The organism is Pantoea sp. M_9, assembly GCF_008631385.1.
Taxonomy (GTDB): domain Bacteria; phylum Pseudomonadota; class Gammaproteobacteria; order Enterobacterales; family Enterobacteriaceae; genus Pantoea; species Pantoea eucrina.
The window spans coordinates 1-57,671 of sequence record NZ_VWUF01000015.1; the positions used below are offsets into that span (position 1 = coordinate 1).

48 protein-coding genes, 4 tRNA genes and 2 pseudogenes (1 of these 54 running past the window's edge) are annotated in these 57,671 nt (G+C 57.5%); 39 read left to right on the forward strand and 15 right to left on the reverse strand.

The window, feature by feature from the left end:
* Positions 1–942 precede the first annotated feature (942 nt).
* A complete protein-coding gene (gene argA / locus F3I15_RS16090; RefSeq protein WP_150018606.1) occupies positions 943–2,271 on the reverse strand; it encodes an amino-acid N-acetyltransferase in 1,329 nt (442 codons plus the stop codon).
* Between the two features lie 232 nt (positions 2,272–2,503).
* Between argA and amiC the strand changes: the two genes are divergently transcribed.
* On the forward strand, positions 2,504–3,739 hold the full coding sequence (gene amiC, locus F3I15_RS16095) for an N-acetylmuramoyl-L-alanine amidase AmiC (RefSeq protein ID WP_150018607.1): 1,236 nt from the start codon (positions 2,504–2,506) through the stop codon (positions 3,737–3,739).
* A gap of 240 nt (positions 3,740–3,979) precedes the next feature.
* On the opposite strand, the gene F3I15_RS16100 is transcribed toward amiC, so the two are convergent.
* The 4 genes from F3I15_RS16100 to F3I15_RS16115 all read right to left on the reverse strand — a co-directional run bounded on the left by F3I15_RS16100 (position 3,980) and on the right by F3I15_RS16115 (position 4,500).
* Positions 3,980–4,056 (reverse strand) — tRNA-Met (locus F3I15_RS16100).
* Between the two features lie 51 nt (positions 4,057–4,107).
* A tRNA-Met gene (locus F3I15_RS16105) sits at positions 4,108–4,184 on the reverse strand.
* 51 nt (positions 4,185–4,235) lie between these two features.
* Positions 4,236–4,312 (reverse strand) — tRNA-Met (locus F3I15_RS16110).
* Between the two features lie 116 nt (positions 4,313–4,428).
* Positions 4,429–4,500, reverse strand: a tRNA-Met gene (locus F3I15_RS16115).
* Between the two features lie 210 nt (positions 4,501–4,710).
* On the opposite strand from F3I15_RS16115, the gene mltA reads away from it, so the two are divergent.
* Together mltA and tcdA are read left to right on the forward strand one after the other, a co-directional pair.
* On the forward strand, positions 4,711–5,859 hold the full coding sequence (mltA, locus tag F3I15_RS16120; RefSeq protein WP_071668551.1) for a murein transglycosylase A: 1,149 nt from the start codon (positions 4,711–4,713) through the stop codon (positions 5,857–5,859).
* 83 nt (positions 5,860–5,942) lie between these two features.
* The gene (tcdA, locus tag F3I15_RS16125) at positions 5,943–6,749 is read left to right on the forward strand and encodes a tRNA cyclic N6-threonylcarbamoyladenosine(37) synthase TcdA (RefSeq protein WP_150018608.1); all 807 of its coding nucleotides are present in this window, start codon (positions 5,943–5,945) and stop codon (positions 6,747–6,749) included.
* On the opposite strand, the gene csdE is transcribed toward tcdA, so the two are convergent.
* Both csdE and csdA read right to left on the reverse strand, forming a co-directional pair.
* Entirely contained in the window at positions 6,737–7,180 is a 444-nt protein-coding gene (gene csdE / locus F3I15_RS16130) for a cysteine desulfurase sulfur acceptor subunit CsdE (protein WP_150018609.1), read from the reverse strand. The genes tcdA and csdE overlap by 13 nt on opposite strands.
* A gap of 4 nt (positions 7,181–7,184) precedes the next feature.
* A complete protein-coding gene (gene csdA, locus F3I15_RS16135; RefSeq protein ID WP_150018610.1) occupies positions 7,185–8,390 on the reverse strand; it encodes a cysteine desulfurase CsdA in 1,206 nt (401 codons plus the stop codon).
* 206 nt (positions 8,391–8,596) lie between these two features.
* On the opposite strand from csdA, the gene F3I15_RS16140 reads away from it, so the two are divergent.
* From F3I15_RS16140 to rlmM, 4 genes are all read left to right on the forward strand, one after another.
* Positions 8,597–8,821 carry a YgdI/YgdR family lipoprotein gene (locus F3I15_RS16140; protein ID WP_039379928.1) on the forward strand — a complete coding sequence of 75 codons (225 nt, stop codon included), beginning with the start codon at positions 8,597–8,599 and terminating at the stop codon, positions 8,819–8,821.
* Positions 8,822–9,307: 486 nt separating this feature from the next.
* The gene (locus F3I15_RS16145; RefSeq protein ID WP_039379926.1) at positions 9,308–10,225 is read left to right on the forward strand and encodes a transcriptional regulator GcvA; all 918 of its coding nucleotides are present in this window, start codon (positions 9,308–9,310) and stop codon (positions 10,223–10,225) included.
* Between the two features lie 50 nt (positions 10,226–10,275).
* Positions 10,276–10,671, forward strand: a complete 396-nt coding sequence (locus F3I15_RS16150) for a DUF423 domain-containing protein (RefSeq protein ID WP_039379923.1) — start codon at positions 10,276–10,278, stop codon at positions 10,669–10,671.
* Positions 10,664–11,764: a 23S rRNA (cytidine(2498)-2'-O)-methyltransferase RlmM gene (rlmM, locus tag F3I15_RS16155; RefSeq protein WP_150018611.1), complete on the forward strand. Its 1,101-nt coding sequence runs from the start codon at positions 10,664–10,666 to the stop codon at positions 11,762–11,764. The genes F3I15_RS16150 and rlmM overlap by 8 nt, the downstream gene beginning before the upstream one ends.
* Before the next feature lie 690 nt (positions 11,765–12,454).
* On the opposite strand, the gene xni is transcribed toward rlmM, so the two are convergent.
* From xni to queF, 3 genes are all read right to left on the reverse strand, one after another.
* Positions 12,455–13,213: a flap endonuclease Xni gene (gene xni, locus F3I15_RS16160; RefSeq protein ID WP_150018612.1), complete on the reverse strand. Its 759-nt coding sequence runs from the start codon at positions 13,211–13,213 to the stop codon at positions 12,455–12,457.
* A gap of 42 nt (positions 13,214–13,255) precedes the next feature.
* Entirely contained in the window at positions 13,256–14,617 is a 1,362-nt protein-coding gene (ppnN, locus tag F3I15_RS16165; RefSeq protein WP_039379917.1) for a nucleotide 5'-monophosphate nucleosidase PpnN, read from the reverse strand.
* Between the two features lie 186 nt (positions 14,618–14,803).
* Positions 14,804–15,649 carry an NADPH-dependent 7-cyano-7-deazaguanine reductase QueF gene (gene queF / locus F3I15_RS16170; protein WP_150018613.1) on the reverse strand — a complete coding sequence of 282 codons (846 nt, stop codon included), beginning with the start codon at positions 15,647–15,649 and terminating at the stop codon, positions 14,804–14,806.
* A 61-nt stretch (positions 15,650–15,710) separates the two neighbouring features.
* Here queF and syd point away from each other — a divergent pair, with 61 nt between their 5' ends.
* The 4 genes from syd to F3I15_RS16190 all read left to right on the forward strand — a co-directional run bounded on the left by syd (position 15,711) and on the right by F3I15_RS16190 (position 18,411).
* Complete coding sequence (syd, locus tag F3I15_RS16175; RefSeq protein WP_150018614.1) at positions 15,711–16,268, forward strand: SecY-interacting protein; 558 nt, start codon at positions 15,711–15,713, stop codon at positions 16,266–16,268.
* Between the two features lie 578 nt (positions 16,269–16,846).
* Positions 16,847–17,173 carry a YqcC family protein gene (locus F3I15_RS16180; protein WP_150018615.1) on the forward strand — a complete coding sequence of 109 codons (327 nt, stop codon included), beginning with the start codon at positions 16,847–16,849 and terminating at the stop codon, positions 17,171–17,173.
* A complete protein-coding gene (gene truC, locus F3I15_RS16185) occupies positions 17,173–17,952 on the forward strand; it encodes a tRNA pseudouridine(65) synthase TruC (RefSeq protein ID WP_039379909.1) in 780 nt (259 codons plus the stop codon). Before F3I15_RS16180 ends, truC begins: the two co-directional genes overlap by 1 nt.
* Positions 17,953–17,964: 12 nt before the next feature.
* Positions 17,965–18,411: a flavodoxin gene (locus tag F3I15_RS16190; RefSeq protein ID WP_071668546.1), complete on the forward strand. Its 447-nt coding sequence runs from the start codon at positions 17,965–17,967 to the stop codon at positions 18,409–18,411.
* Positions 18,412–18,462: 51 nt separating this feature from the next.
* Here F3I15_RS16190 and garD read toward each other — a convergent pair whose 3' ends face one another.
* Entirely contained in the window at positions 18,463–20,022 is a 1,560-nt protein-coding gene (gene garD, locus F3I15_RS16195) for a galactarate dehydratase (RefSeq protein WP_150018616.1), read from the reverse strand.
* Positions 20,023–20,530: 508 nt separating this feature from the next.
* On the opposite strand from garD, the gene F3I15_RS16200 reads away from it, so the two are divergent.
* The 6 genes from F3I15_RS16200 (at position 20,531) to F3I15_RS16225 (ending at position 27,524) form a co-directional block, all read left to right on the forward strand.
* Positions 20,531–21,886 (forward strand): MFS transporter, encoded by a 1,356-nt coding sequence (locus F3I15_RS16200; protein ID WP_150018617.1) that lies wholly within the window; start codon positions 20,531–20,533, stop codon positions 21,884–21,886.
* The gene (locus F3I15_RS16205; protein WP_150018618.1) at positions 21,883–23,229 is read left to right on the forward strand and encodes an enolase C-terminal domain-like protein; all 1,347 of its coding nucleotides are present in this window, start codon (positions 21,883–21,885) and stop codon (positions 23,227–23,229) included. Before F3I15_RS16200 ends, F3I15_RS16205 begins: the two co-directional genes overlap by 4 nt.
* Positions 23,230–23,239: 10 nt before the next feature.
* Positions 23,240–24,571, forward strand: a complete 1,332-nt coding sequence (gudD, locus tag F3I15_RS16210; protein WP_150018619.1) for a glucarate dehydratase — start codon at positions 23,240–23,242, stop codon at positions 24,569–24,571.
* A 52-nt stretch (positions 24,572–24,623) separates the two neighbouring features.
* The gene (garL, locus tag F3I15_RS16215) at positions 24,624–25,391 is read left to right on the forward strand and encodes a 2-dehydro-3-deoxyglucarate aldolase (RefSeq protein WP_039379896.1); all 768 of its coding nucleotides are present in this window, start codon (positions 24,624–24,626) and stop codon (positions 25,389–25,391) included.
* Positions 25,392–25,409: 18 nt separating this feature from the next.
* Positions 25,410–26,294 (forward strand): 2-hydroxy-3-oxopropionate reductase, encoded by an 885-nt coding sequence (gene garR, locus F3I15_RS16220; RefSeq protein WP_150018620.1) that lies wholly within the window; start codon positions 25,410–25,412, stop codon positions 26,292–26,294.
* 90 nt (positions 26,295–26,384) lie between these two features.
* Entirely contained in the window at positions 26,385–27,524 is a 1,140-nt protein-coding gene (locus tag F3I15_RS16225; protein WP_150018621.1) for a glycerate kinase, read from the forward strand.
* 78 nt (positions 27,525–27,602) lie between these two features.
* Here the strand turns inward: F3I15_RS16225 and barA are convergent, their stop codons facing one another.
* Complete coding sequence (gene barA / locus F3I15_RS16230) at positions 27,603–30,332, reverse strand: two-component sensor histidine kinase BarA (protein WP_150018644.1); 2,730 nt, start codon at positions 30,330–30,332, stop codon at positions 27,603–27,605.
* A gap of 82 nt (positions 30,333–30,414) precedes the next feature.
* On the opposite strand from barA, the gene rlmD reads away from it, so the two are divergent.
* The 6 genes from rlmD to queE all read left to right on the forward strand — a co-directional run bounded on the left by rlmD (position 30,415) and on the right by queE (position 38,954).
* A complete protein-coding gene (rlmD, locus tag F3I15_RS16235) occupies positions 30,415–31,731 on the forward strand; it encodes a 23S rRNA (uracil(1939)-C(5))-methyltransferase RlmD (RefSeq protein ID WP_150018622.1) in 1,317 nt (438 codons plus the stop codon).
* 32 nt (positions 31,732–31,763) lie between these two features.
* Complete coding sequence (gene relA, locus F3I15_RS16240; protein WP_150018623.1) at positions 31,764–33,998, forward strand: GTP diphosphokinase; 2,235 nt, start codon at positions 31,764–31,766, stop codon at positions 33,996–33,998.
* Between the two features lie 81 nt (positions 33,999–34,079).
* Positions 34,080–34,871 carry a nucleoside triphosphate pyrophosphohydrolase gene (gene mazG / locus F3I15_RS16245; protein WP_150018624.1) on the forward strand — a complete coding sequence of 264 codons (792 nt, stop codon included), beginning with the start codon at positions 34,080–34,082 and terminating at the stop codon, positions 34,869–34,871.
* A gap of 251 nt (positions 34,872–35,122) precedes the next feature.
* Complete coding sequence (gene pyrG / locus F3I15_RS16250; RefSeq protein ID WP_150018625.1) at positions 35,123–36,760, forward strand: glutamine hydrolyzing CTP synthase; 1,638 nt, start codon at positions 35,123–35,125, stop codon at positions 36,758–36,760.
* Between the two features lie 76 nt (positions 36,761–36,836).
* Positions 36,837–38,135 (forward strand): phosphopyruvate hydratase, encoded by a 1,299-nt coding sequence (gene eno / locus F3I15_RS16255; protein ID WP_065648317.1) that lies wholly within the window; start codon positions 36,837–36,839, stop codon positions 38,133–38,135.
* A 147-nt stretch (positions 38,136–38,282) separates the two neighbouring features.
* Positions 38,283–38,954 carry a 7-carboxy-7-deazaguanine synthase QueE gene (queE, locus tag F3I15_RS16260; RefSeq protein ID WP_039379876.1) on the forward strand — a complete coding sequence of 224 codons (672 nt, stop codon included), beginning with the start codon at positions 38,283–38,285 and terminating at the stop codon, positions 38,952–38,954.
* Between the two features lie 435 nt (positions 38,955–39,389).
* Here queE and F3I15_RS16265 read toward each other — a convergent pair.
* Together F3I15_RS16265 and queD are read right to left on the reverse strand one after the other, a co-directional pair.
* Positions 39,390–39,972: pseudogene (locus tag F3I15_RS16265) on the reverse strand (inorganic diphosphatase).
* Between the two features lie 248 nt (positions 39,973–40,220).
* A complete protein-coding gene (gene queD / locus F3I15_RS16270) occupies positions 40,221–40,583 on the reverse strand; it encodes a 6-carboxytetrahydropterin synthase QueD (protein WP_104085513.1) in 363 nt (120 codons plus the stop codon).
* A gap of 293 nt (positions 40,584–40,876) precedes the next feature.
* On the opposite strand from queD, the gene cysJ reads away from it, so the two are divergent.
* The 16 genes and pseudogenes from cysJ to rpoS all read left to right on the forward strand — a co-directional run bounded on the left by cysJ (position 40,877) and on the right by rpoS (position 57,081).
* Positions 40,877–42,682, forward strand: a complete 1,806-nt coding sequence (gene cysJ / locus F3I15_RS16275) for an NADPH-dependent assimilatory sulfite reductase flavoprotein subunit (RefSeq protein ID WP_150018626.1) — start codon at positions 40,877–40,879, stop codon at positions 42,680–42,682.
* Positions 42,682–44,406: an assimilatory sulfite reductase (NADPH) hemoprotein subunit gene (cysI, locus tag F3I15_RS16280; protein WP_150018627.1), complete on the forward strand. Its 1,725-nt coding sequence runs from the start codon at positions 42,682–42,684 to the stop codon at positions 44,404–44,406. Before cysJ ends, cysI begins: the two co-directional genes overlap by 1 nt.
* Positions 44,403–45,137: a phosphoadenylyl-sulfate reductase gene (locus F3I15_RS16285; protein ID WP_039379866.1), complete on the forward strand. Its 735-nt coding sequence runs from the start codon at positions 44,403–44,405 to the stop codon at positions 45,135–45,137. Before cysI ends, F3I15_RS16285 begins: the two co-directional genes overlap by 4 nt.
* Positions 45,138–45,406: 269 nt before the next feature.
* A complete protein-coding gene (gene cysG, locus F3I15_RS16290) occupies positions 45,407–46,822 on the forward strand; it encodes a siroheme synthase CysG (RefSeq protein WP_150018628.1) in 1,416 nt (471 codons plus the stop codon).
* A gap of 9 nt (positions 46,823–46,831) precedes the next feature.
* Complete coding sequence (cysD, locus tag F3I15_RS16295; RefSeq protein ID WP_039379862.1) at positions 46,832–47,740, forward strand: sulfate adenylyltransferase subunit CysD; 909 nt, start codon at positions 46,832–46,834, stop codon at positions 47,738–47,740.
* A 10-nt stretch (positions 47,741–47,750) separates the two neighbouring features.
* A complete protein-coding gene (cysN, locus tag F3I15_RS16300; protein ID WP_150018629.1) occupies positions 47,751–49,178 on the forward strand; it encodes a sulfate adenylyltransferase subunit CysN in 1,428 nt (475 codons plus the stop codon).
* Entirely contained in the window at positions 49,178–49,783 is a 606-nt protein-coding gene (gene cysC / locus F3I15_RS16305) for an adenylyl-sulfate kinase (RefSeq protein ID WP_113655784.1), read from the forward strand. The genes cysN and cysC overlap by 1 nt, the downstream gene beginning before the upstream one ends.
* A 58-nt stretch (positions 49,784–49,841) precedes the next feature.
* On the forward strand, positions 49,842–50,162 hold the full coding sequence (locus tag F3I15_RS16310) for a DUF3561 family protein (protein ID WP_150018630.1): 321 nt from the start codon (positions 49,842–49,844) through the stop codon (positions 50,160–50,162).
* A 169-nt stretch (positions 50,163–50,331) separates the two neighbouring features.
* A complete protein-coding gene (ftsB, locus tag F3I15_RS16315) occupies positions 50,332–50,649 on the forward strand; it encodes a cell division protein FtsB (protein ID WP_039379853.1) in 318 nt (105 codons plus the stop codon).
* Between the two features lie 4 nt (positions 50,650–50,653).
* Complete coding sequence (ispD, locus tag F3I15_RS16320; RefSeq protein WP_150018645.1) at positions 50,654–51,370, forward strand: 2-C-methyl-D-erythritol 4-phosphate cytidylyltransferase; 717 nt, start codon at positions 50,654–50,656, stop codon at positions 51,368–51,370.
* A complete protein-coding gene (ispF, locus tag F3I15_RS16325; protein WP_065648377.1) occupies positions 51,370–51,849 on the forward strand; it encodes a 2-C-methyl-D-erythritol 2,4-cyclodiphosphate synthase in 480 nt (159 codons plus the stop codon). The genes ispD and ispF overlap by 1 nt, the downstream gene beginning before the upstream one ends.
* Positions 51,846–53,132, forward strand: a complete 1,287-nt coding sequence (truD, locus tag F3I15_RS16330) for a tRNA pseudouridine(13) synthase TruD (protein ID WP_223810727.1) — start codon at positions 51,846–51,848, stop codon at positions 53,130–53,132. Before ispF ends, truD begins: the two co-directional genes overlap by 4 nt.
* Before the next feature lie 221 nt (positions 53,133–53,353).
* Complete coding sequence (gene surE, locus F3I15_RS16335; protein WP_039385625.1) at positions 53,354–54,112, forward strand: 5'/3'-nucleotidase SurE; 759 nt, start codon at positions 53,354–53,356, stop codon at positions 54,110–54,112.
* Positions 54,109–54,735, forward strand: a complete 627-nt coding sequence (locus F3I15_RS16340; RefSeq protein ID WP_150018631.1) for a protein-L-isoaspartate(D-aspartate) O-methyltransferase — start codon at positions 54,109–54,111, stop codon at positions 54,733–54,735. Before surE ends, F3I15_RS16340 begins: the two co-directional genes overlap by 4 nt.
* A 166-nt stretch (positions 54,736–54,901) precedes the next feature.
* Positions 54,902–56,041, forward strand: a complete 1,140-nt coding sequence (gene nlpD / locus F3I15_RS16345; protein WP_150018632.1) for a murein hydrolase activator NlpD — start codon at positions 54,902–54,904, stop codon at positions 56,039–56,041.
* A 51-nt stretch (positions 56,042–56,092) separates the two neighbouring features.
* A pseudogene (gene rpoS / locus F3I15_RS16350) lies at positions 56,093–57,081 on the forward strand (RNA polymerase sigma factor RpoS).
* Between the two features lie 57 nt (positions 57,082–57,138).
* Here the strand turns inward: rpoS and mutS are convergent.
* Positions 57,139–57,671: the 3' end of a DNA mismatch repair protein MutS gene (gene mutS / locus F3I15_RS16355; RefSeq protein WP_150018633.1), read on the reverse strand. It continues 2,023 nt past the right edge of the window; only the last 533 of its 2,556 coding nucleotides appear in the window; its start codon lies off the right edge, out of view; it ends in the stop codon at positions 57,139–57,141.

Sequence of the window (57,671 nt, forward strand, 5' to 3'; positions counted from 1 at the left end):
CCATAAATGGCGCCCCTGCGAAAAACGCCACCGTCCCGTAGGGGCCGCATTAATGCGGCCCTGGGGAGAATAACGCAGTCCGGAATTTCATGCGCGGCCAGGGCCCCATAAATGGCGCCCCTACGAAAATATCACCGGCCCTTGGGAGGAATAACGCAGCCCGAAATTTCCCGCGCGGCCGGGGCACCATGAATGGCGCCCCTACGAAAAAACGCCAACGTCCCGTAGGGGCCGCATTAATGCGGCCCTTGGGAGAATAACGCAGCCCGGAAATTCCCGCGCGGCCAGGGCGCCATAAATGGCGCCCCTACGAAAATATCACCGTTCCGTAGGGGCCGCATTAATGCGGCCTTGGGGGGGGAATAACGCAGCCCGGAAATTCCCGCGCGGCCAGGGCGCCATAAATGGCGCCCCTACAGGATCACGTAGGGGCCGCATTAATGCGGCCCTGGGGGGAATAATGCGGCCCGAAATTTCCCGCGCGGCCAGGGCCCCATAAATGGCGCCCCTACAGGATCACGTAGGGGCCGCATTAATGCGGCCCTGGGGGGAATAACGCGGCCCGAAATTTCATGCGCGGCCAGGGCGCCATAAATGGCGCCCCTGCGAAAAACGCCACCGTCCCGTAGGGGCCGCATTAATGCGGCCCTGAGGAGGAATAACGCAGTCCGGAATTTCATGCGCGGCCAGGGCCCCATAAATGGCGCCCCTGCGAAAAACGCCAACGTCCCGTAGGGGCCGCATTAATGCGGCCCTGGGGAGAATAACGCAGCCCGGAATTTCATGCGCGGCCAGGGCGCCATNGTCCCGTAGGGGCCGCATTAATGCGGCCCTGGGGAGAATAACGCAGCCCGGAATTTCATGCGCGGCCAGGGCGCCATAAATGGCGCCCCCACAGGATCACGTAGGGGCCGCATTAATGCGGCCCGGGAATATCGTGGCTTATTTTAAATCTGCCATCAGCACCTTTGAACGACGCTGATAGTTATACATCTGCTGCTTGCTCTCTGGCAGCGACTCAATATCTACTGGCGTAAAACCCCGCTCCTGAAACCAGTGAATGCTGCGGGTGGTGAGCACAAACAGCTTTTTCAGCCCCATCTGCCGCGCCTGTAGCGCTACGCGATCCAGCAGCAGCTCGCCGCGCGATGAGCTGCGATAGTCGGGATGTACTGCCACACACGCCATTTCGCCAATCTGCTCATCCGGGAACGGGTAGAGCGCGGCACAGGCGATGGTCATATTATCGCGCTGGATGATGGTAAACTTATCGATCTCCATCTCCAGCTGTTCACGCGAGCGCCGTACCAGAATACCCTGCTGCTCCAGCGGACGGATCAGCTCCAGAATGCCGCCAATATCGTTGATGTTGGCGCGACGGATCTGCTCGGCAGACTCCATAACAATCTGCGTACCGATACCGTCGCGTGAGAAGAGCTCCTGCAGCAGTGCGCCATCCTCCTGATAGCTGATCAGATGGCTGCGGCGCACGCCGCTGCGACACGCTTTCACCGCGCCGCGCAGAAAACGCACCGTACCGGACAGAAAATCGCCGTCGCTCTCCATCTCATCAATGCGCGCCTGCGCATCGCCGGGAAACAGCTCTGAAATAATTGTGCCGGCGCGATCGGTCACGCCCTGCTCGGAGCAGAAGCCAATCATCTTCTCTGCCTTGAGCTTGATGGCGAGCTGCGTGGCAACCTCTTCTGAGGTGAGATTAAAGCTTTCGCCGGTTACAGAGACGGCGACCGGACCCAGCAGTACAATCGCATTATTATCCAGCTGACGGTGAATCGCCTCTTCATCAATACGGCGAATGCGTCCGCTGTGGCAGTAGTCAACGCCATCATCCACGCCCAGCGGCTGGGCAATGATAAAGTTACCGCTGACGACATTAATATGCGCGCCCTGCAGCGGCGTGTTGTTAAGACTCATCGAGAGGCGGGCGGTGATATCAAGCTGCAGACGACCTGCCGCCTGCTTTACCAGCTCCAGCGATTGCGCATCGGTCACGCGGGTGTGTTTATGATAGAGAGGCTCCAGCTGCTGCTGCGCCATGCTGGCATCAATCTGCGGACGTGCGCCATAGACCACCACCAGACGGATGCCCAGGCTATGCAGCAGGCCAATATCGTTAACGATACTGGAGAAGTTTTCATGCTCAATGGCTTCGCCGCCCAGCATGATGACAAACGTCTTGTCGCGATGGGCATTAATATAGGGAACGGTATGGCGAAAACCCTGAACCAGCTCGGTACTGCGTTCCTTCACGGTGCACCCTCTGTGAATGGTTATTCGTAATTAGTGTATTTTTATTCTGTTTTTCGCCGTATTGCAAGCGTTGCGCCTGACGTTACTTTACGATTTTTCAGATGCATCCGTTGATAACAGCCTGCATTATCTGGCTTTTCCGACGAGACAAGCGTTGCCAGATTGGATAAAGTTTTCGCTTTCTGAGCGTCAGCTGACGCAGATTTATCTATAAAACAGTAGTTGGAGTGGCATGTCCCAGGCTTTTTCCCGAAGACGGTTATTACAAGGTGCCGGTGCGCTATGGCTACTTAGCGTAACGCGTACCGGGCTGGCAGCGAGTCAGCACATTGTTGCGGTACGCATCTGGCCTTCATCAACGTACTCCCGCGTCACGCTGGAGTCGAATATCCCGCTGCACTACAAGCAGTTTGCGCTGAGCAATCCGGAACGTCTGGTCATTGATATCAAGAACCTGCATATTAATCCGGCACTGAAAGGCATCAATAAGCTGGTGCGTACAGACGATCCCTTTATCAAAACGGCACGGGTCGGGCAGTTTGATCCGCACACGGTGCGGATTGTGCTGGAGCTGAAGCGTAACGTCGCACCAAAAACCTTTACCCTGGCGCCTGTAGCCGGTATCAAAAACCGGCTGGTGGTGGATCTGTATCCCAGTCAGGCATCGCACGCCGACGATCCGCTGCTGGCGCTGCTCAATGATTACAACAAAGGCGATCTGGAGCGCGATCAGCCTGCGCAGGCACCGTTGCCGGGTAAGGCGGGGCGCGATCGTCCGATCATTATCATGATCGATCCCGGACACGGCGGCGAAGACCCCGGTGCGCACGGCAAATACAAAACGCGTGAAAAGGATATTGTGCTGAAGATTGGTCGCTACCTGCGGGCATTGATCGATAAAGAGCACAATATGAAAGCCTACATGACGCGTAATGAAGATGTGTTTATTCCACTGCGCGTGCGGGTGGCCAAAGCGCGCAAGCAGCGTGCCGATCTGTTTGTTTCTATTCATGCCGATGCGTTTACCAGCCGGGCAGCGCGTGGCTCTTCGGTGTTCGCGCTCTCCACGCGCGGTGCGACCTCTGCCGCAGCCCGTTTCCTGGCACAGACGCAGAACGAGGCCGATCTGATTGGCGGCGTCAGCATGAGCGGCGATCGCTATCTCGACCACACGATGTTCGATATGGTGCAGCGTCAGACCATCAGCGACAGCCTGAAGTTTGGCAAAGAGGTACTGGCGCGCATGGGGCGCATCAATCATCTGCATAAGCGTACGGTTGATCAGGCGGGTTTTGCCGTGCTGAAAGCGCCCGATATCCCGTCAATTCTGGTTGAGACGGCGTTTATCAGTAACGTGGAGGAGGAGCGCAAGCTGCGCACCGCACGCTATCAGCATCAGGTGGCCGAAGCGATTTTTCACGGTATCAAAGCCTATTTTGATAAAGGCGGCGTGCTGGCACGGCGGTAAGGGCAGGGCGGCAGCGATGCCGCTTTTTTTCCGGCGGCAGAAACAAAAAAACACCCGTTAAGGTGTTTTATGTTTCTTCTTCAGAAGAAGTGGTTGCGGGGGCCGGATTNAGCCTATTTTGATAAAGGCGGCGTGCTGGCACGGCGGTAAGGGCAGGGCGGCAGCGATGCCGCTTTTTTTCCGGCGGCAGAAACAAAAAAACACCCGTTAAGGTGTTTTATGTTTCTTCTTCAGAAGAAGTGGTTGCGGGGGCCGGATTCGAACCGACGACCTTCGGGTTATGAGCCCGACGAGCTACCAGGCTGCTCCACCCCGCGTCCGTCTGTCGCACTGAGCGACGTTTCACATTGTATTCTTCTTAAGATAATTGGTTGCGGAGGCCGGATTTGAACCGACGACCTTCGGGTTATGAGCCCGACGAGCTACCAGGCTGCTCCACCCCGCGTCCGTCTGTCGCCTGAGCGACACTTCATATTGTCTCTTCACTAAGAAGAATTGGTTGCGGGGGCCGGATTTGAACCGACGACCTTCGGGTTATGAGCCCGACGAGCTACCAGGCTGCTCCACCCCGCGTCCGTGGATGCGCACTATACACCTGGCGCGTGACGATGCAACCCCTTTTTGCGCTTAACGGGTGAAATCCATAAGCAGTTGCTGGAGCAAAAAGCCAATCTCTGTCTGATAGTTATTGGCGGTTTTCAGGATATANGAACCGACGACCTTCGGGTTATGAGCCCGACGAGCTACCAGGCTGCTCCACCCCGCGTCCGTGGATGCGCACTATACACCTGGCGCGTGACGATGCAACCCCTTTTTGCGCTTAACGGGTGAAATCCATAAGCAGTTGCTGAATAATGTCGCATCCGGATGAAAAAATGTACAGATGTGAAGGCGATGGCGGGTGGCAGATTTCATTATGACCAGGGCTTTGCTATCGTCGCCGGGCGAACAACCGACAACAAGAGAGAGTCATGAACGGACACCGGGTAAAGTATGCACTCACTGGCGCATTTCTGGCGCTATTAGCAGGTTGTAGCTCGAAGCCGACCGATCGCGGTCAGCAATATATTGATGGCAAGCTGGAGCAACCGCTCGGGCTGGTTAATGAGCCTAATGCCAAAGGGCGTCCGGTTAACGGGCAGGATTTCGGCCTGCAGGTGCAGCAGATTCAGTCCGCCTCATCGCGTCTGTTCAGCCGTAATAATGACACCTACAGCGCTATCCAGAACTGGCTTCTTTCGGGTGCAGATACGCGTCAGCTGCGTCAGTTTGGCCTGAATGCGTTTCAGATGGAAGGTACCGACAATTATGGCAACGTGCAGTTTACCGGTTACTACACGCCGGTAGTGGAAGCGCGCTACACCCGGCAGGGTGAGTTTCAGTATCCTATTTATCGCATGCCGCCGCGCCCGCGCGGGGCGAAGCTGCCGAGCCGCGCCGGCATTTATAGCGGCGCGCTTGATGAGCGCTACGTCATCGCCTGGAGTAACTCGCTGATCGACAACTTTATGATGGATGTGCAGGGCAGCGGCTACGTCGATTTTGGTGACGGACGTCCGCTGCGCTTCTTTGGCTACGGCGGTAAAAATGGCTGGGCTTATCACAGCATCGGTAAAGAGCTGATCGATCGCGGTGAAGTTAAACGCGAAGATATGTCGATGCAGGCCATCCGGCAGTGGGCTGAGGAGCATTCACCGCAGGAAGTGCGTGATGTGCTGGAGACCAACCAGTCCTTTGTCTTCTTTAAACCTGAAGAGTACGTGCCGGTGCGGGGTGCCAGCGCAGTTCCGCTGATTGCCAAAGCGTCGGTTGCCTCTGACCGCTCACTGATCCCGGCGGGCACGGCGCTGCTGGCGGAAGTACCGCAGCTGAATGCAAAAGGTAAGTTCAACGGTAAGTATGAAATGCGTCTGATGGTGGCGCTGGACGTCGGTGGCGCAATCAAAGGCCAGCACTTTGACATCTATCAGGGCGTAGGTCCGGACGCCGCGCATCTGGCTGGCTTTTATAACCACTACGGCCGCGTCTGGGTACTGAAGACCGCTCCCGGCGCCGGACAGCCGCTGTTCAGCACTGCGCAAAACGGCAATAACGGTTCACTGCTGACCGGCGCAAATTGATACACTGACAGCCAGCTCTCTGCAGGAGAGTACATTATCGGGTGCGCCACGCGGCGCACCGCATTCCGGAGTAAAGATCAGATATGAAAGTGGTAAGCGACGCCTGGCGACAGCGCTTTGGCGGAACGGCGCGTCTTTATGGACAGGAGGCGCTGCAGCAGTTTGCAGAGGCGCATTTCTGCGTAATTGGTATTGGCGGCGTAGGCTCCTGGGCCGCTGAAGCGCTGGCGCGTACCGGCATCGGACACATTACGCTGATCGATATGGATGATGTCTGTATCACCAATACCAACCGGCAGATCCATGCGCAGCAGGGCAATGTCGGCCAGGCAAAAACGGAGGTCATGGCCGCCCGTATCCGCGCCATCAATCCGGAGTGCGTTGTCACCTGCATTGACGACTTTATCACGCCGCAAAACACCGCAGAATTGCTCTCTGCCGGGTTTGACTATGTGATCGATGCCATCGACAGCGTGCGGCCGAAAGCGGCACTGATCGCCTGGTGCCGGCGTAATAAAGTTCCGCTTATTACCACGGGCGGGGCAGGCGGACAGATCGATCCCACTCAGATTCAGGTCAGCGATCTGGCGAAAACCATCCAGGATCCGCTGGCGGCCAAACTGCGTGAGCGCCTGAAAAGTGATTTTGGCGTGGTAAAAAACAGTAAGGGCAAACTGGGCATCGACTGCGTGTTTTCCACTGAAGCGCTGGTCTATCCGCAGCCCGACGGCAGCGTATGCGCCTCGCGCAGTACCGCAGAAGGCCCGAAGCGTATGGATTGTGCTGCAGGCTTCGGGGCGGCAACCATGGTGACCGCCACGTTTGGATTTATCGCGGTATCGCACGCGCTGAAGAAGTTTCAGGCGCGCCGCGCGCGTCAGGCAGCCTGACGCGCCGCGCGCGTTACCGCCTCTGCCAGCGCCTGCAGGCCGCTGCTGCGTGACGCGCTCAGCTGCGCGCGCAGTCCCAGCGTATCAAACAGCGCCAGCGGGTCCTGCGCCAGCAGCTGTGCCGGGGTCTTTCCTTCGGTGGCGGTCAGCAGCACGGCCAGCAGGCCACGCACAATTCGTCCCTCGCTGTCGCCATAAAAATGCAGCGTGCCGTCAGGCAGCTGCTGGCTGCTGAGCCAGACGCGGTTTTCACAGCCGCTCAGCTCAATCTCCGCACACTTCAGTTCTTCCGGCAGCGCCGGCAGCTGGCGGCTGAGCTGAATCAGCTGCCGGTAGCGATCCTCCCACTGCTGAAAGCGGGCAAACGTGTCGGTCAGCCCCTGAGCGGTGATCGTATGGCCAAAGGGGTGGGGGGCGAGCAGGGTAGTCATGAGATTATTCACCTAAAAGGTTCACGGCGCAGTGCATGGCGCGCACCAGCGCATCCACATCCTGCAGGTTATTATAAGGCGCGAACGAGACGCGCAGCGTACCGCTGACGCCCAGAGCTGCCATCAGCGGCTGCGCGCAGTGCTGCCCGGCACGCAGCGCAATGCCCTGTTCAGCCAGCAGCGTGACGATATCGCTGTGATGAATGCCTGCAATATCAAAGGCAAGCAGGCTGGAAGAGCCGCAGCGGAAGCTGCGAAAGCCAGGCAGCGCGCTTAGCTGCTCTTCGGCCAGACAGGCGAGCTGCTGACTCCACATCTCCGCTTTTTCCTGATGATGGTGCGACAGCCAGTTCAGCGCCGCGCTGAGGCCCACCACACCCGCCACATTGGGCGTTCCGGCCTCGAAGCGCCACGGTACCGGCTGCGGGGTGAATCCGCTGAAGTCGACCTGCGTCAGCATTTTGCCGCCGCCCTGCCACGGCTGCATCGACTCCAGCAACTCTGCTTTGCCATACAGTACGCCAATGCCCATCGGACCATAAAGTTTGTGGCCGGAAAACGCATAGAAATCAATATTTAGCGCCTGCACGTCAGGCGGGCAGTGCACCACGCCCTGCGCGCCATCCACCATGACCTTTGCACCCGCCTCATGCGCCAGCGCGATAGCTTGGGCCAGATCCGGACAGCCGCCGGTGACGTTTGACATCTGGCTCACGGCCAGCAGGCGGGTGCGCGTATTGATCAGCTCCGGCAGCAGGGCAATGTCGGGCCGGCGATCGGCTCCCAGCGGCCATTTCACTACCGTGGCGCCGCTTGCCTGAGCCACCATCAGCCACGGCACCAGGTTAGCGTGATGCTCCGCCTCGCTGACGATGATTTCATCACCTGGCTGCAGACGCGGTGCCAGCCAGCTGTACGCCACCAGATTGATCGCCTCAGTGGTGCCGCGCGTCCAGACAATCTGCCGATCGTCAGCGGCATTTAGCCACTGTGCGACCACGCCTCGTGCCTGTTCATACTGTGCCGTCAGCGCACGCGCCGCAGCAAACTGGCTGCGATGCACGGTGCCGGCGCTGAGCGAATAGAACTGTGCGGTGGCATCAATGACCGCCTGCGGCTTGAGCGCCGTGGCGGCGCTGTCCAGATAGACGCCGGCATCGTTCAGCGCAGGAAATTGCTGACGAAAAGCGCCAGGAGAGAAGATGGTCATATCGGGCCCACTCCGGTGATTTAGGGCCAGCCGTAACAGCAGGCTGCAGGCTGGCAAAGCTGTAAAAGCGCGTTATGCTCATTATGGCAAGGTTTGAACCGAAACCCGCATAACCTGTTCGCCATTTTCAGCCGTGCTTTCAGGCTGATGGCGCAATGTCGTGGCTGCGGGCGGTTTAATGCAATCAATCTGCAAGGAGATAGAAGATGAACAAACTTACCGCAGTGCTGGCTGTCTGCACCATGGCATTTACCCTGGCGGCCTGTTCCAGCAACTATGTTATGCACACGAACGATGGCCGCACGATTGTTGCTGACGGCAAGCCAAAAGTTGATGATGATACCGGTATGATCAGCTATAAAGATGCCAATGGCAATGAGCAGCAGATTAACCGCTCTGATGTGAAAGAGATGGTTGAGATGGGGCAGTAAAATTGCGCAAAAAAAAGCACCGCAATTTGCGGTGCTATATAAAATTACTTTGGACAGACAGGGTAAATCTCAGGAATTAAAAGTTTGATCTGCAATTTTCAGATCAAAAAATGCAAACACAACATCACGACCACAAGCCAAAAGCTCTCCAAAAGTCTGCGATCTCTCGCACGTTTTCAGAAAACTTTTCGTTCCGGCTCTGGAAGTGCGGCAACTATAGGTATTTGCTGGANTTTGATCTGCAATTTTCAGATCAAAAAATGCAAACACAACATCACGACCACAAGCCAAAAGCTCTCCAAAAGTCTGCGATCTCTCGCACGTTTTCAGAAAACTTTTCGTTCCGGCTCTGGAAGTGCGGCAACTATAGGTATTTGCTGGAGCTTCCTCAACGGACAAATTATAATGTCTCGGATTAAAAAATCTAATAGCTGACGACGTTGTATAAGTTGCAGTTTTACACTATGAATCCATCTGTGGAAAACCATGTCTAAACGCCTTCCGCCGCTCAATGCTTTACGTGTTTTTGACGCGGCTGCCCGCTATCTGAGCTTCACCAAAGCCGCTGAAGAGCTGTTTGTGACCCAGGCGGCGGTGAGCCATCAGATCAAGTCGCTTGAGGATTTTCTCGGGCTCAAGCTGTTCCGCCGCCGCAATCGCTCGCTGCTGCTGACGGAAGAGGGGCAGAGTTACTATCTCGATATCAAAGAGATTTTTTCAGCGCTTAATGATGCGACCCGCAAGCTGCAGGCGCGCAGCGCTAAAGGTGCGCTTACGGTCAGCCTGCTGCCCAGCTTTGCGATTCAGTGGCTGGTGCCGCGTCTCTCCAGCTTTAATATGGCTTATCCGGGAATCGACGTGCGTATTCAGGCGGTAGACCGTGAAGAGGAGAAGCTGGCAGACGATGTTGACGTCGCTATCTTCTATGGCCGGGGAAACTGGCCGGGCCTGCGGGTGGATAAGCTCTACGCTGAATATCTGCTGCCGGTCTGCTCACCGCTGCTGCTCTCCGGCGATAATCCGCTGAAATCGCCCGCCGATCTGGCGCACTTTACGCTGCTGCATGATGCGTCGCGTCGCGACTGGCAGGCCTACACCCGCCAGCTGGGACTGCAGCATATTAATGTGCAACAGGGACCTATTTTCAGCCACAGCGCCATGGTACTGCAGGCAGCGATCCACGGGCAGGGTGTGGCGCTGGCGAACAACGTGATGGCAGAGAGTGAGATCGAAGCAGGGCGCCTGGTCTGCCCGTTCAATGATGTGCTGGTAAGTAAAAACGCTTTTTATCTGGTTTGTCATGACAGTCAGGCAGAACTGGGTAAAATAGCCGCCTTTCGTCAGTGGATTCTGGAAAAAGCCGCTACTGAACAGGAAAAATTCCGTTTTCGCTACGATCACTAAGTTACCGTTCGCTGCACAGTGATGTGCGGCGGAACCATGAGGATAGATCGATGTCCAGTCGTGCCATGTTTATATTTGCAGCCATCAGCGGCTTCGTGCTGGTGGCGTTTGGTGCGTTTGGCGCGCACGTATTAAGTAAATCGCTGGGGCCATCTGAAATGGCGTGGATCCATACCGGCCTGGAGTATCAGGCTTACCACACGCTGGCGGTAATGGGACTGGGTGCCGCGATGCTGCGACGCGCCAATATCTGGTTTTACTGGAGCAGCGCAGCGATGGCGCTGGGTACCGTTCTTTTCAGCGGCAGTCTCTATTGCCTGGCGCTGTCGCACCTGCAGTTCTGGGTGTTTGTTACGCCGGCAGGGGGGTTTTGCTTTCTGATCGGCTGGTTTTTGATGTTGATTGGCGCGCTGCGTCTGAAAACAAAGGCAGAACGCCATGAATAAAGTATTACTCTATTGTCGTCCCGGATTTGAAAAAGAGTGCGCGGCAGAAATCAGTGCTAAAGCAGCAGAGCGGGAAGTTTACGGCTTTCCGCGGGTAAAAGAAGAAGCGGGCTACGTGTTGTTTGAGTGCTATCAGCCAGAAGATGCAGAGAAGCTGCTGCGCTCGCTGCCGTTTGCTGAACTGATTTTTGCCCGTCAGATGCTGGTTGTCGGCGAGCTGCTGCGCGACTTACCTCCCGAAGATCGCATTACTCCCATTACCGGCATGCTGACCGGAGTGGTGGAGAAAGGGGGAGAGCTGCGGGTCGAGGTTCCGGATACCAATGAAGCCAAAGAGCTGACTAAATTCTGCCGCAAGCTGACGGTGCCGCTGCGCGCCAGCCTGCGCGCCAGCAATATCCTGCTCAACTATGAGAGCCCTAAGCGGCCGGTGGTGCACGTGTTTTTTATCGCCCCGGGCACCTGCTATGTAGGTTATTCACTGCCGGAAAACAATTCGCCATTCTATATGGGGATCCCGCGACTGAAGTTTCCTTCTGACGCCCCCAGCCGCTCAACGCTGAAACTGGAAGAGGCGTTTCATGTGTTTGTGCCAGCCGATGAATGGGACGAACGCCTGGGAAGCGGCATGTATGCGGTCGATCTGGGCGCCTGCCCGGGCGGCTGGACCTATCAGCTGGTGAAGCGCAGCATGTGGGTCTATGCGGTAGATAACGGCCCGATGGCGCCAAGCCTGATGGATACCGGACAGGTTACCCACTGTCGTGAGGATGGTTTTAAGTTTCGCCCGCCGCGCAGCAATATCAGCTGGCTGGTATGCGATATGGTAGAAAAACCGGTGCGCGTGGCCACGTTGATGACCGAGTGGCTGGTAAACGGCTGGTGTCGCGAAGCGATTTTCAACCTCAAGCTGCCGATGAAAAAGCGTTATGAAGAGGTCACGCAAAATCTGGCGATGATAGATGAAGCGTTAAAAGCGCAGGGTATCAACGCCCAGATTCAGGCGCGTCAGCTTTATCACGATCGTGAAGAGGTAACGGTACACGTCCGGCGCATCTGGGCTGCTACCGGCGGCCGCCGCGACGAACGCTGATCTGTCAGCAACGGGCGCCCCTACGGTGATTGTGGGGGACGCATTGATGCGTCCCTGGCGTACGTATGTATGCGTTCGGGACAATATCATCGGACGCACAACGGGCGCCATTAATGGCGTCATTACGTTCCGAATGCGCATTAACACGGGCGCCATTAATGGCGTCATTACGTTCCGAACGCGCATTAAATACGGGCGCCATTAATGGCGTCATGACGTTCCGAACGCGCATTAACACGGGCGCCATTAATGGCGCCCCTACGGTTAATGTAGGGGACGCATTCATGCGTCCCTGGCGTACGTATGCATTCGGGACAACATAATCGGACGTCATTACGATGATTGTAGGGGACGCATTCATGCGTCCCTGGCATATATATGCGTTCGGGGCAATATAATCGGATGCACCATGGGCGCCATCAATGGCATCATGACGTCCTGCGCGCGCATCAATACGGGCGCCATTAATGGCGTCATGACGTTCCGAACGCGCATCAATACGGGCGCCATTAATGGCGTCATGACGTTCCGAACGCGCATTAACACGGGCGCCATTAATGGCGCCCCTACAATTATTGTAGGGGACGCATTCATGCGTCCCTAGCGTACGTATGCGTTCGGGACAACATAATCGGACGTCATTACGATGATTGTAGGGGACGCATTTATGCGTCCCTGGCGTACCGTGATTTATCCTGCCTGATAGCGCAGCGTATTAAGATTGCCCTGCAGCACTAAATCGCGCTTCAGCGTGGCAACCTGGCGGCAGATCGCGGCTGTTTCACGCTGGGCGTGTAATTTACTCTGCCACTTTGCCGGCACCTGCTCCCACTGCTGATAAATCGCCTCCAGTGAACCAAACTGCGCCAGCAGCTCGCGTGCGCTTTTCGGGCCGATGCCGGATACGCCCGGAATTTTACTGCTGCTGATGCCGCATAAACCCCAGTAATCCGGCAGCTGTGCCGGGGCAACGCCAAACTCCTGTGCGATAAACGGCACATCAAGCCAGCGCTTTTGAAAATAGTCGCGAATGCGGATAGCGGGCGCCAGCAGCTGACAATATCCCTTATCGGTGGAAACGATGGTGGCCTGATGCCCGGCATCCGCCATTTTCACTGCCAGGGTAGCGGCCAGGTCGTCTGCTTCATCGTCCCCGGCGATCCAGCAGCTGACGCCTGCGGTGCGAAAGGCCTCCTGCAGCAGCGGCAGCTCCTGTTGCAGATCCTCTGGCATTGGCGGTCGCCCCGCTTTGTAATCCGGCAGCAGCGCATGACGCCAGCCGGGGTGGCGCTCCGGACTGTCAAATACCGCCACCGCGTGGGTCGGGCGTGTATGACCAAGCAGCTGATGCAGCGCCGCAACACAGGCGTCGCGGCAGGGAGAGCCCTGAACGGCATGCAGGCGACGAATGAGATTCAGCGCATCGATAATTAATAAATGTAGTGCCATAAAAGCGATAAGCGGCAGCCCGGAGGCTGCCTTCCTGAAGGGTTATTTGATGATTTCGTAGCAGGGGATATAGGCACTGCCCGGTAGTTTCATACGCTGCTGCGCCACAAAGCCCTGCAGCAGCTCATCCATGCGATGCATCAGATCGGCGTCGCCACGCAGTTGATAGGGGCCGCGTTCACGGATCTCCCGGATACCAATTTCTTTCACGTTGCCGGCCACGATCCCGGAGAAGGCACGTCGCAAATCAGCCGCCAGTTTTTCCGCCGGCTGATTCGGAAACAGGTTGAGATTAGCCATGTTTTCGTGGGTCGGCAGGAAAGGCACCTGCAGATCCGGCGCAATACGAATAGACCAGTTAAAGCTGTAAGCGTCACCGGTTTCGCGACGATGCTCTTTTACCTGCGGCATCGCTTTTTTCATCTGGCGCGCCACTTCAGCGGCATCATCAATAATGATCGTATAGTGTTTGCGCGCCTGCTCGCCCAAAGTATTGACGATGAAATCATCGAGCACGCGGAAATAGTCAGCGCTCTCTTTAGGGCCGGTGAGGATCAGCGGCAGCACCTGCTCGCTGTTTTGCGGATTCATCAGAATACCAAGCAGGTAGAGAAACTCTTCGGCGGTGCCGACGCCACCCGGGAAGATCACGATGCCATGCGCAATACGGACAAAGGCCTCAAGGCGTTTTTCGATATCGGGCATAATGATGAGTTCGTTAACCAGCGGGTTAGGCGGTTCAGCGGCGATAATGGAAGGCTCAGTCAGGCCGATAAAGCGGCTGTCATGATAGCGCTGCTGCGCGTGACCTACCGCCGCGCCTTTCATGGGCGCTTCCATTACGCCTGGGCCGCAGCCGGTGCAGATATTCAGCTCGCGCAGCCCCATCTGGGTGCCAACATTACGGCAATACTGGTACTCCACCGCGTTGATAGAGTGTCCGCCCCAGCAAACCACGGTATTAGGATACTCCCCGACGTGCAGCGCGCGCGCGTTACGCAGTATCGAGAAAACCTGATTGGTGATATGCGCGGAGTCGTCAGCCTGACCCGCGAGGCGCTCTGGCAGAGCAAGCTGGCCGTTAACAAACAGAATATCGCGCAGCACGGCAAACAGGTTGGCCTGCAGTGAGCGGATGATACGCCCATCCACAAAGGCCTCTTCCGGCGGATTGATCAGCTCCAGCTTAACGCCGCGCTCGCGGCGCAGGACGTTGATAGCGAAATTTTCAAAACGTGAGAGCAGCTCATGACTGCTGTCTGTCTGGCTGCCGGAGTTAAGCACTGCAAGGGAACAGTTACGGAAAAGCTGGTAGAGATCGCTGCTGGCGGTCTGCTTCAGCATGTCAACTTCCAGCTGGGAGAGCAGATCCATTGAGCCAAGCGGGCTGATATGTGTAATCAAAAGAACTCCTTTACACGCCATAGCGTGACTGATGACACTGCGCTTAACCGGCTGAGCACAGTGACGAAAATCCCTGGTCGCATACGCATTACGCTTAACGCCGCAGACAGATTAACGCTCCCGGCTGGGATTGCTCAAGAGGAACCGCGCATCCCTGCTACGGCCTGCGAGGTGCCTCGCACTCTGTTACTGGCGTGCCAGACGCGAAAAGCCGGGCGTGAAGGGAACATTGCTGCGCCACGGGTTGATATCCAGACCGCCGCGGCGGGTGTAGCGCGCATAAACGGTTAACGCCTCTGGCTGGCAGAAACGCTGCACGTCATTAAAAATGCGCTCCACGCACTGCTCATGAAACTCGTTGTGCTGGCGGAAAGAGATCAGATAGCGCAGCAGCGCCTCGCGGTCGATACGTGGGCCTTTATAACGAATCATCACCGATCCCCAGTCGGGCTGGTTGGTGATCAGACAGTTAGATTTCAGCAGGTGGCTTATCAGCGTCTCGTCTACGATTTCATTGCCCGCGGCGTGCGCAAGATGCCCGGCATCAAAACCGTAATCGCTGATGCTGATATCCTGTTCATCAATAACGCTGCCGCTGAACTGTCCGATAGGCTGGCTTTCCAGCTCGCTCAGGCGAAACAGCGCCACGCTGACGTTGCCGCTGGCGCAGGCGCGCAGATCGCGTTCCAGCGTCTGACGCACGTCGCCCCAGTCCGCAAAGCGGGTCTGATTAAAGCTGTTCAGGTAGAGCTTAAAGCTTTTCGACTCAATCAGATTTACGCTGTCAGCAGCCAGCACCACTTCACCAATCGCGACCTGCGGGACACCTTTGCTGTTAAGCCATGAAAGCTCATACAGTGTCCAGATATCTGCGCCGTGAAATGGCAGGTTATCCGGAAAAAGATTGAGCGGTTCCCGGTTGAGACTGCGCGGCACAGATTGCAGCAGCGTGTTATCGTACTCATCTACATAGGCGACAGATTTGCCCAGGGTCAGGCCGCTTAAGGCCGGGTTTGGGTGTTCAGAAGACATAATGGTTACCACAACGTGAATCAAAGTGGCTAAGTGTAACCGATCACCAGCGAGAAGATGAATGATGCAGCCCACCGCCAGCGCACTGCGTGCGTTTACCACCCGTTATATCGATCTCTGGCAGCAGCAGCAGGGACACTATCCTGCCAGTAGCGATCTTGCGGGGATCCCTTCACCCTGTATCATCAATACTGTTGATGACCGCGTTCTCTGGCAGCCGCAGCCTTTTTCGCCATCGTCAGGCCTGGATGCGGTGGAGCGGGCGCTGGATATTCAGATCCAGCCTGATATTACTGCGTTTTACACGACTCAGTTTGCCGGCGATATGCATGCCCGCCTGCAGCAGCACAGGTTAACGCTGTTGCAGGTATGGAGCGAAGAGGATTTTATCCGGCTGCAGGAGAATCTGATCGGCCACCTGATTATGAAGCGACGTCTGAAACAGAGTCCGACGCTGTTTATTGCCACCACCGCTTCAGAGCAGGAGATGGTAGCAATATGTAATCTTACCGGAGAGGTCATTCTGGAAGAGCCGGGGCGTAACAAACGTGAAATTCTTTCACCTTGTGTCCGGACATTTCTTGATGATATACAACCTGTTATTGGCCTGATGGGCTGATAACCGAAGCGCTATGTAAGAGATCTCTTACAAACCCTGTGCGAGATCGACATTTTATGAATGAACCTTTCAGAAACGCTAAATGTAAAGATATTGTGAATCATAGAGTTATGGTATCAGTCTGAAAATTGAGACAATACTTGATCGATTAATGGTTCATGCTTACTTGTTATTGTGGCGATTTTTGAGAGAATACCCACCGTTAGCAGGACGCTATGGACAGAGCGACGTTCAGGAGAATGTCAGCCAGGAGGCGGGAACGTAACGGAGTTTACGTCACAGGGAAGGCTTCAGGACGAAGCAGGACACTCAGGAGTGAGTAAGGGACACCTCCAGGATGGAGAATGTGAGCCATGCGGAGCAGGGCGAGCCAGGATGCTAAGGATGCTGTCATGAAGACAGGCAATGGAAAGCGCAGGAAGAGTTGTCACGGATGAGCAGGGAGCACTGCGGTGGCGGGAATGCTGCACAACGAACCGGGAGCACTGTTATTAACAGTGCTCCCTTTTTTTATGCGCTTTTTACGCCATCGGTGACGAGTGATATGCTTGCCGCCCATTATTTCACAGAGGCAACCTATGTCGACGCACACTATTACGCAGCGACTGCAGCAGGTCGAAGCAGTCATGCGCGAACACGATTACTGGCAGCAGAACGCCCCTGACGCGGCCGCGTTTAACAGCGACCAGCCTTTCTGCCTTGATACCATGGCACCGCTGGAGTGGCTGCAGTGGGTATTGATCCCGCGTATGTCAGCCCTGATCGCCTCCGGCGCGCCAATGCCTGCCGGCTTTGCCGTCGCACCCTATTATGAAGTTGCTCTGACTCCGGTCACCCCTGGCTATACCGCTCTGCTGATCGCGCTGCGTGAGCTTGATGCGCTGTTTGCGGAGCCAGCGCGCTGATGCTGGAGATTATCTATCAGGATGAGTGGCTGGTAGCAGTGAACAAGCCTGCCGGCTGGCTGGTGCACCGCAGCTGGCTCGATCGCAAAGAGAAAGTGGTGGTGATGCAGACGGTGCGCGATCAGATTGGTCAGCACGTCTTTACCGCACACCGGCTCGATCGCCCAACCTCTGGCGTGCTGCTGATGGGCTTATCGAGCGAGGCGGGCCGTTTACTGGCGCAGCAGTTTGAGCAGCATCAGATACAAAAAACCTACCATGCCGTACTGCGCGGCTGGCTGGATGGCGCGGCTACGCTCGATTATCCGCTGCTGGAAGAGCTGGACAAAATTGCGGATAAATTTTCTGCTGAACCGCGCGCACCGCAGCCTGCCGTCACGGATTATCAGGCGCTGGCGCAGACAGAAATGCCGGTGGCAATCGGTAAATACAGCAGTGCCCGGTATACCCTTGTGGAGATGTCACCGCGCACCGGGCGCAAGCATCAGCTGCGCCGTCATATGGCACACCTGCGCCATCCGATTATTGGCGACAGCGCTCACGGCGATCTGCGCCAGAATCGTGGCGCAGCGGCGCATTTCGGACTCGATCGTTTAATGCTGCACGCCAGCGCACTCTCGCTGACGCATCCTTTTACCGGAGAACCGCTGGTGATCCGCGCCGGACTGGATCCGATATGGCAGCAGATGCTGCAGCAGTTCGGCTGGCAGGATCGGTTACCGGACGTTCCCAGGGTTGAGTTTGACGCTGAGGCAGTTCAGGATAAGCCAACAGCGTAAAGGAGCAGCAAGATGGCAAAAATTGGCATTTTTACAGGCACGGTTTACGGCAACGCACTGCTGGTGGCCGAAGAGGCGCAGCCGGTGCTGCAGGCGCAGGGACATGAGGTAGAAGTATTTGAGGATCCGACGCTGGCGGAGTGGCAGGCGTACAGCAGCGACGTCGTGCTGATTGTGACCTCAACCACCGGGCAGGGCGATCTGCCGGATAATATTGCCCGTCTTCATGCACAAATCCATGATGAGCTCGGCTATCAGCCGGCGCTGCGCTATGGTGTGATTGCGCTGGGTGACAGCAGCTATCAGCACTTCTGCGGCGCAGGAAAAACCTTTGATGCCACACTCCAGGCGCAGCAGGCGCAGCGTATCGGTGACGTGCTGATGGTGGATGCCGTTGAGCATCCGGAGCCTGAAAGCGTGACGACGCCTTGGGTGGAGAGCTGGGGTAAGCAGCTGTAGTGATCAGGGCCGCCCTGTATGGCGGCCCGATATTAACGGCTCTGTCCGGTATCAGGTTACCGGTGCCGGATTAAATACCGCCAGCTGGTTGCGGATCCCCCAGCGATCGGACCAGGTCTGCTGACGACCGCTGGCGATCTCCAGAATCAGCTCAAACAGACGCCAGCCTACCTGCTCAATACTCTCTTCACCGGTGGCGATAGTGCCAGCGTTGATATCCATCAGATCATGCCAGCGCCGGGCCAGCGCGCTGCGCGTCGCCATCTTTATCACCGGAATGGCCGCGAGGCCATAGGGCGTGCCGCGGCCGGTGGTAAACACCTGCAGCGTAATGCCGGAGGCCATCTGTTGCGTACCGCAGACAAAGTCGCTGGCAGGCGTAGCGGCGTAAATCAGCCCGCGCTGCGTAGGGCGCTGTCCCGGCGACAGCACTTCAGCAATCGGGCTGCGGCCCGATTTTGCGATCGATCCCAGCGCTTTTTCCACCACGTTTGCCAGCCCGCCTTTTTTATTGCCGGGTGAGGGGTTAGCGCTGCGATCGGTCTGCCCCTGATGCAGATAGTCGTCATACCACGCCATCTCTTCCAGCAGCCGTTTGCCCACCGCTTCATTAACCACGCGCGGCGTCAGCAGATGAATAGCGTCGCGTACCTCCGTCACTTCAGAAAACATGACCGTGGCGCCGCAGCGCACCAGCAGATCGGAGGCGAAGCCCACCGCCGGGTTAGCCGTTACGCCGGAAAAGGCGTCACTGCCGCCGCACTGGGTGCCGACTACCAGTTCAGACGCCGGGCAGGGTTCCCGGCGGCGCAGATTGAGCTTTTTCAGATGACGTTCAGCGACCTGCAGGATCTCATCCACCATGGCACCAAAGCCGACGTGACGCTCATCCTGCAGACGCACAATATCGTTATCATCCAGCGAGATCGCCTGTACATCAGGCGTACCGGTCAGCAGCCGCTCCGGCTGGAGCTTTTCACAGCCGAGGCTGACAATCATCACCTCGCCGCCGAAATTGGGATTCAGCGCAAGATTATGAATGGTGCGGATCGGCACGACGGCAGCCGGGGCGTTGATCGCCACGCCGCAGCCATACAGGTGATTCAGCGCGACCACCCCATCCACGTTGGGATAGCGCGGCAGCAGATCGCGTTCAATAAGCTGCACAACATAGTCCACGACGCCCGCCACACAGTGGACGCTGGTGGTAATGCCAAGCAGGTTGCGGGTTCCCACGCTGCCGTCTGCATTGCGATAACCATCAAAGGTATAGCCTTCCAGCGGCGGCAGCTCGGGCGGTACGTTGGTTGCCAGCGGCAGGCTGCTGAGCGGTGGCGCCTCGGGCAGGGCTACCAGCGACTCATCTATCCAGCTGCCGCGCGCGATAGCGCGCAGCGCCGTGCCGATCACTTCGCCATAGCGCAGAATCGGTGCATCCTGAGCGATATCCTCCAGCGCAACTTTATGCCCCTGGGGCACATGCTCAGTCAGCTGCAGCCCGTCGGCAAAGCGTGTGCCCGCGGGCAGGCCCTGGTCGTTGACGACAATCGCAACGTTATCCGCTTCATGAACTTTTATATAGAGTGGTTTTTCTGTAACGGGTCGGTTCATTGCTCACCTTCCGGATAGCCGCACTGTGCATAGCAGTGCGATAAATAGTGGTTCTGGTCACGTCATCAAAGTCAGCCGACTCCAGTATAAGCAGCACGCGCCCGCCAGCGCATTGTGCAACTGTCCGGCTTTTAGTCCGTTTCTCTCCGCACTTTGGTGGTTTTAACCAAAAGCAAGTGAAGGTGCTCACAAAGCGCTCTTTGACTGTCTGTTTTTTGTGCATTTATGGCGCTGCGATTGGCGTTTCGTGAGCCATCACGCAGCAGGATGTGCATATGCCACAAAATCTTTTTTGTTTTGACTGAATTGCCGGGCTTTCTTCCAGTGTTTCAGCCGCGGGCTGTTTTTATACTGATTTCCGTTCTTAGAGGTTTGGTTACCTGTCACGACGCATCAACGTTCGCCATAACAACAATCGCCGTGTTTAACCCGACATCATTCTGATACCCAACGCGATGTGTATGCAGTCAGAGTGAATGTAGCGTTCGCTATATTTCAGGAGTGCATCATGAATAGTTACAGCCAGACGGCAGAGGCGGTGCAGAAACGTACCAACGCCCGCTACTGGATCGTGGTGATGTTATTTATCGTCACCTCATTCAACTACGGCGACCGCGCCACCATTTCCATTGCCGGATCGGCGATGTCCAAAGATATCGGTCTCGACTCTGTCGGGCTAGGCTATATCTTTTCCGCCTTCTCATGGGCCTATGTGATCGGACAGATCCCGGGCGGATGGCTGCTGGATCGCTTTGGATCCAAGCGCGTCTACTTCTGGAGTATTTTCCTCTGGTCGCTGTTTACTCTGCTGCAGGGCTTTGTCGATCTCTTCAGCGGCTTTGGCATTGTGATTTCACTGTTCCTGCTGCGCTTTTTGGTCGGTCTGGCTGAAGCGCCTTCCTTCCCCGGTAACAGCCGTATTGTCGCGGCCTGGTTCCCGGCCCAGGAGCGCGGAACGGCGGTCGCCATCTTTAACTCTGCACAATACTTCGCCACGGTGATCTTTGCGCCCATCATGGGCTGGCTGGTCTCTGAAGTTGGCTGGGCACACGTATTCTGGTTTATGGGCGGTCTCGGCATCATCCTGAGCTTTATCTGGCTCAAAGCGATGCACGATCCCAACAACCACCCCGGCGTGAATAAGGCGGAGCTGGAGTACATGGAGCAGGGCGGCGCGCTGATCAATATGGATGCGAAAAAAGCCGATCGCAAAGTCAGCCGCGGTGAAAAGTGGGATCAGATCAAACAGCTGCTCTCTACCCGCATGATGTGGGGCATCTATCTCGGCCAGTATTGCGTCAACGCGCTGACCTACTTCTTTATTACCTGGTTTCCGGTCTATCTGGTGCAGGCACGCGGTATGTCGATTCTGAAAGCGGGCTTTATCGCTTCCGTGCCGGCGATTTGCGGCTTCCTCGGCGGCGTGCTGGGCGGCGTGATTTCCGACTACCTGATGCGCAAAACCGGCTCACTCAATATTGCCCGTAAAACGCCAATTGTTATCGGCATGCTGCTCTCTATCAGCATGGTGATGTGTAACTACACCGAAACCGAATGGGTTGTGGTGCTGTTCATGGCGCTGGCGTTCTTCGGGAAAGGCATTGGTGCGCTGGGCTGGGCGGTGATGGCCGACACGGCACCGAAAGAGATCAGTGGCCTGAGCGGTGGCCTGTTCAATATGTTCGGCAACTTCTCCGGTATCGTCACGCCTATCGCGATTGGTTACATCATCGCCACCAGCGGATCGTTTGAGGGCGCGCTGGTGTATGTCGGGATCCACGCTTTTGTCGCCGCCTTTAGCTTCCTGTTTATTACCGGTGACATTAAACGCGTTGAACTGAAACCGTATAAGGAGCCGAAATGAGTACGCAAAGTACACCTGTCATCACTGACATGCAGGTGATCCCGGTTGCCGGTTACGACAGTATGCTGCTTAACATTGGCGGCGCGCATAACGCCTGCTTCACGCGCAATATTGTGGTGCTGACCGACAGCGCCGGCCATACCGGACTGGGCGAGGCGCCGGGCGGCGATACGATTTATCAGACGCTGCTGGCGGCAGTACCCCAGGTTAAAGGGCAGCAGATTGCACGTATGAACCGGCTGGTGCAGCAGGTGCATAAGGGCAATCAGTCCGCGGATTTTGACACCTTTGGCAATGGTGCCTGGACCTTCGAACTGCGCGTAAACGCGGTAGCCGCGCTGGAGGCGGCGCTGCTGGATCTGCTGGGGCAGCATCTGGGCGTACCGGTAGCAGAGCTGCTCGGACCGGGCCAGCAGCGCGATGAGGTCACCGTGCTCGGCTATCTGTTTTATATCGGCGATCGTCACAAAACCGATCTGCCGTATCGCAGCGGTGATGCCGCCAGCCACGACTGGTACCGGCTGCGGCATGAGGAGGCGCTGACGCCGGAGGCGGTAGTGCGTCTGGCAGAGGCGGCGCAGGATAAATATGGCTTCAAAGATTTCAAACTCAAAGGCGGCGTGCTGCCGGGTGAAGAGGAGATCGCCTCGGCGGTGGCGCTGAAGCAGCGCTTCCCGGAGGCGCGCATTACCGTCGATCCCAACGGCGCCTGGCATCTGGATGAGGCGATCGGGCTCTGCAAAGGCCTGCAGGATGTGCTGAGCTATGCAGAAGATCCCTGCGGCGCGGAGCAGGGCTACTCCGGTCGTGAAGTGATGGCGGAGTTTCGCCGCGCCACCGGGCTGCCGGTTGCCACCAACATGATCGCGACCAACTGGCGTGAAATGAACCACGCCGTGATGCTCAACGCGGTCGATATTCCGCTGGCCGATCCTCACTTCTGGACCCTGAGCGGCGCAGTGCGCGTGGCGCAGCTCTGCGACGAATGGGGACTCACCTGGGGCTGCCACTCCAATAACCATTTTGATATCTCGCTGGCGATGTTCACCCACGTGGGCGCGGCCGCCCCCGGCAAGCCAACCGCGATTGACACGCACTGGATCTGGCAGGAGGGCGATCAGCGCCTGACGCGCGAGCCGCTGCAGATCCGCAACGGCAAAATTGCCGTGCCGGATAAACCGGGGCTGGGTATTGAGTTGGATCGGGACCGCCTGCAGCAGGCGCACGAACTCTATAAGTCACTGCCGGCCGGCGCGCGCAACGACGCCACCGCGATGCAGTATCTGGTACCCGGCTGGGCATTTGATCGCAAGCGTCCGGCATTTGGGCGCCGTCCTACATAAGGAGCAGGAAATGAGTCAGACCCCTAAAATCATCGCTATGCAGGTTATTCCGGTTGCCGGACACGACAGCATGCTACTCAACCTGAGTGGGGCGCATGCGCCATTTTTTACCCGCAATATTGTGATCATTAAAGATAACGCCGGGCATACCGGCGTGGGTGAGATACCGGGCGGAGAAAAGATCCGTCAGACGCTGGAGGATGCCGCCGCGCTGGTGATCGAAAAAACCGTCGGCGAATATAAAAATATTCTCAACCTGGTGCGGAGCACCTTTGCTGACCGCGATGCCGGCGGGCGCGGCAGCCAGACGTTTGACCTGCGCACGACTATCCATGTGGTAACCGGTATCGAAGCGGCGCTGCTCGATTTACTCGGGCAGCATCTGGGCGTAAACGTCGCGTCGCTGCTGGGCGATGGCCAGCAGCGCGACCGCGTCGAGATGCTTGGCTACCTCTTCTATATTGGCGATCGCCGCAAGACCTCGCTCGCCTACCAGAGCCAGGAGCACGATCCGTGCGACTGGTATCGCCTGCGTCATGAAGAGGCGCTGACGCCAGATGCGGTTGTGCGGCTGGCAGAAGCCGCCTATGAGAAATATGGTTTTAACGATTTCAAACTCAAAGGCGGCGTGCTGCGCGGCGGCGAAGAGGCTGAGGCGGTTACCGCACTCGCCAGACGCTTTCCGGAGGCGCGCATCACGCTCGATCCCAACGGCGCCTGGTCGCTGAATGAGGCCATTCTGCTGGGCAAACAGCTGAAGGGCGTGCTCGCCTATGCAGAAGATCCCTGCGGCGCAGAGCAGGGCTACTCCGGCCGCGAGGTGATGGCGGAGTTCCGCCGCGCCACCGGGCTGCCGACCGCAACCAATATGATCGCCACCGACTGGCGGCAGATGGGCCACACGCTATCGCTGCAGTCGGTGGATATTCCGCTGGCCGATCCGCACTTCTGGACCATGCAGGGTTCCGTGCGCGTGGCGCAGATGTGCCACGACTTTGGCCTCACCTGGGGTTCGCACTCCAATAACCATTTTGATATTTCGCTGGCGATGTTTACCCACGTTGCCGCCGCCGCGCCGGGCGCGATTACCGCTATCGACACCCACTGGATCTGGCAGGAGGGTAATCAGCGCCTGACCAAAGAGCCATTTGTCATTAAAGGCGGCATGGTACAGGTACCGCAGAAGCCGGGGCTTGGCGTGGAGCTGGATATGGACCAGGTGATGCAGGCAAACGCGCTGTATCAGAAACATGGCCTGGGCGCGCGTGACGACGCTCAGGCGATGCAGTTCCTGGTACCGGACTGGACTTTTGATAATAAGCGTCCCTGCCTGGTGCGCTAACGCTTCAGGCTCCCTGAAAGGGGGCCTGCCGTCATATACAGGAGTAAACAGAATGAGTAATGCCTGGCCAAATACATTTCGCCGCCGCCTGCTGGCAGGAGAGACCCTGATTGGCAGCTGGTGCGCCCTTGCCAGTCCGCTGACTACTGAAGTGCTGGGGCTGGCAGGCTTCGACTGGCTGGTGCTGGACGGTGAACATGCGCCCAATGACATCACCACGTTTGTCCCGCAGCTGATGGCGCTGAAAGGCAGCAGCAGCGCTGCGGTCGTACGTCCGCCGTGCAATGAACCGGTGATCATTAAACGCCTGCTTGATATCGGCTTCTATAACTTCCTGATCCCCTTTGTGGAGACAGAAGAGGAGGCGCGCCGCGCCGTTGCTTCAACCCGCTATCCGCCAGCGGGCATCCGCGGCGTGTCAGTTTCACACCGCAGCAATATGTACGGCACGCTGCCGGACTATAACGCCACGATTAACGACAACATTACGCTGATGGTGCAAATCGAAACGCAGCAGGCGGTGGACAACATTGATGCGATTGCCGCCGTTGACGGCGTGGACGGGATTTTTGTCGGTCCGGGCGATCTCTCAGCCGCGCTGGGCTATCTGGGCCAGCCTGCGCATCCTGAGGTGCTGAAAGTTATTCAGTACCTGTTTGAACGCGCCAAAGCCGCAGGCAAGCCGTGTGGCATTCTGGCACCGGTAGAGGCGGACGCGCGGCGCTATCTGGAATGGGGCGCCACCTTTGTTGCCGTCGGCAGCGATCTCGGGGTTTTCCGCAACGCCACGCAGGCGCTGTGCAACAAATTTAAACTGTAACGCAGAAAGGGGAAGGCAATGAAAATTGGATTTATCGGCCTCGGTATTATGGGCAAACCGATGAGTAAAAACCTGGTCAAAGCGGGTTACACGCTGGTGGTGCGCGATCACAATGCAGGCAATGAGGCGGAGCTGGCCGAACTGGGTGCGACGATAGCAAAAACGCCCAAAGAGGTGGCAGAACAGGTGGATGTGGTGATCACCATGGTCCCTAACTCGCCGCAGGTGCAGGAAGTCTGCCTGGGCGCGGACGGCATCATTGAAGGTGCAAAACCTGGCCTGATTGTGATTGATATGAGTTCTATCGCCCCGCTGGCCAGTCGTGAGATCCACAACGCGCTGGCAGAAAAAAGGATCCGTATGCTTGATGCGCCGGTCAGCGGCGGTGAGCCAAAAGCGATCGAGGGCACACTGTCGGTGATGGTGGGTGGCGATAAAGCGATCTTCGACCAATGCTTTGAGATTATGAAAGCGATGGCGGGCTCGGTGGTGCATACCGGTGATATCGGCGCCGGCAACGTGACCAAGCTGGCAAATCAGGTGATTGTGGCGCTGAACATCGCAGCGATGTCTGAAGCGCTCTCGCTGGCAACCAAGGCGGGCGTGAATCCGGAGCTGGTTTATCAGGCGATCCGCGGCGGCCTGGCGGGCAGCACCGTGCTTGATGCCAAAGCACCCATGGTGCTGGATCGCAACTTCAAACCTGGTTTCCGTATCGACCTGCATATCAAAGATTTAGCCAATGCGCTGGATACGTCACACGGCATTGGCGCACATCTGCCGCTGACGGCCGCGGTGATGGAGATGATGCAGGCGCTGAAAACCAGCGGTCAGGGCTCCGCCGACCACAGCGCGCTGGCTTGCTATTATGAGAAGTTAGCGCAGGTTGAGATCGCCCGGTAAAGCCGCTCTCCGGCGTCTGCGGAGGCCGGAGAACAGGCTGCGTGAGCAAAGCAGCATACCGTTACGTTACCCATCGCGCCTGGATTGCCTATGAAAATTGTCATCGCACCCGATTCATATAAAGAGAGTCTGTCTGCCCTGGATGTGGCTGCCGCAATTGAAGCGGGTTTCCGCGAGGTTTTCCCGGCCGCCGAGTATGTCAAAATCCCGGTTGCCGACGGCGGCGAGGGCACCGTTGAGGCCATGGTAGCCGCCACCAGCGGTACGCTTGTCCGGCTGACCGCCACCGGCCCGCTGGGCGAGCCCGTGGCGGCGTTTTATGGTCTGTCGGGGGATGAGCGCACCGCGTTTATTGAGATGGCTGCCGCCAGCGGCCTGGAACTTGTGCCGGTGGCGCAGCGCAATGCGCTGATCACCACGTCGTGGGGCACCGGTGAGCTGATTAAAAACGCGCTCGATCGCGGCGTAGAGCACATCATCATTGGCATAGGCGGCAGCGCCACCAACGATGGCGGCGCCGGAATGATACAGGCGCTGGGCGCCCGGCTGCTGGACAGTACCGGCCGCAATCTGGCGCCGGGCGGCGCGGCGCTGGCGCAGCTGGCGCAGATCGATATCAGCGGAGTGGATGCGCGAATCAAAGCGTGCCGCTTTGAGGTCGCCTGCGATGTTACCAATCCGCTGACCGGGGAAAAAGGCGCCTCGGCGGTGTTTGGCCCGCAGAAGGGCGCCACTCCGGCGCAGATCGCGCAGCTGGATCGGGCGCTGGCCCACTACGCTTCGCTTATTCAGCGCGATCTGGATATCGACGTGCTGCATATTGCAGGCGGCGGTGCGGCGGGCGGTATGGGGGCGGCGCTGCACGCATTCTGTCAGGCTGAGCTGCGCAGCGGCATTGAGATTGTGACGGAGGCGCTCGGGCTGGCGGAGCAAGTCAGAGATGCCGATCTGGTGATCACGGGGGAAGGGCGCATCGACAGTCAGTCTGTGAATGGCAAGGTGCCGATCGGCGTGGCGCGGGTTGCCAAACAGTTTAATAAGCCGGTGATTGGTATCGCCGGCAGCCTGACCTCTGACGTGGGGGTTGTACACGCTCACGGCCTTGATGCGGTCTACAGCGTACTGTTCAGTATCTGTTCTCTGGAAGAGGCACTGGCCAGCGCGGAACAGAATGTGCGCATGACGGCGCGTAATGTTGCGGCAGCCATCAGGATAGGTAAAGGGCTGTAGGCCGGACCGCGATGCGCGGCGGCCCGGCGGCTGAGGCCGGTATGGGCGCCGCCGTAAAGATCGTTCTGGCACGTTATTTTACGCCAGCGCCAGCCGCTTACGCGCCTCGCGCGCAACGTTGGCCATCTCATCACTCAGCTCCAGCAGTTCCGGCTCCAGCGCGGCAATATCACTCGCCTGGTGCAGGCTGCCTTCCAGCTGCTGGCAGAGCTGTTTCAGGCGGGGGACTCCGCTGTAACTGGCGCTGCCGTGCAGCTTATGAATAATTTCACGCAGCCCGTTTACGTCACTTTCAGCCATACAGTGCGCCACGCGCGCCTCCACCTCAGGCAGGAAATCGAGCAGCATCTGTAGCAGATCGCGCGCCAGCGCCGGTTTGCCGGCCGCCTGACGCAGCGCCAGTGACCAGTCAAGCGAGACGGCAACCCCCGCCGCGGGCGGCTGAGAGGCGGGCGCAACCGGCAGATAGCGCTGCAGCAGCTGAGCCAGACGGGTTTCATCAATGGGTTTTGCCAGATAGTCATTCATGCCGGCGGCAATCAGCTGCTCGCGCTCGCCATCCAGCGCGTGCGCCGTTACCGCAACGATTGGCGTGCTGGCGTGCAGCGGCAGGCGCCGGATAATCTCGCTGGCCTGAATACCGTCGATGTCGGGCATCTGTATATCCATCAGGATCACATCCAGCCGCTGCTGCTGCGCGGCGCGGATAGCCTGCTCTGCGTTGTCACACAGAATGATATTTTCAACCTGCTCCTCCAGCAGCGCGCCGATAAGCCGGAGGTTAGCCGGGTTGTCATCCACCGCCATCACCGTCAGCGGCTGACGCGGCAGCGGAGAGATCAGGCGGTGCTGACGGCTGCCGATATCCAGCAGCAGCGGGATAAAGCGCGTCAGCGAAACCGGTTTTGCGATACAGCCGGCAATGCCGCGCGCACGCAGATCGTCGGCAAACAGCATCATCTCGCTCGGCAGCGCCAGCAGTACGGCATCCGCGCGATCGCACAGCTGCTGGATCTCCGTATCGGTCAGCATTGCCGGGTGCGGCTTAGCGACCGGCATGCCCAGCAGCAGCAGGGGATAGTGGCGTTCCGGCAGCGCAGCCAGGCTGGGATAATATTCTACCCTGAGCGGCGTGATACTCAGCATCTCCTGCACGACGCGCGCCACCGCCGGATGGGGCTCGACATAGGCCAGCGTTGTGGCGTGCAGGTCATCCAGCACGCGCGGAATGGTGGGGGCGTTCGGGTTAAGATTGAGCCGGACGCGCACCCGGAAAACCGACCCCCGATCGGGCTGGCTGTGAAAAGCGATTTCGCCGCCCATCTCCTGCACCAGCTTCTGGGTGATCACCAGCCCAAGACCCGTGCCGCCGTGCCGGCGGGTAATACTGGCATCCGCCTGGCGAAACGCCTGAAACAGCTGCGGCTGCTGCATTTCCGGAATGCCGATGCCGGTGTCATGCACCTGAATCTCCAGTTCCGCCTGCGTGGCGCTGAGATGCTGCAGCTCAACGCGCAGGTCGATATGCCCCTGCTCGGTAAACTTGATGGCGTTACCAATCAGGTTGATCAGGATCTGCTGCAGCCGCAGCGGATCGCCGATAACGTTGTCAGGCACGCTGTTTTGCAGGCAGACGGTGATCTCCAGCCCTTTTTCATGCGCGGAGGGTGCCAGCAGCACCAGCGTCTCATCCAGCGTGGCGCGCAGCGGAAAAGGAATCGATTCCAGCACCAGCTTGCCCGATTCCAGACGCGAGAAATCCAGCACATCGTTAATGATGCTCAGCAGATTATTGGCGGAGCGCTCAATTGTACTCATATAGTCGCGCTGGCTGGTGCTCAGGCTGGTTTTCAGCATCTGGCGGCTGAAGCCGATCACGCCGTTGAGCGGCGTGCGCAGCTCGTGAGACATGTTTGCCAGAAACTCGGATTTAATGCGGGCCGCCTCCTGAGCGCGTTTCTTTGCCAGATCCAGCTCGACGTTCTGAATCTCCAGCTGCTCCAGCGTTTCGCGCAGATCCCAGGTGGCCTGGTCGATATTTTGCTGCATCTCTTCATGGTAGGCGGTCAGCGACATCGCCATCGCGTTGATGCCGTTTTTCAACATGCTGAGCTCGCCCAGCATATAGCCCTCCACCCGGCTGTCGAGCTGGCCGCGCCGGATGCGATCCACGGTAGCAACCATATTGCGTATCGGGCCGGTCACATCGCGCATCAGACGATAGGCGAACAGCATGGCGAGGCAGAGGCAGAACAGCAGCAGCAGCGTGGCGACAAATACCTCTTTATACTGCGCCAGCCGGACCGACTGCAGATCCAGCTCAATGGCGACATAGCCCAGGGGATTACCGTCGGGTTTGGTCTGTTCATCCGGCTGCTCATCGGCGGAGTAGCGTTCAGAGATAATCGGCGTGCGCAGCACCAGCAGATTGCCCTGGCGTTCATGCGTTACGCCCTCGCGCAGCTGCGTCATATCCTCTTTTTGCAGCAGCGCCAGGTTCTGCTTGCTGTTGGATGTGGCGTAAACGCGATTCTGGTTGTCGAAAACCGTAATGGCACGGACAATATCGGAATGGCGCCGGTGCAGCAGGCTGACCAGCTCGTGGATCGCATCGCGATCGTGCCAGCTCATCCCATACTCACTGGATACCGCCAGCGGTTCGATAATATTTGCGCCGGCGTCGTAGACCTGGCGCTGCAGTTCGTTATAGCGGTGGACGACAAAAAAGGTGCTGAGCAGCAGACCAATCAGCAGCGTTGGCGCCAGTATTAAAATCATCATCCGCGCCCGCAGGCTGTATTTGGTCATCACAATGCCCTGGCGATAGCCGTGTCCCTGTGCACGCGTCGTGGCGGGCGGCACAACCTGATTAAAAGAGAATATAATTACTATGGCGCAATTTTACGCCGCAAAACAGCGGCCGACGACAAAGCAGCGGATCGCCGTCACGGTCGATGAGCTCGATCCGTTCGGCCAGGGCGTGGCACGCTATCAGGGGAAAACCCTGTTTATCAGCGGTGCGCTGCCGGGCGAACAGGCAGAGGTTACGCTGCTGGAAGATAAACGGCAGTTTGCCCGCGGTAAAGCGATAAAGATCGCACAGCCCAGTCCGCAGCGGGAAATTCCGCGCTGCCGCCATTTTGGCGTCTGCGGTGGCTGCCAGCAGCAGCACGCCGCCGTTGCACTGCAGGAGAGCAGCAAGGCACACGCGCTGAGCCGCCTGCTGAGCCGCGACGCCGCTTCTCCGGTGGCCGTTGAGGAGATTATCCGCGGGAATAGCTGGGGCTATCGCCGGCGCGCCCGGCTCGGACTGCAGTGGCAGCCGAAACAGCAGCGGCTGGTGATGGGGTTTCGTCAGGCGGCCAGTCATGCGCTGGTGCCCCTGCAGCAGTGCCCTGTTTTGGTGCCCGAACTTGAAGCATTGCTGCAGCCGCTGCACCACTGCCTGAGCGCGCTGCAGGGGGTAAGGCGGCTGGGGCATGTAGAGCTGGTGCTGGCAGACAACGGCCCGCTGATGGTGCTGCGTCATCTCGACGCGCTTTCTGCGCGCGATCGCGCAGACCTGGAACGCTTTTCGCATCAGCACTCGCTGATGCTGTATCTGGCTGACGGCAGCGATGAGCTGCAGGCGATTAACAGCAGCGAGCCCTACTACCGCTCGCAGGATTTAACGCTAACCTTTAGTCCACAGGACTTTATTCAGGTTAACGATCGCGTTAATCAGCAGATGGTGGCAACAGCGCTGGCGTGGCTCGATCTGCAACCCGATGACAGCCTGCTGGATCTTTTCTGCGGCATGGGGAACTTCACCCTGCCGGCAGGGAAATCTGTACAAAATGTTGTAGGTGTGGAGGGGGTTGCAGCATTAGTTAAGCAGGCAGAGTATAATGCCGCGCTTAACAATCTAAGCAATGTACGCTTTTTCCAGCATAATCTGGAAGAGGATGTTTCGCGTCAGCCCTGGGCGGCGCAGGGATTTAATAAGGTGTTACTGGATCCGGCGCGAGCCGGGGCGGCGGGCGTGATGTCGCATATTGTTAAACTTGCGCCGGAACGTGTGGTCTATGTTTCCTGTAACCCGGTGACACTTGCGCGCGACAGTCAGGTACTGCTGGCCGCGGGCTACCATCTGGAAAGGGTCGCGATGCTGGATATGTTCCCACATACCAGTCATCTCGAATCCATGGTGTTGTTCAGCAAAACATAAGCGACAGTTATGTCGCTGTGGCAGGAGAGGATATGGTTGCGGTCAGAAGTGCGCATTTAAATACGGCAGGGGAGTTTGCCCTCGATCAGTGGATTGCCAGCCTGACGATTAGCAATCCCCAATCCTGTGAGCGACTGGCAGAGACCTGGCGCTACTGTGAAGCCGAAACGCGCGAGCACCCCGATCAGACTCTGCTGCTGTGGCGCGGTATTGAGATGGTGGAAATCCTCACCATGCTCAGTATGGATTGCGATAGCCTGTGCGCGGCGCTGCTGTTTCCGCTGGCCAACGCAGAGGTGGTCAGTGAGGAGAAGCTGGAGCAGGCGTTTGGCAAAGGGATTGTCTCCCTGGTACACGGCGTACGCGACATGGATGCCATTCGCCAGCTGAAAGCGATTCATAATGACTCTATGGCTTCAGCCCAGGTGGATAATGTCCGCCGTATGCTGCTTGCGATGGTGGAAGATTTCCGCTGCGTGGTCATCAAGCTGGCCGAGCGGATTGCGCATCTGCGTGAGATGAAAGATGCGCCAGAAGATGAACGCGTGCTGGCGGCAAAAGAGAGCACGAATATCTATGCGCCGCTGGCTAACCGGCTCGGTATCGGCCAGCTGAAGTGGGAGCTCGAAGATTACTGCTTCCGCTATCTGCATCCGGATGAATATAAACGTATCGCGAAGCTGCTGCATGAACGGCGCATCGATCGTGAACAATATATCGACAACTTCGTGACCAACCTGCGTCAGGAGATGCAGAAAGAGGGCGTGCGGGCGGAAGTCTACGGGCGGCCGAAACATATCTACAGCATCTGGCGCAAGATGCAGAAAAAGTCGCTGGCGTTTGATGAGCTGTTCGACGTGCGCGCGGTGCGCATCGTGGCAGAGCGTTTGCAGGACTGTTATGGCGCACTCGGTACGGTACACACCCTCTACCGGCATCTGCCGAGCGAATTTGACGATTATGTCGCGAACCCCAAGCCTAACGGCTACCAGTCCATTCATACCGTGGTGCTGGGACCGCAGGGCAAAACCGTTGAGATTCAGATCCGCACCCGCCAGATGCATGAAGATGCTGAACTTGGCGTGGCGGCGCACTGGAAATATAAAGAGGGCCCGGGCGTCAGCAACTCGCGCGGGGCTGCCGGACACGAAGAGCGTATCGCCTGGCTGCGCAAGCTGATTACCTGGCAGGAAGAGATGGCGGATTCCGGTGAAATGCTGGAAGAGGTTCGCAGTCAGGTCTTCGACGATCGCGTTTACGTCTTTACGCCAAAAGGCGATGTGGTGGATCTGCCCGCCGGCTCCACGCCGCTCGACTTTGCCTATCACATTCACAGCGATATTGGTCATCGCTGTATCGGGGCGAAGATCAGCGGGCGCATTGTGCCTTTTACCTATCAGCTGCAGATGGGCGATCAGATCGAGATCATCACCCAGAAGCAGCCTAATCCCAGTCGTGACTGGCTCAACCCGAATCTGGGCTACATCACGACCAGCCGCGGGCGCTCCAAGGTACACGCCTGGTTCCGTAAGCAGGATCGCGATAAAAATATCGTGGCGGGCCGCCAGATCCTCGATAACGAGTTGAGCCAGCTCGATATCAGCATGCGCGAGGCGGAGAAGATCCTGCTGCCGCGCTACAACGTTGGCTCGCAGGATGAGCTGCTGGCAATGATTGGCGGCGGCGATATTCGCCTTAACCAGATGATCAACTTCCTGCAGGCAAAGCTTAATAAGCCGAGCGCTGAAGAGGAAGATCGCGAAGCGCTGCGTCAGCTGACGCAGAAGTCGCATCACGCCTCAAGCGCCCGTAAAGAGAGCGGTCGCGTGGTGGTGGAGGGGGTGGGAAACCTGATGCATCACATTGCCCGCTGCTGCCAGCCTATTCCCGGCGACGATATCACCGGCTTTATTACTCAGGGACGCGGCATCTCGATTCACCGCGCCGACTGCGATCAGCTGAGTGAACTGATCTCCCATGCGCCGGAGCGTATCGTTGATGCCGTCTGGGGGGAGAGCTACTCCAGCGGCTATTCGCTGGTGGTGCGCGTTACCGCCAACGACCGCAGCGGCCTGCTGCGTGATATCACGACTATACTGGCGAATGAAAAGGTCAATGTACTGGGCGTCTCCAGCCGCAGCGATACCAGAAAACAGCTGGCGACCATTGATATGGATATTGAGATCTACAACCAGCAGGTGCTGGGGCGCGTGCTGGCGCGGCTTAATCAGGTGCCGGATATTATTGACGCGCGTCGTCTGAATTAACGCGCAGCCGGCACTGGCCCGCTGCTCTTCAGGGTCGCCTTTTACGGCGGCCCTTTTTATACCGTTGTTTGAGGATTTTTCATGACTGCCCTGAACCGTCTGCTTAGCCTGATGCAAACCCTGCGCGATCCGGCGCGCGGCTGCCCGTGGGATCGCCAGCAGACCTTTGCCACTATTGCTCCCTATACGCTGGAAGAGACCTACGAAGTGCTTGACGCTATCCAGCGGGAAGACTTTACCGACCTGCGTGATGAGCTGGGCGATCTGCTGTTTCAGATTGTGTTTTATGCCCGTATGGCGGAGGAGGAGGGGCGTTTTAACTTCGACGATATCTGCAACGCAATCAGCGACAAGCTTGAACGCCGTCATCCGCATATCTTTGGCAGCGCTGAGGCTGAGAGCGCCGCAGAGGTGCTGCAGAACTGGGAAGCGATCAAACAGGATGAACGCGCGGCGAAAGCGCAGCACTCGGCGCTGGATGATATTCCGCGCGCGCTGCCGGCGCTGATGCGGGCGCATAAAATCCAGAAGCGCTGCAGCAGCGTGGGCTTTGACTGGGAGAGCCTCGGACCGGTGCTGGATAAGGTGCATGAAGAGATTGATGAAGTCATGCATGAAGCGCAGCAGGCCACTGTCGACAGCGACAAGCTGGAGGAGGAGATTGGCGATCTGCTGTTTGCAACGGTCAATCTGTCACGCCACCTCGGCAGCAAAGCGGAAATCGCGCTGCAGAAAGCCAACGACAAATTTGAACGCCGCTTTCGCCATGTGGAGCAGATTATTACCGCGCAGGGATTAAGTATGCCTGCGGCGACGCTGGAGCAGATGGAAGCGGCGTGGCAGCAGGTAAAACTGAGCGAGAACAATCACTAATCTGTCCGGCGTCATGCTGCTGTTTATTCCAGCAGTGCGCATAATTCAGCCGCTTGCGCTTACTCGATTCAGCCATCCAGCAACTTTGTGACATGCGTCAACATTTTCTGTCTGGCTATCCGCTATGTTAGCCGCTGCACGGCGCGGGAGGATGGTGTGATTCATCAATTGTGGCTGGGGACGACTTCGGGTATACTGCTTTCCCGTCCTGGTTATTCCATCGTCTTTAAACCTAAACTCTCAGGTTCAGCATGACAACGAATTATATTTTTGTGACCGGCGGGGTCGTTTCCTCTCTGGGCAAAGGCATTGCCGCAGCCTCCCTCGCAGCTATCCTCGAAGCACGTGGTCTGAATGTGACCATCATGAAACTCGATCCGTATATCAACGTTGATCCGGGTACCATGAGCCCGACACAGCATGGTGAAGTGTTTGTCACCGATGACGGGGCCGAAACCGATCTGGATTTAGGTCACTACGAGCGCTTCATTCGTACCAAAATGTCGCGTCGTAACAACTTTACGACCGGTCGTATCTACTCAGAAGTGCTGCGCAAAGAGCGTCGCGGCGACTATCTGGGCGCCACGATTCAGGTGATCCCTCACATTACCAATGCCATCAAAGAGCGCATCATCGAAGGTGGCGAAGGTCATGATGTCGTGCTGGTTGAGATCGGTGGCACCGTGGGCGATATCGAATCCCTGCCGTTCCTGGAAGCGATTCGCCAGATGGCGGTAGACGTGGGCCGTGAACACACCATGTATATGCACCTGACGCTGGTGCCCTATATGGCGGCAGCGGGTGAAGTGAAAACCAAGCCTACTCAGCACTCGGTTAAAGAGCTGCTGTCGATTGGTATTCAGCCAGATGTGCTGATCTGCCGCTCCGATCGCGCTGTACCTGCTAACGAGCGGGCGAAAATTGCCCTGTTCTGCAACGTGCCGGAAAAAGCGGTTATCTCGCTGAAAGATGTCGATTCCATCTATAAAATCCCGGGCCTGCTGAAGTCGCAGGGTCTGGATGACTATATCTGCAAACGCTTTAATCTGAACGCGCCGGAAGCTAACCTTGCCGAGTGGGAGCAGGTTATCTATGAAGAAGCGAATCCGGGCGGGGAAGTGACTATCGGTATGGTCGGCAAATATGTCGAGCTGCCGGACGCCTACAAGTCAGTGATTGAAGCCCTTAAGCACAGTGGTCTGAAAAACCGCGTAACCGTTAACATCAAGCTGATCGATTCACAGGATGTCGAGACGCGCGGCGTGGAGATCCTCAAAGATCTCGATGCGATTCTCATCCCCGGCGGTTTCGGCTACCGCGGCGTGGAAGGCAAGCTGATGACGGCGCAGTACGCGCGTGAAAATAACATCCCGTACCTTGGCATCTGCCTCGGCATGCAGATTGCGCTGATGGAGTTCGCGCGCAATGTGGCCGGGATGGAAGGCGCCAACTCCACCGAATTTGTGCCAGACTGTAAATACCCGGTTGTCGCGCTGATCACTGAATGGCGTGATGAGCATGGCAACGTTGAGCAGCGTACTGAGCAGAGCGATCTGGGCGGCACCATGCGTCTGGGTAGCCAGCAGTGTCAGCTGACGCCGGAAAGTAAAGTGCGCCAGCTCTACGGTTCTGATGTGATTACCGAGCGCCACCGTCACCGTTATGAAGTCAACAATCTGCTGCTGAAGCCGATTGAAGCGGCGGGTCTGCATATTGCGGGCCGTTCCGGCGACGATCAACTGGTTGAGATTATTGAAATCCCGAACCATCCGTGGTTTGTGGCCTGCCAGTTCCATCCGGAGTTCACGTCGACACCGCGTGATGGTCATCCGCTGTTTGCCGGCTTTGTGAAAGCCGCGCAGGAGCACCAGAAGCGTTTAGCGAAGTAAGAGTTTACGAACAACGCGCGAACTTTTCGCGCGTTGTTTGTCTTAGGATTGACTAACTTGTACTGAGGAAAATCGAATGTCCAAAATCGTTAAAGTCATTGGTCGCGAAATCATCGACTCCCGTGGCAACCCGACTGTAGAAGCAGAAGTGCATCTGGAAGGCGGTTTCGTTGGTCTGGCGGCGGCTCCATCAGGCGCTTCTACCGGTTCACGTGAAGCACTGGAGCTGCGCGACGGTGATAAGTCTCGCTTCCTGGGCAAAGGCGTAACCAAAGCGGTTGCTGCGGTTAACGGCCCAATCGCTGACGCGGTAAAAGGCAAAGATGCCAAAGACCAGGCGAACATCGATAAGATCATGATCGAGCTGGACGGTACTGATAACAAATCCAACTTCGGTGCAAACGCCATTCTGGCTGTTTCTCTGGCCGCAGCGAAAGCTGCTGCAGCATCAAAAGGCCTGCCGCTCTACGCACACATTGCTGAGCTGAACGGCACCCCAGGCAAATACTCTATGCCGCTGCCAATGATGAACATCATCAACGGCGGTGAGCACGCGGATAACAACGTAGATATCCAGGAGTTCATGATTCAGCCTGTGGGCGCGAAAAATATCAAAGAAGCCATCCGTATGGGTTCTGAAGTATTCCACAACCTGGCTAAAGTTCTGAAAGCCAAAGGCATGAGCACGGCAGTCGGTGACGAAGGTGGCTATGCGCCAAACCTCGGCTCTAACGCGGAAGCGCTGGCCGTTATCGCTGAAGCGGTAAAAGCAGCGGGCTATGAGCTGGGTAAAGATATCACCCTGGCGATGGACTGTGCCGCATCTGAATTCTATAAAGATGGCAAATATGTTCTGGCTGGCGAAGGCAACAAAGCGTTCTCTTCCGAAGAGTTCACTCACTTCCTGGAAGATCTGACCAAACAGTACCCAATCGTCTCTATTGAAGATGGTCTGGATGAGTCTGACTGGAACGGCTTTGCTTACCAGACCAAAGTGCTGGGCGACAAAATCCAGCTGGTGGGCGACGATCTGTTTGTCACCAATACCAAAATCCTGAAGGAAGGTATTGATAAAGGCATCGCGAACTCTATCCTGATCAAATTCAACCAGATCGGCTCTCTGACCGAAACGCTGGCTGCGATCAAGATGGCGAAAGATGCGGGCTACACGGCCGTTATTTCTCACCGTTCAGGCGAGACAGAAGATGCAACTATCGCTGACCTGGCGGTAGGTACTGCAGCTGGCCAGATCAAAACCGGTTCCATGAGCCGTTCTGACCGCGTGGCTAAATACAACCAGCTGATTCGTATCGAAGAAGCGCTGGGTGAAAAAGCGCCGTTCAACGGTCTGAAAGAAGTGAAAGGCCAGGCGTAATCGCCCGCCGGTGCTGCCCTGTGCAGCACGTTTTGCCTGAAGCCCCGCCCTGTGCGGGGCTTTTGTTTTTCAGGGCACAAAGCGGCTGTGAAGCCGCAGTAAAAATCTGCCATAATCTGCGCCCCGAATGAGAGACGTGAGTGAAAAATGTTCTACCCGATTAACGAAATGTTCCAGACGCTGCAGGGCGAAGGGTTTTATACCGGCGTGCCGGCCATCTTTATCCGCTTACAGGGATGTCCGGTGGGATGCAGCTGGTGTGATACCAAACATACCTGGGAGAAGCGCGCGGATCGGGAGACCTCACTGGGTGACATTCTGGTAAAAACCGTGGAGAGCGATGCCTGGGGAAGTGCAGACGCGGCCACGCTGATTGAGACCATCGCCCGGCAGGGCTGGAGCGCACGCCACGTGGTGATCACCGGCGGCGAACCGGCAATTTTTGACCTGCGTCCGCTGACGGAGGGTCTGGAAGCGCACGGGTTCCAGTGTCAGATCGAGACCAGCGGCACCCATGAGGTGCACTGCTCTGCGGCAACCTGGGTTACGGTTTCACCTAAGGTGAATATGCGCGGAGGCTACGATGTGCTGCTGCAGGCGCTGACGCGCGCGGATGAGATCAAGCATCCGGTGGCGCGCGAGCGTGACGTTGAGGCGCTTGATGAGCTGCTGGCGGAGCTGCATGACGATAAACCGCGTATTGTGGCGCTGCAGCCGATCAGCCGCGGCGATGCCGCAACCCGGCTCTGTATTGAAACCTGCATCGCCCGTAACTGGCGACTCTCCATGCAGACGCACAAGTATCTGAATATCGCCTGATTAACGGCAGGGCGCGCCATTTATGGCGCCCGGGTGGAAATCGCGCATCGGCCAGGGGCGCATGAATGCGCCCCCTACGCAAATACCGGCAGGTGCGCCATTCATGGCGCCCGGATGTGAAATCGAATATAACCGTAGGGGCGCCATTGATGGCGCCCGTGTTGGAATCGCATATTACCGTAGGGGCGCCATTGATGGCGCCCGTGTTGGAATCGCATATTACCGCAGGGGCGCCATTGATGGCGCCCGGGTGGAAATCGAATATAACCGTAGGGGCGCCATTGATGGCGCCCGGGTGGAAATCGAATATTACCGCAGGGGCGCCATTGATGGCGCCCGTGTTGGAATCGCATATTACCGCAGGGGCGCCATTCATGGCGCCCGGGTGGAAATCGAATATTACCGTAGGGGCGCCATTAATGGCGCCCGCGTCAGCTACTGCTTCGCTTTATACGCGTCGAATGCCTGCTTAACCTCTGCTCTGGCCTTAGCGGCATCTTCAAAACCGTTAAGCTCGACCTTCTTACGGCCATCCGGTAACTGTTTATACACCCGGAAAAAGGCTTCCAGCCGCTGCTGCTCGATTCTCGGCAGATCGCTTATCTCTTTAATATCATCATAGGTTGGATCAATTTTGCTGGCGGGCATCCACCTCACCGCCATCAATCATCTTTAGCACGCCAATCGCACGCAGCTTAATCAGAGTACCAGGCTGTAACGGCGCCCGGGCGTAAAAAATCACATCCAGCGGATCGTTATCGCCACCCAGCGACTGCGTCAGCGAACCGTAGTTGGCCGGATAGGCGACCGGCATAGACTGAAAGCGGTCAGCCACGATAAACCCGGTTTTCGCATCGGTTTCATATTTGATCGTTCCGCCTGCCGGAATTTCTGTCACCGCATAAAACTCCGCCGGCATACTCTCCGGCTGGGGAAAATCAAGCACGTTTTGCGCCTGAACGGCAGCAGAGGCAGAGATAAAAACAGCAAGCAGAGAAAGGTGTTTCACAAGGTTCATTGTTGATTCTCTTGATCTTTAACAGAGGAGACAACAACGTAGAGCGGAATCGTTACAAAGAGATGAATCAGTCGTAACGGGCTATCTGAAGATTCATACAGCTATCACAACGTTGCAGAGAACCGGATCCGTGGTGCCACGCTGCAGGAAGGCGGCAACCGCGTTCATCCCCAGGGACCTACATGAGTAAGCAACCGGGGTGGAGAAGGGCAGCCAGCGCGCCTGCAGCGTGGAGGAGGCCGGACTGGTCAGCCGCGGTAGACGCAGCCTGCCGTACAGGTCTCTTTGATCATAACCGCGCTCAGCACCGGCAGTACCGGCTTAAGCTCATCCCAGATCCATTTCGCCAGCACTTCACTGGTGGGATTCTCCAGACCCGGAATATCGTTCAGGTAGTGATGATCCAGTCGCTCATAAAGCGGACTGAAAATCGCTTTCAATTCAGCAAAATCCATGACCCAGCCGGTATACGCATCCACTTCACCGGTTATTTCCAGTCGCACCAGAAAGGAGTGGCCGTGCAGACGACCGCATTTGTGCCCTTCAGGCACATGAGGTAAGCGGTGAGCCGCTTCAAACTGGAACTCTTTAAACAGCGTGGTAGACATAATGACTCTCAGACGGAAAAACCGCTGAAGTCTACCTGAAAAGCAGATTTTTCGCACCCGTGAGGGTGCAAAAGCGCATTTAACGCTATCCGCTCCCGCGTCTTGAGATAAAACCCATATTTAACAAAGGGATAATTTACCACTTTTGGCGGTTAGCAATACCCGAAAAACCGCTTAGTCATTTTGGTTATTTAATATGTCGAACCCTTATTTAATCGTTAATATACAGCTCGGTAACCTACCTCCTCTTCCACCGCTTCTCGGTCCGGACTTCTGACACTGGAATTTTTAACGCGATGACGACTCAGGCACCCCCAGGCTCCATGCTGCCGCTCTCTCCGGAGCAACTTGCGCGCTTACAGGCGGCGACCACGGAATTTAATACGACTCAGCTTGCCTGGCTTTCGGGCTACTTCTGGGGCATGGTCAACCACACCCCTGGCGCGGTGGCGACACCTGCTGCTCCGCCAGCGGAAACCCCGGGCGTCACGCTGATTTCAGCCTCGCAAACCGGCAACGCGCGTCGCCTGGCAGAACAGCTGCGTGATGATCTGCTGGCAGCGAAACTGAACGTGAATCTGGTTAATGCCGGCGACTATAAGTTCAAGCAGATTGGCCAGGAAAAGCTGCTGGTCATCGTCACCTCAACCCAGGGCGAAGGGGAACCACCGGAAGAGGCGGTTGCGCTGCATAAATTCCTGCTGTCGAAGAAGGCACCGAAAATGGATGGCGCGGCGTTTGCCGTGTTTGGTCTTGGCGACACCTCTTACGAATTTTTCAGCCAGGCGGGCAAAGATTTCGATAGCCGTCTGGCCGAGCTGGGCGCAGAGCGCCTGCTGGATCGCGTCGATGCGGACGTTGAATATAGCGAGCTGGCCAGCGCCTGGCGCCTGCAGCTGACCGATCTGCTGAAAGCGCGCGTGCCGGTCGCCCCTGCGGCGCAGATTGCGGCCAGCAGCGCCGGCAGCGTCAACCTGGTCGACAGCAGCCCTTATACGAAAGAGCTGCCGCTCACCGCCAGCTTTGCGCTGAATCAGAAAATCACCGGCCGCCTCTCTGATAAAGATGTGCGTCACATTGAGATCGATCTCGGTGATTCCGGCCTGCGTTATCAGCCGGGTGACGCGCTGGGCGTCTGGTATGAGAATGATGCAGAGCTGGTAGAGGAGCTGCTGCAGCTGGTGTGGCTGAAAGGCGATGAGCAGGTGACGGTGCAGGGCAAAACGCTGCCGCTGGCTGAAGCGCTGCAGACGCAGTTTGAACTCACGGTCAACACGCCGCAGATAGTGGAGCGCTATGCTGCGCTGTCGCGCAATGAGGCGCTGCTGGCGCTGACGGAAGATAAGCAGAAGCTGCAGAGCTATGCCCAGAGCTTCCCGATTGTGGATATGGTGCGCCAGGCTCCCACCGAACTGAATGCTGAGCAGCTGACAGGATTACTGCGCCCGCTGACGCCGCGCCTTTACTCAATCGCCTCCTCCCAGGCGGAGAGCGAAAGTGAGGTGCATATTACGGTGGGCGCGGTGCGGTATGAAATCGATGGCCGTCAGCGCGGCGGCGGTGCTTCCACCTGGCTTGCCGATCGTCTGGAAGAAGAGGGCGCCATTCGCGTCTTTATCGAACACAATGATAATTTCCGCCTGCCGGCCAATCCGGATACACCGGTAATTATGATTGGTCCGGGCACCGGCATTGCGCCGTTCCGCGCCTTTATGCAGCAGCGTGACAATGACGGCGCTGAAGGTAAAAACTGGCTGTTTTTCGGCAACCCGCACTTCACCGAAGATTTTCTCTATCAGGTAGAGTGGCAGAAGTATGTTAAGCAGGGGCTGCTGACGAATATCGATCTCGCCTGGTCGCGCGATCAGGCTGAGAAAGTCTATGTACAGGATAAGATCCGGGCGAAAGGCGCAGAAGTGTGGCGCTGGATCGAAGAGGGCGCTCACCTTTACGTTTGCGGCGATGCGAATCGCATGGCGAAAGATGTAGAGCAGGCATTACTGGATGTGGTGGTCGAACACGGCGGCATGGATCGTGAAACGGCTGATGAATTTTTAAGTGAGCTGCGCATTGAGCGCCGCTATCAGCGAGACGTTTACTAATGAGCGAAAAACACCCTGGACCGCTGGTGGTTGAAGGTAAACTTTCTGACGCCGAGCGTCTGAAAAAAGAGAGCAACTATCTGCGTGGCACCATCTTAGACGATCTCGACGATGGCCTGACCGGTGGGTTCACCGGCGATAACTTCCTGCTGATCCGCTTTCACGGCATGTATCAGCAGGACGATCGCGATATTCGCGCCGAACGCGCTGAGCAGAAGCTGGAGCCGCGTCACGCCATGATGTTGCGCTGCCGTCTGCCGGGCGGCATCATTACCCCGACGCAGTGGCTGGCGATTGATAAGTTTGCCGCTGAAAAAACGCTTTATGGCAGCATCCGCCTGACTAACCGGCAGACGTTTCAGTTTCACGGCATTCTGAAAAAGAACGTGAAGCCAACGCATCAGATGCTGCATGAAGTGGGACTCGATGCGCTGGCGACCGCCAATGACGTCAACCGCAACGTACTCTGCACCTCAAACCCGGTGGAGTCAGAGCTGCATCAGGAAGCTTACGAGTGGGCGAAAAAGCTCTCTGAGCACCTGCTGCCGCAAACCCGCGCTTATGCGGAGATCTGGTGGGATAAGGAAAAAGTTGCGACCACAGATAAAGAGCCGATTCTTGGCGAAACCTATCTGCCGCGCAAGTTTAAAACCACCGTGGTGGTGCCGCCGCACAATGATGTCGATCTGCATGCTAACGATCTTAACTTCATTGCGATCGCTGAGCACGGCAAGCTGATAGGTTTCAATGTGCTGGTAGGGGGAGGCCTCTCTATCGAGCATGGTAATAAAGCGACCTACGCCCGTACCGCCAGTGAGTTTGGTTTCCTGCCGGTGGAGAAGATCCTCGATGTGGCGGCCGCGGTAGTGACCACGCAGCGCGACTGGGGTAATCGTACCGATCGCAAAAACGCCAAAACCAAATATACCCTTGAGCGGGTGGGCGTTGAGACGTTTAAAGCGGAAGTGGAAAAGCGTGCCGGTCTGACTTTCGCGCCGGCGCGTCCATATGAGTTCACCACCCGCGGCGATCGTATCGGCTGGGTTAAAGGCATCGACAACAAGTGGCACCTGACGCTGTTTATCGAAAATGGCCGCCTGCTTGATTACCCGGGCCGTCCGCTGAAAAGCGGCATTGCTGAAATCGCCAGAGTACACCAGGGTGATTTCCGCCTCACCGCCAACCAGAACCTGATTGTGGCTGGGGTGCCGGAGGCGCAGAAAGCGCAGATTGAAGCGATCGCCCGCGAGCACGGCCTGATGGAGAGCGTAACGCCGCAGCGTGAAAACTCGATGGCCTGCGTAGCGTTTCCGACCTGTCCGCTGGCGATGGCAGAAGCGGAGCGCTTCCTGCCATCCTTTGTCACCAAAGTCGAAGAGATCATGCATCGCCACGGCGTGGGCGAAGAGCATATCGTTCTGCGCGTAACCGGCTGCCCGAACGGCTGCGGTCGTGCGCTGCTGGCGGAGCTGGGGCTGGTTGGCAAAGCGCCGGGTCGCTACAACCTGCATCTCGGCGGGAACCGCGTGGGTACGCGCATTCCGCGTATGTATCGCGAAAATATCACCGAGAGCGAAATTCTGGCCACGATTGATGAACTGGTGGCGCGCTGGGCAAACGAGCGCGAGGCCGGTGAAGGTTTTGGTGACTTCACGATCCGCACCGGTATCGTTAAAGCGGTGCTGGATCCGGCTCGTGACTTCTGGGACGCGGAGGCTGTATGACCCTGCCCGATCTCGCCGTACTCAACAGCGGCAGCAAAGTTGACCGTATTATGGCGCTGGCTGAAAGCAACGTACAGCTGGAGAAACTCTCTGCTGAAGCGCGCGTCAGCTGGGCGCTGGAACAGCTGCCGGGAGCCTTTGTGCTCTCATCCAGTTTTGGGATCCAGGCGGCGGTGCTGCTGCATATGGTGACGCAGCAGCGGCCGGATATTCCGGTGATCCTTACTGACACCGGCTATCTGTTCCCGGAAACCTATCGCTTTATCGATGAGTTAACGGCAAAGCTCAACCTTAACCTGCAGATTTTCCGCGCGGAAACCTCGCCCGCATGGCAGGAAGCGCGCTACGGCAAACTGTGGGAGCAGGGGGTGGACGGCATTGAGCAGTATAACCAGCTCAATAAAGTGGAACCGATGAACCGGGCGCTGAGCACGCTGGGCGCGCAGACCTGGTTTGCCGGACTGCGGCGCGATCAGTCAGGCAGCCGTGCCAGCCTGCCGGTACTGGCGGTACAGCGCGGTGTCTTTAAGATCCTGCCCATTATCGACTGGGATAATCGGCAGGTGCATCAGTATCTGAAACAGCACGGTCTGAGCTACCACCCGCTGTGGGATGAGGGCTACCTCTCGGTGGGTGATACCCATACCACGCGAAAATGGGAACCGGGCATGGCAGAAGAAGAGACGCGCTTCTTCGGCCTCAAGCGCGAGTGCGGTTTGCACGAAGGCTAACCACCATCCACAGGGCGAATTTTCGCCCTGTTTTTTTGTTTCTCTCTCACGCACCTCTGTTAATTCCTAAAGTGATGCCCGGCTGGCCGCAGCCGGAATCGTGCTGCCTGAAAAAAGCGTTATAAAATCAGTTCTTAAGCAGAAAAACGCATCAGCTTTGCCAGTGCTATATTCCATTTGGTAACTACTCATGCGAAATCGTAATTTCATCTGGCGGAATAGCGCGACGTATAGTCGCGATAACTTATTGTAAAACTAGCAAGGTTATCGTGGATTATCTGCCCCTCTTTGCCGATCTCAGACAGCGTCCGGTGCTGGTTGTCGGCGGTGGTGAAATCGCTGCCCGTAAAATTGAACTGCTGCGCCGGGCTGGCGCGCGCATCCTGGTGGCCGCCCGCGAGCTGGGGCATGAACTGCAGGCGCTGGAGGCAGAACAGGCCGTAGAGTGGATAGCCCGCAGTTTTGAGCCGGCTCAGCTTGACGGCGTATTTCTGGTCATTGCCGCCACCGACGATAACGCACTTAATTCGCAGGTATTTGATGCCGCCAACGCGCGTCACAAGCTGGTTAACGTGGTGGATGACCAGCCTAAATGCAGCTTTATCTTCCCTTCTATTGTTGACCGCTCACCGCTGGTGGTTGCGATCTCATCCAGCGGCACCGCGCCGGTACTGGCGCGGCTGCTGCGGGAGAAAATCGAAGCGCTGCTGCCGGCAAACCTGGGTCAGATGGCCGCGCTGGCAGGAGAGTGGCGCGACAAAGTCAAACAGCGCTATCGCAAAATGTCCGATCGCCGCCGCTTCTGGGAGCGCGCCTTTAACGGCCTGTTTGCCAGTCAGATGGCGGCAGGCAACGTCAGCGCCGCGCGTCAGACGCTCGATTGCGAACTGGAACATATCAGCGATAACCAGGGTGAAATTGCGCTGGTCGGCGCGGGGCCTGGCGACAGCGGTCTGCTGACGCTGCGCGGTCTGCAGGTGATGCAGCTGGCTGATGTGGTGCTGTATGACCATCTGGTCAGTGATGAGGTGCTGGATCTGGTGCGGCGCGATGCCGATCGTATCTGCGTCGGAAAACGCGCCGGTGCCCACTCGGTGCCGCAGGAAGAGACGAACCAGCTGCTGGTATCCCTGGCGCTGCAGGGTAAGCGCGTGGTGCGTCTGAAAGGCGGCGATCCCTTTATCTTTGGCCGCGGCGGCGAAGAGCTGCAGGCGGCTAAAGCGGCAGGCATTCCGTTCCAGGTGGTGCCGGGTATTACTGCCGCCGCAGGCGCGACCGCCTATGCCGGTATTCCGCTGACGCACCGCGATTATGCGCAGAGCGTGATGTTTATTACCGGCCACTGCCGCGCCGACGGCGATGGCATCGACTGGCCATCCCTCGCGCGTGCGCGCCAGACGCTGGCTATCTATATGGGCACCGTAAAAGCAGCGGAAATTGCCGCCGGTCTGATTGACCACGGCCGCGATCCGCTGACGCCCGTAGCGGTGATTGGCCGCGGCACGCGTCAGGATCAGCAGGTGCTGACCGGAACCCTGAATCAACTTGAGGTGCTGGCAGCCGCCGCGCCGACGCCTGCGCTGTTAGTGATTGGCGAAGTGGTGAACTTGCACGGGCAATTAGCCTGGTTTCAACATTCTGCACAGCAGGGGGCTCGCGAGTCCGCCGTTGTCAATTTGGCTTGAGGAAAAACTATGGACCAAAATCGTCTTACTCATCTGCGTCAGCTGGAAGCAGAGAGTATCCATATCATCCGCGAGGTGGCGGCCGAGTTCAGCAATCCGGTGATGATGTACTCCATCGGCAAAGACTCCTCGGTAATGCTTCATCTGGCGCGTAAAGCATTCTTCCCGGGAACGCTGCCGTTTCCTCTGCTGCACGTTGATACCGGCTGGAAATTCCGCGAAATGTATGAGTTTCGCGACCGTACGGTGAAAAACATGGGCGCCGAGCTGCTGGTGCATCGTAATCCGGAAGGCGTGGCAATGGGGATCAACCCGTTTGTGCATGGCAGCGCCAAACATACCGATATTATGAAGACTGAAGGGCTGAAGCAGGCGCTGAACAAATACGGTTTTGATGCCGCCTTTGGTGGCGCGCGCCGTGATGAAGAGAAATCACGCGCGAAAGAGCGCATCTACTCTTTCCGCGATCGCTTTCATCGCTGGGATCCAAAAAATCAGCGCCCTGAGCTGTGGCACAACTACAACGGCCAGATTAACAAGGGCGAAAGCATTCGCGTCTTTCCGCTCTCTAACTGGACCGAACTCGATATCTGGCAATACATCTTCCTGGAAAACATCGAAATCGTACCGCTCTACCTGGCCGCGCCGCGCCCGGTACTGGAGCGCGACGGCATGCTGATGATGATCGATGACGATCGTATCAACCTGCAGCCAGGTGAAGAGATCACCGAGCGCATGGTGCGTTTCCGTACGCTGGGCTGCTGGCCGCTGACCGGCGCCGTGGAGTCTGAAGCGCAGACGCTGCCGGAGATTATCGAAGAGATGCTGGTCTCCACCACCAGCGAACGCCAGGGACGCATGATTGACCGCGACCAGGCGGGCTCGATGGAACTGAAAAAACGCCAGGGTTATTTCTAAGGAGACGCAGATGAATACCGTTATTGCACAACAGATTGCCGAGCAGGGTGGCGTAGAAGCCTGGCTGACGGCGCAACAACATAAGAGCCTGCTGCGTTTCCTGACCTGCGGCAGCGTAGATGATGGCAAGAGCACCCTGATTGGCCGCCTGCTGCACGACACGCGACAGATTTATGAAGATCAGCTCTCCTCTCTGCATAACGACAGCAAACGTCACGGTACTCAGGGTGAAAAACTCGATCTGGCGCTGCTGGTGGATGGCCTGCAGGCGGAGCGCGAGCAGGGCATCACTATCGATGTCGCCTATCGCTACTTCTCGACGGAAAAACGCAAATTTATTATCGCGGATACCCCGGGACACGAGCAGTACACCCGCAATATGGCCACCGGCGCCTCAACCTGCGATCTGGCTATTCTGCTGATCGACGCGCGTAAAGGCGTACTGGATCAGACGCGGCGCCATAGCTTTATCTCAACGCTGCTGGGCATCAAACATCTGGTGGTGGCGATCAACAAAATGGATCTGGTGGAGTATCGCCAGGAGACATTTGAGCAGATCAAACAGGATTACCTCGACTTCGCGGCTCAGCTACCGGGCGATCTGGATATTCGTTTTGTACCCATGTCCGCGCTGGAAGGGGACAATGTCGCTACCCCGAGCACGACTATGCCGTGGTATAGCGGTCCGACGCTGCTGGACGTACTGGAAACGGTTGAGCTGAAGCGCGCCGTCGATCACCAGCCCATGCGTTTCCCGGTACAGTATGTTAACCGTCCTAATCTCGACTTTCGCGGCTATGCCGGAACGCTGGCGTCCGGCACCGTACGGCCGGGAGATCGGGTAAAAGTCCTGCCTTCTGGCGTGGAGTCCACAATCGCGCGGATCGTGACCTTCGATGGCGATCTGCCGGAAGCCGCGGCGGGGGAGGCGATTACGCTGGTGCTGAACGATGAGATCGATATCAGCCGCGGCGACCTGCTGGTTGCTGCCGATGCCGAACTGCAGGCGGTACAGTCTGCTACGGTTGACGTGGTCTGGATGGCGGAGCAGCCGCTGCAGCCGGGTCAGAGCTATGAAATCAAAATCGCGGGCAAAAAAGCGCGCGGCCGGGTGGAAAAAATCCTGCATCAGGTGGAAATTAACACCCTGGCAACGCACACCGCTGACAGCCTGCCGCTGAACGGTATCGGGCTGGTGGAGATCACTTTTGATGAACCGATGGTGCTGGATCCTTATCAGCAAAACCCGGTGACCGGCGGCATGATTTTCATTGACCGGCTGAGCAACGTCACCGTGGGTGCCGGTATGATTAATCAGCCGCAGAGCGCAGCACCTGCTACCGCAGGTAACTTTAGCGCCTTTGAGCTGGAGCTAAACGCGCTGGTGCGCCGTCACTTCCCGCACTGGAACGCGCGCGATCTGCTGGGCGGTGCGTAATGGCGCAGCATGATGAAAACGTGGTGTGGCACGACCATCCGGTCACCCGGGCGGCGCGTGAGCAGCAGCATGGTCATCAGGGCGTAGTGCTGTGGTTTACCGGGCTCTCCGGCTCGGGTAAATCCACCGTGGCAGGTGCGCTGGAGCAGGCGCTGCATCAGCTTGGCGTCAGCACTTACCTGCTGGACGGTGACAACGTGCGCCACGGTCTGTGCCGCGATCTCGGCTTCAGCGATGACGATCGCCGGGAGAATATCCGGCGTGTGGGTGAAGTGGCCCGGCTGATGGTCGATGCCGGACTGGTGGTGCTTACCGCTTTCATCTCGCCGCACCGGGCTGAGCGGCAGATGGTACGCGATCTGCTGGGCGAGGGGGAGTTTATCGAGGTCTTTGTCGATACACCGCTGGCGGTGTGTGAAGCGCGCGATCCGAAAGGGTTATATAAAAAAGCGCGCGCCGGTGAACTGCGCAATTTTACCGGTATCGACAGCGCGTATGAGGCGCCCGAAGCCGCTGATATCACGCTGGATGGCGAACAATTGGTTACAAAACTCGCGGCCCAATTGTTAGACCTGCTGCGCCACCGCGATATCATCAGATCCTGAACCGACGCGGCAAACGCCTTCTCCGGGTTTGCCGCATTTTAGCGTCAACAGGATCTCTATGCAGAACGTCACTCCCATGCTCGCACGCAAAGACGACAGCTTGCCTGAAGAGCCGCGCTCCTCATTACCGGGCGGCGTCATTGGCTTTTTTGCCTACTGGTGCGCGCTGGCCATCCCCTTTCTGCTCTATGGCTCCAGTACGCTGTTCTTTTTTCTCTATACCTGGCCTTTTTTCCTCGCGCTGCTGCCGGTATCGGTGCTGGCCGGCATCGCGCTGAGCCTGATAATGCGTGGACACCTTTTCTGGTGCGCCCTGGCGACCAGTCTGCTGGTCATCTGCCTGTTCTGGCTGCTGTTCTCCTGTCTGTCCGGATGGTAAGCGCAGAGATGTGCAAACGCATCCGCTGGTTACAAAAGTTTGCCTGCTGTTTTTCGTGCCCGCCTGCTATAAATAATCCGGATAAATCTGCTTACGCGCCATTTTCGCTGCCGCAGTGGAGTCCGGACTCAAGTTATGGGATGATTGGGCCGTTTTTCAGGGGGCGGGGATGGGAAAACTGACGTTACTGCTGCTCGCGCTACTGGGATGGTTGCAATATTCCCTGTGGCTGGGCAAGAACGGTATCCATGATTACACACGCGTCAGCGAAGACGTGGTGTCACAACAGGCGAATAACGCCAAACTCAAAGCGCGAAACGATCAGCTGTTTGCCGAAATTGACGATCTCAATGGCGGTTCAGAGGCGATTGAGGAGCGCGCACGCAGCGAGCTGGGTATGATTAAACCCGGCGAGACTTTCTATCGCCTGGTGGCAGACCAGAACAAACGTAATGCGCAGCAGTCTGCGCAAAATCAGCAACGATAACAACATGACTCACCACTCTCACGCTGCGGATGTGATTGCCGTCGTGCCGGCTGCCGGTGTCGGCAGCCGCATGCAGGCGGCGTTTCCCAAGCAATATCTCACTATTGGCACCATGACGCTGCTTGAACACAGCGTGGCGCGCCTGCTGGCTAACGCCGCGGTGCAGCAGGTGATTGTCGCCGTCAGCGCTGACGACGGCTGGTTCGATTCGCTGCCGCTGGCGCGCGATCCGCGGGTAGTGCGGGTCACCGGCGGCGCAACCCGGGCCGAGTCAGTGCTGGCAGGCCTGCAGCACATCAGAGAGAGCGCATGGGTGCTGGTGCATGACGCCGCGCGCCCGTGCCTTCATGCTGACGACCTGGCACGGCTGCTGGCCGTGCGGGATCACAGCAGAATCGGCGCCATTCTGGCGGCACCGGTACGCGATACCATGAAGCGCGCTGAGCCGGGCAAAACGGCGGTGGCACATACGGTAGAGCGTGACGATCTCTGGCACGCGCTGACGCCACAGTTTTTCCCGCATACGCTGCTGACCGCCTGTCTGAGCCGGGCGCTCAGCGAAGGCGCTACGATCACAGATGAGGCGTCAGCGCTGGAGTATTGCGGCTATCATCCGCAGCTGATTAGCGGGCGCAGCGACAACATCAAGGTCACGCGGCCGGAAGATCTGGCGCTGGCGGCCTTTTACCTTACTCAGATTCAACGACAGGAGAACGCATAATGCGTATCGGTCACGGCTTCGACGTTCACGCTTTTGGCGGTGAAGGTCCACTGGTGATTGGCGGGGTGCGTATCCCGTTCGAGCACGGTTTTATTGCCCACTCCGACGGCGACGTTGCGCTGCATGCGCTGACCGATGCGCTGCTGGGCGCGGTGGCGATGGGCGATATCGGTAAACTTTTTCCGGATACCGATCCGGCGTTTAAAGGCGCTGACAGCCGCGGCTTGCTGCGCGAAGCGTGGCGCCGTATTCAGGCGAAAGGCTACGTCATTGGCAACGTTGACGTTACGATTATCGCGCAGGCGCCTAAAATGCTGCCGCACGTGCCGCAGATGCGCGTCAATATTGCCGAAGATCTGGGCTGCCACATGGATGCGGTTAACGTGAAAGCCACCACCACCGAAAAGCTCGGCTTTACCGGACGCGGTGAGGGTATTGCCTGCGAGGCAGTGGCTCTGCTGGTAAAGGCTGACGCATGAGTGAGCTGCACTATCTGCACGGCGTGCCTGCTGCCACCGGCATAATTAAAGCGCGTCCGGATGATTTTGTGGTGATCGAAGATCTCGGTTATCCCTATGACGGCGACGGCGAGCAGCTGCTGGTACGCATCCGCAAAACGGGCTGCAACACGCGTTTTGTTGCTGAAGCCCTGGCGAAATATCTGGGCGTGCCGGCGCGCGACCTGAGCTATGCCGGCATGAAAGATCGCCACGCCGTGACTGAACAGACGCTCTGTTTCCGCCTGNTGCCTGCTGCCACCGGCATAATTAAAGCGCGTCCGGATGATTTTGTGGTGATCGAAGATCTCGGTTATCCCTATGACGGCGACGGCGAGCAGCTGCTGGTACGCATCCGCAAAACGGGCTGCAACACGCGTTTTGTTGCTGAAGCCCTGGCGAAATATCTGGGCGTGCCGGCGCGCGACCTGAGCTATGCCGGCATGAAAGATCGCCACGCCGTGACTGAACAGACGCTCTGTTTCCGCCTGCCGGGTAATGCCATGCCGGTAATGAGCGGCTTCCAGCTTGAAGGGGTTGAGATCCTGCAGGTGATCCGGCACAGGCGTAAGCTGCGTACCGGCGCGCTGGCGGGAAACGCCTTTCGGCTGGTGATCCGCGACGTGTCCGATCGCGCCGACGTTGACGCGCGCCTGCAGCAGATTCAGGCGCAGGGCGTTCCCAACTATTTTGGCGAGCAGCGCTTTGGCCGCGGCGGGAATAACCTGCAGCAGGCGCAGCGCTGGGCAGAAGAGCAGTTTCATCCGCGCGATCGGAATATGAAAGGCCTGCTGCTGTCAGCCGCGCGCAGCCATCTGTTTAATCAGGTGACCAGCGCACGTCTGCAGCGCGACGGCTCACTGCAGCTGGCGCAGGCAGGCGATGCATTGCAGCTCGCCGGACGCGGCAGCTGGTTTGTCGCCGCTGCCGATGAGCTGCCAGCGCTGCAGCAGCGCGTGACCGCGCATGAGCTGCGTATCACGGCACCGCTGGCGGGACGCGGTGAGGCGGGCACGCAGGGGGAGGTTGCCTCATTTGAGCAGCAGCAGCTGGCGCAATCGCCGGCGCTGCTGACGCTGCTGACGCGTGAACGGGTTGATGCCGCTCGCCGCGCGATGCTGGTGGTGCCGGATAATCTGCAGTGGCAGTGGCAGGATGACGCCACGCTGGCCCTGCAGTTCTGGCTGCCCGCCGGCAGCTTCGCCACCAGCCTGGTGCGCGAGCTGCTGAGCAACGGCGCTGCGGCACCGCTCGGCGACGAGTAGCGCTGACGCCTGGCGCGTTAATTCACCCGGCCGCTGGCCGGGTTCTGACCACGGCAGAGACAAACCCTGCCTCTGTCACGATTTACGTCTACCACTTCCCGCGCCTCATCGCTAGAATGCACCTATCCCTGTCTCACCGGCCGCTGGCGTCACTACGCCCGATTTTTTGCAAGCCGGCACCGGCTGGCGGGGACCGGTGAATGAACAAAGGTCAGAAACAGATGCGGATATTGCTGAGTAACGACGATGGAATCCATGCGCCCGGCATTCAGACGCTGGCGCACGCGCTGCGGGAATTTGCTGAGGTACAGGTGGTGGCACCCGACCGCAACCGCAGCGGTGCCTCAAATTCACTGACGCTGGAAACGCCGCTGCGTACCTTCACGCATGCCAGCGGCGATATCGCTGTACAGATGGGGACACCCACCGACTGCGTCTTTCTCGGCGTGAACAAGCTGATGCAACCGCGTCCTGACATTGTGGTCTCAGGCATTAATGCCGGTCCCAATCTGGGCGATGATGTGATCTATTCCGGTACCGTTGCGGCTGCGATGGAGGGGCGTCATCTCGGCCTGCCGGCGCTGGCGGTGTCGCTGAATGGTCATACGCACTATGACAGCGCGGCAGCCGTAACCTGCGTGCTGCTGCGTGCGCTCTCCCGGGCACCGCTGCGTACCGGACGCATCCTCAATATTAATGTGCCCGATTTGCCACTGGCGCAGATTAAAGGCTTTCGCGTCACGCGCTGCGGCAGCCGCCATCCGGCAGATCAGGTGATTTGCACTGAAGATCCACGCGGCCAGCCGCTCTACTGGATAGGCCCGCCAGGTAAACAGCTTGATGCCGGCCCCGACACCGATTTTGCCGCCGTAGACGCCGGCTATGTTTCGCTGACGGCGCTGCATGTCGATCTCACCGCACACGCCGCGCAGAGCGTGCTGCATGACTGGCTGCTGCAGGCAGAGGTCTCACTGGCATGATAAACCGGCGCATCGACACGCTGTTAGCCCAGCTGCGGGCGCAGGGTATTACAGATGAGCGTCTGCTGCAGGCGATTGCGGATGTACCACGTGAACGCTTTGTTGATGAAGCGTTTGAGCACAAGGCGTGGGACAACATGGCACTCCCTATCGGCAGCGGACAGACCATTTCCCAGCCCTATATGGTGGCGCGTATGACCGCGCTGCTGGAGCTGAACCCGCACTCGCGCGTGCTGGAAATCGGCACCGGCTCCGGCTATCAGACCGCGATTCTCGCGCATCTGGTCGATCACGTCTGCTCCGTTGAGCGGATCAAAGGGTTGCAGTGGCAGGCTAAACGCCGCCTGAAGCAGCTCGACCTGCATAATATCTCTACCCGGCACGGTGATGGCTGGCTCGGCTGGCCCGCGCGCGGGCCGTTTGACGCCATCATTGTTACCGCAGCGCCGCCCGAAATTCCGACTGCGCTGATAGCACAGCTGGGTGAAGGTGGCAGAATGGTGCTGCCGGTGGGGGAGGACCACCAGGTGCTTAAGCGTCTGCGCCGCCATAAGGGCGAGCTGACGGAAGAGATTATCGAGCCGGTACGCTTTGTCCCGCTGGTGCAGGGCGACCTGGCGTAAGGGCGATCTTACGTATTTCTTCACAATCACAGCGTGGCATGGCGCAGGTGATATTGTTACTATCCTCTTTTTCGATAGCGATGCGCGTTTGAGCCTATTCGCGTAGAGATTTATGCGGTTCAGACCGCAAGAGAGTTCTGACCAGTATTGCCATCACGGGGGAGCAATGAGCACAGGAAGCACCGCATTTCAATTACGCCGTCTGGCGGCAGTCTCACTGGTAGGTTTCTGGCTGGCTGGCTGTAGCTCTGGCGATAACACGCAGGCGCCTATCAGTCAGGTTGGCAGCAATAACGGCGGCGGTATGCTGACACCCCAGGGCGGCGGTATGGTCGCTCCACAAGGGGGCGGTATGGTTTCCGGGCAGAGTTCGCCGGTGCCCGCGATGCCACAGGGCGGAATGTTAAGCAGTAATATATCTTCTTCTGCACCCGCAGGCGGAATGATTAGTACCAGTAATAATGTTGCCACTGAAAACGGGCGAATTGTTTACAACCGAAATTACGGGAATATTCCGAAAGGCAGCTACGGCGGTGAAACCTATACCGTCAAACGTGGCGATACCCTGTTTTATATCGCCTGGATCACCGGCAACGACTTCCGCGATCTGGCTCAGCGCAACAACATCCCCGCGCCATATGGCCTGAGCGCCGGGCAAACCCTGCAGGTAGGCAACGGTAACGGTCAGACAATTACCGGTGGAAATGCAATAACGGCGGCCGATGCCAGCCAGAGTGGAGCCGCCGGAACAACGGCGCAAACGCAAATAAAATCCCCTGCTGTTGCACAGCAACCTGTTATTACGTATTCTGATGATTCAGGTTCGACAGGTGGGAAAATGCTACCGTCGAAAGGAGCAACTAATGTGGCAACGACCACAGCTCCGGTTACCGCACCGCCTACAGTCAGCAGCACTTCAAATAGCTCAACCCCGGTGGGGAGCTGGCGCTGGCCGACTGATGGCAAGATCATCGATAACTTCTCTGCTGCGGAAGGCGGAAACAAAGGTATCGATATCGCCGGGTCTCGCGGACAATCTGTTGTCGCTACCGCATCGGGAAGGGTGGTGTACGCAGGTAACGCGTTACGCGGGTACGGTAATTTGATCATCATTAAGCATAACGATGATTATCTGAGCGCCTACGCCCACAACGATACAATGCTGGTCCGGGAACAACAGGAAGTTAAGGCGGGGCAAAAGATAGCTACCATGGGTAGCACCGGTACCAGTTCAGTTAGATTGCATTTTGAAATTCGTTACAAGGGGAAATCCGTAAATCCGTTGCGTTATTTACCGCAGCGATAATCCGGCAGAACCTTTGGTGTTCTGCCCTTGGATCACGGGTAGGAGCCGCTTATGAACCAGAATACGCTGAAAGTTAATGAGTTACATGAAGATGCGGAATTCGAGGAGAACGGAGCTGAAGTTTTCGATGAGAAAGCTCTTGTTGAGAACGAACCTGGTGATAGCGAAGTAGCAGAAGAAGAGCTGTTGTCACAGGGTGCGACGCAACGAGTATTGGATGCGACGCAGCTCTACCTCGGAGAGATCGGTTATTCTCCGTTGCTGACGGCAGAAGAAGAAGTCTTCTTTGCGCGTCGTGCTTTACGAGGCGATATTCCTTCTCGCCGCCGCATGATCGAAAGTAACTTACGCCTGGTAGTGAAGATTGCCCGTCGTTACAGTAATCGTGGTCTGGCCCTGCTGGACCTGATTGAAGAGGGTAACCTTGGCCTGATTCGTGCCGTAGAGAAATTTGACCCGGAGCGCGGGTTCCGTTTCTCAACGTACGCTACCTGGTGGATTCGTCAGACTATTGAACGGGCTATCATGAACCAAACCCGTACAATTCGCCTGCCGATTCATATTGTCAAAGAGCTGAACGTTTATCTGCGTACCGCGCGTGAACTTTCACACAAGCTCGACCACGAGCCGAGTGCGGAAGAGATCGCCGAGCAGCTGGACAAGCCGGTTGATGACGTGAGCCGTATGCTGCGTCTCAATGAACGTATTACCTCGGTTGACACCCCGCTGGGTGGTGANAAAAAGCGCTGCTGGACATCCTGGCCGATGAGAAAGACAACGGTCCGGAAGACACCACGCAGGACGATGACATGAAACAGAGCATCGTTAAGTGGTTGTTTGAACTTAATGCCAAGCAGCGTGAAGTGCTGGCGCGTCGTTTCGGCCTGTTAGGCTATGAAGCGGCAACCCTGGAAGATGTGGGTCGCGAAATCGGGTTAACCCGCGAGCGCGTTCGTCAGATTCAGGTGGAAGGGCTGCGTCGCCTGCGGGAAATCCTGCAGACACAGGGCCTTAATATCGAAGCACTGTTTCGCGAATAAGCCATAATCAGCAGCATAAACGGTGACCTTTCAGGTCACCGTTTTTTTTGCCTGCGATCAGACCAGGCTTTTCAGCCGGTAGATCCACTCCAGCGCCTGCTTTGGCGTCAGGCTGTCAGGATCCAGCGCTTCCAGCGCGTCCACCGCCGGCGAGGTCTCTGCCACCAGCAGAGGCAGCTGCGCGCCTCCATCTGCAGAGGCGCTCTGACTGCCGGAAAGCGCCTCCAGCTCTTTCAGTTTCTGCCGCGCGCGCTTGATTACCTCTTTTGGCACGCCCGCCAGCGCCGCAACCGCCAGACCATAACTCTTGCTGGCGGCACCCTCCTGCACGCTGTGCATAAAAGCGATGGTATCGCCATGTTCAACCGCATCCAGATGCACATTCACGACACCCTCCATTTTTTCCGGCAGCGTGGTCAGCTCGAAATAGTGGGTGGCAAACAGCGTCATCGCTTTGATGCGACTGGCAAGGCTTTCGGCGCATGCCCAGGCGAGTGACAGGCCATCATAGGTTGAAGTGCCGCGGCCTATCTCATCCATTAGCACCAGACTATTTTCCGTCGCGTTGTGCAGAATATTGGCGGTTTCTG

Coding starts and splice junctions, on each gene's coding strand:
- F3I15_RS16190 (WP_071668546.1), top strand. CDS start 17,965: ATGGCAAAAATTGGCATTTTTACAGGCACGGTTTACGGCAACGCACTG.
- barA (WP_150018644.1), bottom strand. CDS start 30,332: ATGACCAAATACAGCCTGCGGGCGCGGATGATGATTTTAATACTGGCG.
- F3I15_RS16145 (WP_039379926.1), top strand. CDS start 9,308: ATGTCTAAACGCCTTCCGCCGCTCAATGCTTTACGTGTTTTTGACGCG.
- garL (WP_039379896.1), top strand. CDS start 24,624: ATGAGTAATGCCTGGCCAAATACATTTCGCCGCCGCCTGCTGGCAGGA.
- F3I15_RS16200 (WP_150018617.1), top strand. CDS start 20,531: ATGAATAGTTACAGCCAGACGGCAGAGGCGGTGCAGAAACGTACCAAC.
- xni (WP_150018612.1), bottom strand. CDS start 13,213: ATGGCACTACATTTATTAATTATCGATGCGCTGAATCTCATTCGTCGC.
- garR (WP_150018620.1), top strand. CDS start 25,410: ATGAAAATTGGATTTATCGGCCTCGGTATTATGGGCAAACCGATGAGT.
- eno (WP_065648317.1), top strand. CDS start 36,837: ATGTCCAAAATCGTTAAAGTCATTGGTCGCGAAATCATCGACTCCCGT.
- syd (WP_150018614.1), top strand. CDS start 15,711: ATGATGCAGCCCACCGCCAGCGCACTGCGTGCGTTTACCACCCGTTAT.
- cysC (WP_113655784.1), top strand. CDS start 49,178: ATGGCGCAGCATGATGAAAACGTGGTGTGGCACGACCATCCGGTCACC.
- cysI (WP_150018627.1), top strand. CDS start 42,682: ATGAGCGAAAAACACCCTGGACCGCTGGTGGTTGAAGGTAAACTTTCT.
- F3I15_RS16180 (WP_150018615.1), top strand. CDS start 16,847: ATGTCGACGCACACTATTACGCAGCGACTGCAGCAGGTCGAAGCAGTC.
- F3I15_RS16310 (WP_150018630.1), top strand. CDS start 49,842: ATGCAGAACGTCACTCCCATGCTCGCACGCAAAGACGACAGCTTGCCT.
- F3I15_RS16140 (WP_039379928.1), top strand. CDS start 8,597: ATGAACAAACTTACCGCAGTGCTGGCTGTCTGCACCATGGCATTTACC.
- queF (WP_150018613.1), bottom strand. CDS start 15,649: ATGTCTTCTGAACACCCAAACCCGGCCTTAAGCGGCCTGACCCTGGGC.
- tcdA (WP_150018608.1), top strand. CDS start 5,943: ATGAAAGTGGTAAGCGACGCCTGGCGACAGCGCTTTGGCGGAACGGCG.
- F3I15_RS16285 (WP_039379866.1), top strand. CDS start 44,403: ATGACCCTGCCCGATCTCGCCGTACTCAACAGCGGCAGCAAAGTTGAC.
- gudD (WP_150018619.1), top strand. CDS start 23,240: ATGAGTCAGACCCCTAAAATCATCGCTATGCAGGTTATTCCGGTTGCC.
- truC (WP_039379909.1), top strand. CDS start 17,173: ATGCTGGAGATTATCTATCAGGATGAGTGGCTGGTAGCAGTGAACAAG.
- amiC (WP_150018607.1), top strand. CDS start 2,504: ATGTCCCAGGCTTTTTCCCGAAGACGGTTATTACAAGGTGCCGGTGCG.
- surE (WP_039385625.1), top strand. CDS start 53,354: ATGCGGATATTGCTGAGTAACGACGATGGAATCCATGCGCCCGGCATT.
- rlmM (WP_150018611.1), top strand. CDS start 10,664: ATGAATAAAGTATTACTCTATTGTCGTCCCGGATTTGAAAAAGAGTGC.
- csdA (WP_150018610.1), bottom strand. CDS start 8,390: ATGACCATCTTCTCTCCTGGCGCTTTTCGTCAGCAATTTCCTGCGCTG.
- garD (WP_150018616.1), bottom strand. CDS start 20,022: ATGAACCGACCCGTTACAGAAAAACCACTCTATATAAAAGTTCATGAA.
- rlmD (WP_150018622.1), top strand. CDS start 30,415: ATGGCGCAATTTTACGCCGCAAAACAGCGGCCGACGACAAAGCAGCGG.
- F3I15_RS16340 (WP_150018631.1), top strand. CDS start 54,109: ATGATAAACCGGCGCATCGACACGCTGTTAGCCCAGCTGCGGGCGCAG.
- csdE (WP_150018609.1), bottom strand. CDS start 7,180: ATGACTACCCTGCTCGCCCCCCACCCCTTTGGCCATACGATCACCGCT.
- ispF (WP_065648377.1), top strand. CDS start 51,370: ATGCGTATCGGTCACGGCTTCGACGTTCACGCTTTTGGCGGTGAAGGT.
- nlpD (WP_150018632.1), top strand. CDS start 54,902: ATGAGCACAGGAAGCACCGCATTTCAATTACGCCGTCTGGCGGCAGTC.
- relA (WP_150018623.1), top strand. CDS start 31,764: ATGGTTGCGGTCAGAAGTGCGCATTTAAATACGGCAGGGGAGTTTGCC.
- ispD (WP_150018645.1), top strand. CDS start 50,654: ATGACTCACCACTCTCACGCTGCGGATGTGATTGCCGTCGTGCCGGCT.
- pyrG (WP_150018625.1), top strand. CDS start 35,123: ATGACAACGAATTATATTTTTGTGACCGGCGGGGTCGTTTCCTCTCTG.
- ftsB (WP_039379853.1), top strand. CDS start 50,332: ATGGGAAAACTGACGTTACTGCTGCTCGCGCTACTGGGATGGTTGCAA.
- cysD (WP_039379862.1), top strand. CDS start 46,832: ATGGACCAAAATCGTCTTACTCATCTGCGTCAGCTGGAAGCAGAGAGT.
- mltA (WP_071668551.1), top strand. CDS start 4,711: ATGAACGGACACCGGGTAAAGTATGCACTCACTGGCGCATTTCTGGCG.
- queE (WP_039379876.1), top strand. CDS start 38,283: ATGTTCTACCCGATTAACGAAATGTTCCAGACGCTGCAGGGCGAAGGG.
- cysJ (WP_150018626.1), top strand. CDS start 40,877: ATGACGACTCAGGCACCCCCAGGCTCCATGCTGCCGCTCTCTCCGGAG.
- F3I15_RS16150 (WP_039379923.1), top strand. CDS start 10,276: ATGTCCAGTCGTGCCATGTTTATATTTGCAGCCATCAGCGGCTTCGTG.
- F3I15_RS16205 (WP_150018618.1), top strand. CDS start 21,883: ATGAGTACGCAAAGTACACCTGTCATCACTGACATGCAGGTGATCCCG.
- F3I15_RS16225 (WP_150018621.1), top strand. CDS start 26,385: ATGAAAATTGTCATCGCACCCGATTCATATAAAGAGAGTCTGTCTGCC.
- mazG (WP_150018624.1), top strand. CDS start 34,080: ATGACTGCCCTGAACCGTCTGCTTAGCCTGATGCAAACCCTGCGCGAT.
- cysN (WP_150018629.1), top strand. CDS start 47,751: ATGAATACCGTTATTGCACAACAGATTGCCGAGCAGGGTGGCGTAGAA.